Genomic DNA, 57,671 nt, shown 5'->3' on the forward strand with positions numbered 1-57,671 from the left:
GGCGGCGGTGGGCTCGACGATGCTGCGGACGCCGGGCTCCAGCTTCGCTCGGAACACGGCGTCACCGTTCATCGACTTCGCGTCCGTGCACTTCTATCCGGAGGCCTGGGGCCTGGATGGCGCGGGCACGGCGGTGGCGGGGGCGAAGTGGATTTCGGAGCACGCGGCGATTGCGCGGAGCCTGGGCAAGCCGCTGTTCGTCGGGGAATTGGGACTGCGCAACGAGGGCGATCTGGACCTGTCGCAGCGCCGGGCGCTCTACCGGGGCTGGCTGGAGTGCATGCGCGAGGAGGGCGTGGGCGGCGGCTCGCTGTGGATGTTCGCCAATGACTCACGGCCCGACGCGTGGGACGCGCACACGTTCTACTTCCGCGACGGCACGGCGCCGGAGGACCCGGTGAATCGCTACGCGGACCTCATCATCGAGGCGGCCTCGGCGGCTCGGTGATTCCCGAGGGCGCGCGTCCCCCCGGGACGCGGCTGCGTTCCAGCGGGCAGCGGACGGGATGCGCGGTGAGGGCGTGTGCCTCGGGAGGGCTCGGCACGCCAGTGGCAAGGGAGCGGGCCTGGGAGCGGAGATGGCCTTCCAGGAACGACTCGCGCTGGACCTCTCGCTGAGCATCGGCGGACAGACCTTCACTGTTCCGGGCGGACAGGTGGAGTCGTGCTCTGTGCACCTGACGCTCCATGGCTTCACCGCGTCCGTGACGTTCTGGACCGGGCTGGAGAAGGACGACGCGGCGCTCTTCACCGCCTTCTCCACGCCGGACCTCCTCAAGGTCCGGCTGGCCATCTCCGGGGGCTATCCGGTGCCGGCGTCACCGCCCGAGCCGCTCGTCGTGCAGGGGCTTGCGCGCACCCGGCGACTGGAGGCGCGGACGCATGGCACGGTCGAGGGCACGGCCGTGCGCTTCCGCCGCTACACCGTGGACTTCGAGGATGCCGCACGGGTGGTCTGGCGCCAGCACCGCCCCACCGAGCTGCACACCCAGATGTCATTGGCGGACCTGCTCACAGCCCACACTGCGGGCGCCGTCACGCTGGAGTGTGACTGGGACGTACTCGACGAGAAGCGGCCCCTGGTCTGCCTTGCGCTTGGCGAAGACGCTCCGGGCACCAGCTTCCACGACTTCGTCCTCTGGCTGGCGCACACCTACGGCGGGGCCTGGACGTATGACTCCGCGAGAGACGGCTACACCCTGTCCGGGCGGAAGCCCCGGGTGGGCACGGTGGCGCGGCTCGGCGCGGACCGGGTCGAGCGGTGCGAGGTGTTGTTCCCGCCCGTGCCCCGCCATGCGGCGCGGGTCCTCAATGGCTCGGCACTCCAGGGCGCTTCGCTGGACGTGGACTCCCAGCAGGCCGCCACCGGCATCCGCCACGACTTCCTGGTGCGCACGCCCATCGCCGCCGAGGCGGAGCAGCGACAGTCGCTGGAGGCTGTGCGGCTGCGCGTGCCCCAGCGTCAGGTCCGGCTCACCTTCCGTCACTTCCCCACCGTCGCGGTGCATCCGGGCGCTGGGCTCCGGCTGGAGGGAACCGGCTGGAGCAAAGGTGCCGTGGGTACGGGCGAGGACCTGCGCGCGGTGGAGCTGTCGCTGGAGGCGCGGAGCCTGCACTCGGGGCCACACGACGGGCTGCAGGTGTCGCATGCGGGCTACACGGTGGAGCTGAGCGCGCGGCTGGAGCGGGCTTCCGACACCTCGGTGGAGCTTCCGCCCTTCCGTCGGCCTCGCTACCCGCTGCACGTCGAGGGCAAGGTGCACAGCCCGGCGGGCGGGGAGACGGACCGCACCTGGCTGCTGTCCGAGGACACGAAGACGTCCGTGCTCGCGTGGCAGGTGACGGTGCCGCTGTGGAACAAGACGGTCCGTGTGCCGGCGGAGCCCGGGGCCTTTCCGGGCGAGTTCTACTTCCCGCCCTACAAGCATGAGCGGGTGCTGGTGGCCCTTCACTTCGACCGGGCCGAGCTGCACCGCCACCTCGACTGGGCCGAGGGGGCGCGCCTCCCGCAGGACGGGCAGGGCGATGGGATGCTGCTGGGCAAGAGCGCCACGAGCCAGACGTCGCTCATCCACGACTACCAGGACGGCAAGCCCGTGTGGAACATGCACCGGGTCTCGGGCTCGGACACGGGGACCGTGCGCATGGCCGAGGGCGTGCTGTTGCTCCAGACGAAGGAAGACCCGGGAGCGGGTTCGACCGAGTCCACCTACGACGTGTCACCGCAGGTGGAATCGGCGCGGGCGGACCTGTCGGCCGGCGTCACGGGGGCGATGGGGGAGATGACGGCCACGTACCGGGTGGCCTCTGGCGGTGCGCAGGCGAAGCTGGACGGGGCAACGACGGAGACCACGGCCGCGCTCGAAGCGGCGCAGGCGGCCGTGAGCGCGAAGGTCTCCGAGGCACGTGCCGAGCTCAATGGGGCGCTGGCTGGTTTGTCGGGGCGCACGGCCCCGCTCTCGGGCGCTGCGGCGGAAGTTCGCGCTGCACTGGAGCGGCTGAAGTGAGACGGGCGCGGCATGACATGGCAGCGCGGGAGCCGCGTGGCATGGATGTGCTGACGGCGCGGATGACGACGTGGGAGCGGCGTCGCAAGGCGGTGCGGAAGTCGGCAGGGGAGGGCACGTCATGAAGGCACTGCTCGGCACGGTGACGGAGCTGAAGGGTGAGCTGGAGTCCACCGGGGCAGGTTTCTCCTCGCGTCTTGGCGCTGCTCGCGAAGACGTCGAGGCTCGGGCTGGTGGTGTCGGGGCGCTTATCGCAACCTTGCGTCCCGAGATGGAGCCAGCACTCACCGCACTTTCCGCGCGCATCGAGGCGCTCGATGCGAAGCTTGCGGCGCGTGAGGACACGCCGGAAGTTGGCAGGCTCCGTGCGGGACTCCCTCCGTTGCGCGCCCAGGTGGAAGGCACGGCGAGCGCCGTGTCCGGGACGCTCGCCGCGCTGGAGCAGGGCGTGGGGGCGACGCTCACGAGCGCGACCGAGGGAGCCTCTGGCGCGCTGGATACGCTGGACACGCTCCTCTCCGGCCAGGTGGCCACGCTTCGCGGGCAGGTGGAGGCGGTGGAGGCGGCACTCCTTCCGGCCATCGAACAGGTGGAGGCCCTCATCACTGGAGCCCAGGAGGCCATGGATGCGCTGGTGAAGGCGGCCCTGGCCGCGGTCGCCGCCATTCGCGAGCCGCTCCAGCAGGCGGTGGACAGCGCGCTGTCCACGCTCGACTCCCTCGCCGGGCAATTGGCCGCCGTGAAGGAGCAGGTGATGGCCCTCTTCGCGCCACTGCCCGCCGTGCTCGAACAACTCCAGACGCTGTATCAGACGCTGACCGGCTCACTGGATGCGCTGCTCGTCCGGATCAACTCCCTGCTGGATGCGATTCCCGTCTCCAACCTCCCAAAGCCACTGGTGGACCCCGCGATTCAGGCGATTGGACAGGTGGTGACCCAGGTCACCCAGCAGCTCGGCACCTTCTCCAGCCAGGCTGCGCAGCAGCTCCAGTCCCTGCAGCAGCAGCTCCTCTCGCGCGTGGACTCCGTCCAGTCCCAGGCCGTGCAGCAGGTGGAGACACTCCAGCAGCAGCTCGTGCAGCAGGTGGACACGCTGAAGCAGTCCATCCTCCAGGCCGTTGAGCCGGCGGGCGCGCAGTTGGACCAGGCGGTGGCCGCGGCCGTCACGCAGCTCGGCACCGCGCGGGACCAGGCCGTGCAGCAGGTCCTCTCCGTGAAGGAGCCGCTGACCGCGCGGGTGGACGCGTTGAAGACCCAGGTGAAGGCCGGTCTGCCGGAGCTGGGTCAGCAGGTGGATGCCGGCACCGAGGCCGCGAAGGCGCAGGTGGATGCGGCCGTCACGGCCGCCGAGGCGCAGGTGGCCTCCGCGCGCACGCAGCTGAAGGCCGGGGTCGACGCGACGGACACCTCCGTGGGGGCCTCGCTCGACGCACTGGAGCTCCAGGCGGGAGCGCTCGCCACGGCGTGAGCGCGCGGCTCAGGGCGCCTTGGCCTCCACCTTCGCTTCGACCTTGGGCGCCTCGACTTTCGGAGCCTCCACCTTGGGCGCCTCGGCCTTCGGAGCCTCCGCCTTCTTCGCCACACCTCCCTTTCTGGTGGGGCGCCGCGCGACATCCGTACGGATGCGGCTCTCCTCCAGCTCGATGTCCACCTTGCCCGGGAAGGGCGCATCCAGCAGCACCTGCCAGGCGCCGTCCGGCGTGGTGAACAGGAAGGACACCGCCAGCGACGCGTCCTCGGGAACCTTCACGCGCGTCTCCGTCCGCGTCCCCGGGTACACCACCAGCGTCTCCACCATCGACTCGTCCGGGTGCACCACCTGCTTCGCCACGTCGGCGTAGGACTCCGTCAGGTACTGCTTCGCGTCCACCGCGCGCACCACCATCTGCAGCGGACGCCCCTGGTTCGCTCCCGGCGGAGCATTCACGCGCACCGACAGGTGACCCGGCCCGCAGCCCACCGCGCCCAACACCAGCGCCAGTCCCACCGCCCTCAAGCCGCCCGCGTTCATCGCACCACCTCCCGGAAGACGGTCCACGGCCCGCCCCGCATCCCGAAGCGCAGACTCAGCTCCGTCGCCACCGTGGCTTCCGGCCCGGGCAGGGGCCACGCCGCGTTCTGCTCCGCGTCGAACGACGCCTCATCCAGCAGTCGGAAGCAGTTCCACGACGAGCGCGACAGCTCCGTGGACCGGTAGCGCCGGGTCTCGCTCCCCGGCGTGCGCAGCTCCGCCCCCACCGAGGCCGTCTTCGGTTCCCACCAGCTCAGCGGGAACTCCTGCCAGGCCGGCGTCTGGTTGAACCCGAAGGCCGCGGCGGCGCCGCACTTCAGGAACGACATGGTGACGAACCCACTCGCGCCGGTCGCCGGCAGCGGCAGCGGGCGCACCTGCAGCGGCAGCGGCTTCGGCTTGCCCTCGTCGTCCCACAGCGCCCGGGACAGCCGGGACAGCCGGGACAGCATCAGCAACATGCGCGGCGGCACCGAGAGCTGCTGGCGCAGCGGCCGGCGCAGCATCCACTCCGTGCCCTTCTCCTCCACCACTGGTGTCAGCACCTGCGCGACGAACTGCCAGAAGGCCCCGTCCCCACGGCGCAGCACGTCCAGCTCTTCGGGGTCCAGTTCCTGGCTCGACTCGACGTTGAACGGGTAGCGCCGCAGCAGCGGCTCCAGTGTGCGCTGGCGCTGCTCGTCCCACTGCTCCGCGAGCACCCGCTCCAGCTCCGCCCGCCCCAGCTCGCGCGTCAGCACGAAGGGCTCGCGGAAGGGACGCCGCAGCTCGCCCAGCAGGCCTTGCTTGTCCAGCCACGCGTCCACCCGCGCCAGGTACGAGCCCTCGTCCTCCAGCATCATCGACAGCGCCACCCGTCCCAGCGGCGATATCAGGTCCACCAACTGCGTACCTCCACCCTCCGGCACCGCAGCCCCCGGGCCCGCCTTCGCCGCGGTGGGCGGCGAGGCTGCCGAGCCCCCCAGCTCCGCCTGGAGCTGGGACACCAGCAAGAGGTACGGCACGAGCTGCGCCGTCTGCCCGTCCTTGTCCGGCGTCATGAGCTGGACGATGGGGGAGAACATCGCCAGCTCCTGGCGCAGCGGTGCGTAGTAGGGGCTCTGCAGCGGGCCGATACCGGCTCCATCCGCCACCTCGCGCAGCATCGTCGTCAGCTCGGATGCGGGCTGGGAGAGCGCCGAGAGCTGCGAGGCCAGTGTCAGCGCTCCCGCCGTGAAGCGCTGCTCGCGGTAGCGCACCAGCAGGTCCTGCCGGTACTGCCGCGCGAAGTTGCCCACCTTGCGCAGTACGTAGGCCTGGCGCTGGGCCGCCTCCGCCTGGCTCAGCTTCGTGTCCGCCATGCGCAGGGTGAACTCGTCCACCAGCGGCTTGAGGTCCGTGTCGAACCCCAGGCGCCCCGTGGGCCGCGGCAGGGCCAGGCTGTCCCCCGTCCGCCCGGGTTGCGCGTCTGCCTCCGCCAGCCCCAGGCCAATATCGGACGCGGAGGACACGGCGCCCGCGGGAAGCCCCTTGGACGCGCGGCGCGGGAAGGGCCACCGCCCCGCCTCGCGCTGACGGATGAGCTTCTCCAGCAGCATCCGCGACACCTCGCGCGGGCGGAACTCGAAGGCCTGCTGGGGCATCCGCACCTCGATGCGGGCGTCGCCCTCGCCCGGAAGGAAGAGGCCGTCGGTGCGCGTGAGCAACTGCGCCGTGGTCATGGTCTCCACCGCCTCCAGCCCGGTGCCGATGTCCTCCTCCAGGCGCAGCACCTCCATCAGGTCCGCGCGGTGCTTGTGGAGCCAGTCCAGCGCCTGCGGGATGCTCCCCACATTTTTCAGCGTGCCCTGGTTCTCCGGCGCGCGAGAGGTGTCGATGAGCGCCAGCAACTCGCGCGTGGACGTGTACACGGCGCTGCGCGTGAGCACGGCGTGCAGCCGCCTGCGCTCCACCTCCAGCGCGTCCCATTGCTCCAGGTCCACCTCCCGGGCGGACAGCACCGTCTGGAGCCGCCGGAGGTGGGCCGTCCACGGGTTCAGGTAGCTGTCCACCTCCAGCCACGCGTAGGGCCACCGCAGCCACGCGGTGTCCGGCTGCTGCTCGGCCGCCACCAGCCAGGGCACATCGCTGCTGATGATGTAGTCACCCACGGCTTCCTCTCGCAGCCCCGTGGCCTGAACCCACGCACCGGCCTCCGAGGCGTGTCCCTCCGACAGGCGCACGCCGAGCGCGTCGGTGGCCCATCCCCAGCGCCGGTGATGCTTTGCGTTCAGCGACGACAGGATGTGGTTGCCCAGGTCGTCGTTGCGCGAAGCGCGGACCACCGCCAGCAGGTGCAGCATCTGCTCCGGCTGGCACAGCTTTTCGCGCTCGCAGTCGTCGGGGACGAGGCGCTCCGGCGACAGGGTGGACTCCGCCGGTGCGCAGCCGGGGATGAGGGCTCCGCAGCGCGAGCACTCCTGCTGGCAGCGCTCCAGCAAGGGCTTGAGGTGCGCCAGGCGGATGCCGCGGGCCATGCGTCCGCGCAGCCCCGTCATCTCCGGGGTGAAGCTGTCCTCGAGCGGCGGCCAGTAGCTCTTGGTGGACCAGAGCGTCGCCATGGCGTTCATGGTCGCCCGCGCCTTGCCCTCCACGACTTCGCCGGAAGGGGTGAGGTGCTGCTCCTCCAGGTGCGTCACCGTCGCGTCGAAGTCCGCCATCGCAGCCTCCGCCGAGTCCAGTCGCAGGCGGAAGACGCCGTACGCCGCGAGCACCGGCAAGCACCCGAGCGCCAGCAGCGCGGCGCAGCGTCGCAGGTGCACCCCGAGGTAGCGCGCCCGCAGCTCCGGTGCCTTCTGCTCTTGACGGAAGGTGAGCGCTCCGGCCGAGCGCGCCTCCGGCTCGGGCGAGGACAGGTACACGTGGGTGAGCTTCGGCGGGAATGAAAGGGCGCCGCCCTCGGACAGTCCGGTGACGAAGCGCGCGAGCGCCGCGAAGGACTCGCCGCCCCGGGCGTAGAACTCCTCCAGCCGGCCGAAGGACTCCACGGACAGAGACACCAGCCCGAGCGCGAAGTACTGCTCCATGGGCTGCAGGCCCGAGGCCAGCCTCGCCTCCTCGCCCGGCGGGGGCACGTCCCATTGCAGTGGGGCTCCGTGGGTGCGCAGCAGCCGGGCGAAGTCCGCGAAGCCCTCCATCGCATCCATGTGCGTCAGGCACAGCCGCGTCTCCACGGACGCCTTGCACACCTCGGTGAGGAGGTTGAGCTTGCCGCGCACCAACTGGGTGATGCGCCGCACCTCGTCCGGGGGCGACTCCGCCAGCCAGCGTGCATCCAGCGCGATGACGACCAGCGCCCGCTGCCGGCGGAAGGTCGCCTTCCACAGCTTCCGCAGCGCGCTGCGCGCCTCCCGCGAGTCGTCCTCCAGCAACGAGGACGACAACTCCTGCACCACCCGGTCCGCTCCGAGGAAGCACTGGAGCAGCGGGTCCGAGGTGTGGCTGGGCATGAACTGGCGCTCCTGCCTCCGCCAGTCCACCTCCAGGTCGATGAGCCGCGACTTGCCGCTGCCGGCGGGCCCGAGCACCACCACCGTGGGAAAGTCCCGCACGGCCACGCGGTAGCGCCAGGGCAGGGCCCCCAGGAAGCGCTGGCGGATGCGCAACAGCCTCCGGGACTCCAGCGTCCTGCGCGGCTCCCGGGCGGGCGCCTCGCGGCGCCGCTTGCGCCACCACCACACGATGGCCACCACCAGCGCCACGGCGAGGAGCACCGCCAGCCCCACCAGCACCCAGGTCAGGTACGGCCGCGCGGCCTCAGCGGTCTCCACCGCCGCGCCCGTGGCCGCCGTCACCTTGTCTCCGGCCCCCGCCATGCTCAGTCCCTCCTCCCGCCTGCGTCCGCGCGGGACGCAAGCTGCAGGCCCTCGAGGACGTCCTCCAGGACGTCCATCGACTGGAGCAGTCGCGCGCGCCAGGCCTCCCGCTCCTTCGGTGCAGGACGCGTGCCTCCGGGCCCGGGCTCCAGTGCTCGTGCGCCCTGGCGCAGCGTGTCCACCAGCGGCTCGGTGCCCGCGCGCAGCGCACCCAGCTCCGCTTCCATCAACTGCTCCAGGTGCTCCAGGCGCCGGGGCATTCCCTCCGGCTCCCGGACCGCGGTGCTCCGCTCGCGGGCGGAGGCGGCAGCGGGGGGACGCGCTTCGCTCATGGTCCGCACCTCAGAGGTTGGACAGCCGCCACAGCACCACGGGCAGCAGGAGGATGATGACGGCCGTGACGGCGTAGTACCGCCACGGGAAGTCGTAGACGGTGGGCGCGGGCGCGGCGAGCGTGTGGGCCTCCGGCGCGGCCACCCGCTCCGGCTGGGGGATGCGCGCCGCCAGTCGCTCGCGGTACTCGCGCAGGCGGGCCGGGTGGCCCACGTGGCGTCCGGTGAAGCCGGCGGTGAGGCAGAAGTGGAGCAGCTCGAAGAGCAGGGGCGGCGTGTCCTGGCGACGCAGCCCGGTGTCGGCCAGCTCGAAGAAGGCGTCACCACCCGAGTCCACGCCGAACAGCTTCAACTGGAGCAGTGGCCAGTGTGGCGCGTCCGCGTCGTCCAGCCGCCGCAGCGCCTTCTCGTCCACCAGGAAGGTGAAGGGCTGGAGGGCCTGCTCCACGTCCTCGGAGCGCAGCTCCGCGCTCAGCGCGGCGCGCAGTCCTTCCACCTCGGCTTGCAGGCGCCGCGCGAGTGCGTCCAGCGTCTCCGGGGACAGGCGCTCGCGCGACGCGTCCAGGGGCGGCAGCTCGGCGTCGAGCAGGTCGTCCACGCGGCGGTACACCAGCAGGATGGTCTTCCAGTGCGACAGCTTCATGTCGGCGCTCCTTCCGGCAGCGTCAGCGGGCCCACGCCGGCCACGGTGGCCCGCAGCTCCACCGACGCCTCGTGGTTCCACGCGTCCAGCAGGCGCTTCACCAGGTCGAGGAAGCACACCACCAGCGGCTCCAGGCCGGGCTCGAACGGCTCCAGCACCACCTCGTAGACGTGCCGCAGCCCCGAGCCGCGCAGGGCGCTGTCCGGCACGCGCGACACGGACAGCTCGCGCAACAGCGGCAGGACGCGGCGGAAGGGCCCCTCCCTTGGAGTGCCCAGGTGCTCCAGCACCGCGCGCAATTCGTCCAGGCCCAGCGTGGCCCGCGCCTTCCAGGCCAGCAACTGCGTGAGCGCCGTCAGGTCATCGTGCAGCGGGCTGTCCCGGTGCGGCTGCAGCGGACCCGCCAGCCGCCAGTCCAGCCCCTCGATGAAGCGGCCCGGCACCGTGACGCCAACGCGGCCCGAGGCCTCCGCGGCGAAGCGGGGCTGGTGCCAGAGCGCCTCCACCACCAGCTTGCGCGGCGTGGTGAAGGCCTCTGGCATCCGCAGCACCAACTGGGGCGAGGGGCCATTCGCGCCGGGCACGTCCTCCACCTCATAGGAAGGCCCCGTGCCCGGCAGGTGCGTCGGGCGCAGCGGGGAGAGTCCCGCCTTCGTCAGCTCGTACACGCCCGTCACCGAGTGCAGCGCCAGCTCGCGCCCGGCGCTCATGTTGCGGATGGGGTGCTCGGAGCGCGTGCCGTCCGTGGTGATGACCTGCGCCGGCTCCGCTTTGAGATTCACCACCGGTACCGCGAAGGGCACGAAGAAGTCCGGCCGGTGCGAGCGCCCCACCGTCCACGCCTGCGCCAGGTCGAAGCACACGCTGAAGCGGCGCCACGCCCCGGGCGCGGGCGGCACCTCCACGTGGACGAACAGCTCCGGCTCCGGGAAGAGGACCGCGGCGCGCAACTGCTGGAGCGGGTGCGCGTACGCCGCGGTGTCGTCCGGTGCGGGCGCCTCGCGGCCGAAGGACACCGCGCAGGTGGCGCCCGTGGAGTGCTCGTCCGCCCGCTCCCCGTACACCACGCTCACGCCCCGCACGTGCTGGCGCAGCGCGTGGAACACCGCCAGCGACGGGAGGTACTCGTCCAGATGGCGCACGTGCAGGCTCAGTGTGCCCACCGCGTCGTTGCGCTCGTGGCGCGACTCGAAGGTGAGGATGAGCCGGTGGCCCCCGCGCACCAGCGGGCGCACCTCCGTGGACTCCAGCGTCACGGGCAGCACGCGCAGGTCGCGCTGGAGGCGGAAGGTACCGGCCACGCCGTCCGCGGGCGTCAGCCGCAGCTCCGTGCCCCGGGGCAGCACCACGGCCTCGCCCAGCTTTCCGGTGGGCACCGCCTGTACCACCGCGGCGGTGGGCAGCGGCTCCAGCAGGAAGTCGAAGAAGCCGGCGAAGAGGCGCCGCCAGGTGGAGCGCAGGTTCTGCAGTGTCGCGTGCCGCGTCTGCACGGAGAAGAAGGCCAGCGCCTCGATGAGGCGCCTCACGTCCGGGTCCTCCTTCTCCAGCGGGGCCGCGGGGTAGCGCTCGTGGAAGTGCTGGCGGAAGCGCTCCAGCGAGGACATCTCCTCGAGGAAGTCCTGGTAGATGCGGTCTGTCGTCGCCTGGCTCACCGTGTCGCTCCCTTGCTCAGCCCAGCTTCACCAGCGCACCCGCCACGCTGGTGATGCCGCTCGCCTTGAGGTTCGCCATGCCCTGCGCTTCCAAGTCGAGCGAGGCCTGACCGGACACCTTCGCCATGGCCCCGGCCAGCTCCGCCTGCGTCTGGCCGGACAGCTTCAGCGTGAGGCCCTCCACCTTCGCCTCGCCGCCGGTGGCCTTCATCGCCGCGGACAGGCCCTGGAGCGCGAGCGACCCGGTGGCCTCCACGTTGACGTTGGCCGTGGACGACAGCTTCGCGTCCGCGGTGGCGCTCTGCGTGAGCTTCGCCTGCGAGGTGAGCGTCATGTCCTGCGTGCTCTCCAGCGCGAGCGTGGCCTGGCTCGTCCACTTCGAGGCCTGCTTGGACAGGAGGGTGACGGTGTCCGCGTCCACCTTGAAGTCCTTGCAGGTGACGGTGACGCTGTCCGCCTTCTGCACCACGGTGCTGGTGTCGGACGCCCCGGCGACCTTCATCGTGATGCTGGTGCCGTCCATCACCACCGTCTGCACGATGTTCCCCTCGGCGTTGTTCACCTTGACGGTGATGCCCTTCTGCTTGTCCAGCTCGATGGTGCAGACCAGCGTCCCCATGACGTCTCCTCGCCCTCAGGCCTGCTCCTCCTCCACGTGGATGAGCAGCGTGCCCTCCTTGATTTCGATGCGGGCCGTGTCCTTCGCGTTGGTTCTCTGCAAGAGGAAGACCGGCTTGCCGTCCGTGTACGAGTGCTTCAGCGACGTGCCGCTCTGCGCCGTCTTGCCGACCATCAGGTGCACGCCCTGGCCGTCCGCGGGCATGCGCGCCCCGTCACGCCAGTCCAGGAAGCGCTTGAGCCAGGCCTTCTGGAAGTCCAGCGCCACCAGCACGCGCTGTCCCTTGTAGGCGGGGAAGTAGAAGTGCCCCGGCAAGAGGTGCGGGTTGAAGGGGACGGTGATGACCTGGTCCTCCCACAGCGGCACCTTCACCCGGTAGCCGTCCAGCGACGTGGCGCTGTCCGTGTACGCCTGCCACGTCTCGTCGGCCTCCTCGCCGACCTCGCTGACGATGGTGCCCTCCACGTAGCGCGGCCAGCGCGGCGGCGTGTACGGCGGCAGGTCCACCCACGTCTCCTCCTGGCGCTCCAGCCGCGTGGCCATGGAGAAGTGGAAGCCCGCGTGGGGCTCCAGGTGCGCCGCGTCCGGGCCGGGCTTGAGCGCCTCGCCGCGCACGTGCAGGTGGCGCACGCGGTACGTCCCACCCGCCGCCAGCCCCGTTGCGGACCAGGCCTCCGCCGACGGCAGCTTCACGAGCGTCCCGGGCGCGAGCGCCGCGGCGGGGAAGCGGCGCCAGCCCAGCTCCACTTCCATCCCGGGCACCTTGAGGCGCGCTGTCTCCAGCGTCACCCGCGCATCCACCTCGTCAGCGACGGAGGTGCGCAGCAGCACGTCCTGGCGGATGCCGGTGACGGCCTGGGTATTCGCGATGGGCGTGGTGGCCGCGCCCTCCGCCACCGCGTTGAGCACCGCCATTTCGTGACGGGGCACCTCCGGGAAGCTGAGCGCCACGGTGTCCACGTCCGGAGCGAGCACATCCACCGGCGTCCCCGAGGCCGCCTTCGCCGCGGACAGCGAGAGCCCCTGCGCCGTGTAGTCCCAGGCCAGCACGCCATTGCGCGTGTGCACGTACCAGATGAGGAAGTCGTAGAAGCTGGCGCCGTCCTCTGGCGGCAGCCCGAGGAAGAGCTGCGCGTGCGTCGTCCCCAGGCCGTCCTGCCAGTCGTACGTGAGGGAGACCTTCTCGCCCTTGTGTGCGTCCAGCACGTCCTGCACCGTCTTCTGCGTGTAGAGGCAGACGGGGTGGTGCTGCCCCCACAGCAGCCGCGCCGCGTCCACGAAGCGCACTCCGTAGCGACGGAACAGCAGGGGCGTGCCCGGCTGCGGGGCCGCGGGCAGCTCCACCAGCGAGCGCTCCACCACCAGGCCCTTCACCTTCACCGGGGTGATTGCGGGCTGGGTCGCGGCATCCGTCTGCACCGCCTTCAGCTCCAGCGCCACCTCCAGCAGATCCGGCTCCAGGAAGGCGGCCTTCAGCGCGTCCGATTCCAGCCCGCCCACCGCCGCGTTGTCCGCGACGAGGAAGTCCACCCGGCCCTCGAAGCCCCAGGCGCGCAGGTCCAGCTCGAAGGACTTCACGTCGCCGGGAGGAATGGCGTGCGCGGTGCCTCCGGCGGTGAGGGTGACGGACACGGCGAGCCGGTCATCGAAGGTGCTCGCCTTCATGGCTCCGGCTCCACCCGCACCCGGCCACTCTGGGTGTCGAAGAGCAGGCGCAGCTTGTGGCGCGTGCCGCCCAGCACGGCGCTCAGCCCGAAGTGCAGCCAGAGGCCGGCGTCCCGGCCCCGCAGCGTCACCTCCACCTCCGTCAGGCGCGGCTCGTGGCGGGCAATCTCCTCGCGCAGCTCGGCGGTGAGCGTCTCCACCAGCTCCCGCGTGCCGTACTTCTCCGTGTAGTCGCCCAGGCCGAAGTCGCGCCGGAAGTAGCCGTAGCCCTCGCGCGTGTTGAGCACGGCCTCCAGGTTGAGCAGCACGTGCTCCAGGCCGTGCCGTCCCGTGGACCCGGCCCCGGCTCGGTGCCTCCCGGAGAACTTGTCGAGGAACGAGGCGCGCCCCATGTCACGCCTTCCGCCAGAAGAGCGAGACCTGCGCCCCCTGGAGCGCGGGAGTGACGAAGAAGGCCACGCCGTCCTCGCGCAGCGCGAGCTGCCACTCCTCACCGGGGACGAGCTGGTACCAGTCGATTTCCGGGCCCAGCGCGTGCGGGAAGGCCGGGTGGGGCACGTGGTGGAAGGGGATGCCCTTGAGGGCCATGCGCCGCACCATGGACAGGCGCGAGGGGCTGGCCAGCTTCACCCCGTCCAGGGGCAGCGGCTCCGCGGCCTGACGGCGCTGCACCAGCAGGTACACCTCGCTGCCGTCCCGCACCTCCGTGGGCAGCGGCGAGAAGGTGAACTGTCCGTCCCGCGCCGCGAAGGGCCTGTGCGTGGTCCGAGTCGCTTCCGGACGGAGCGCGCGCGTCAGCAGCTCCAGCCAGCGTCCCAGCCCCTTGCCGGGCGCGTCGTGCTGGTACGCGGGCAGCGTCCCGTCGGGAAGCAGCTCCAGGTAGCAGCACGCCTCGAAGTAGAGCTGCCGCAGGGCGTCGAAGAGGGCGTAGGGGTGGGGGGAGATGTGGTGCCGCATGTCGTCCCGCAGCGATTGCAACCTGTGGACCTGGCACAGCGCCCGGCGGGCGCTGGAGAGCCTGTCGCTGCGCAGGTAGCTGTCCGACAGGCGCGCCAGGAGCTGGAGGCGGGACTGCTCCAGCAGCGCGTCCAGCCGTCCCAGCAGGCCGCCCAGGAAGGGGTGGGGGCCCACCAGCAGCAGCGGTGGCACCTGCTCCTCCGCCAGGTGCCACACCCCTTCGGTGTCGCGGCGGAACGTGGCCAGGGCCAGCGAGTCCACCGCCCCGTCCAGCACCGGCTCCGCCGACAGCCGCAGCACGCGCAGCACCCGCTCCAGCACTGGCGGATCCTCCGCGTACAGGCGTACTCCTTCGGCGCTCGTCGTGTCCCGCAGCACGTGCAGGTACACGGTGGCCTCCGAGCGGCCGGTGCCCTCCAGTGAGAAGGGCGCCAGCACCGCGTTGCCCGGCACGTCCACCACGAAGCCGGCGGGCGTCACCGCCGTCAGCGTGGAGACGGACAGGCTGCCGCCGGCCAGCAGCGGCTCGCTCCACGTCAGCGCCGCCACGCCGTGGGCCGGCATGCCGGACAGCGAGGCGTGGAGGCGGACCTGCGCCTCCAGCGCCTGCTCCTGGGCCTCGAAGTGCTCCGGAAGCAGCGTCTGGCCGACATGCCAGCGGACGCGGGCGAGCTTGAAGGGGGACATGGGGCGCTCGGGGTGAAGAGTGGCTACGCCGTCTCCGTCACGCCCCACTTCTTCACGATGTTCTTCGAGGACGCCGCCGCCACGTTGACGGACTGCTCCAGCGTCTTGGGCTTGATGCCAATCTGGAAGGCGAAGTTCTTGGGCGACTGCACCTCCCGCGACTCGTTGTTCGCCACCTTGATGGTCAGCCGGTCCCCGTTCTTCTCCAGGATGCCGTTGAGGTCCGAGTCCACGAAATTGGACTTGAAGTACTTCTTGGCGATGGGGTCGTACTCGTAGACGACGTACTTGAAGACCACCTCCACGTTGGCGAAGGTGCCCAGCAGCATCTCGGCGATCTTCGTCTTGTTGGACGTGGACAGCTGCCCGTTGAAGTACATGGCGTCGGTGACGCCGGTGTCCCAGTGGTAGCTGTTGAGCACGGCGACCACCTTGGACGTGAGCGCCTTGTCGGGCTGCTCGGGGTCCGAGATGGTCTCCATGTCCGCGGTGAGCGCCTGGCCGCCAATGCTGACGGACAGGATGTAGCCGACGGCGGTCTGCTGGTCCTTCTTGAAGTTGAAGCCCTGGTACACGTCCAGGTCGCGAGAAAACTCAGGCATGGCTTGCTCCTAAATGTGGAAAGGGTGGGACGTGGCGCCGCGCTAGCCGAGCCGGGACTCGAGCATCAGCTCCACGTTGAGGCCTTCGAACTGGATGTGCGGGAGGACGGCGACCTTGCAGTCGTACCAGCCGATCTCCCCCGCGCGCTGCAGCACCTCGACGCTGGTGGCCTTGAAGGGGAAGCGCCGCACCGTCAGGTCGTCCGGGCTGGCCACCGTGGTGACGTAGCCGGCCAGCCACGCGTCGATCTGCCGCTGGATGTACGCCGCGTCCGCGGTGCTGCCGATGTTGTCCCGCATGATGCACTTGATGTAGTGCGCCAGCCGGGTGATGGAGAACGTGTAGGCCAGGTTCGTGACGAGCTGCGAGTTCTCCGAGTCCTTGGGGTCCTTGAAGCGCTTGGACACCTTGGCGGACTGGGTGCTGAAGAACGTCGCGTCGCTGGAGCTCTTCCGGTACACCAGCGGCATGAAGCCGCAGCGGGCGAACTCGTACTCGCGGTAGTCGGGAATCGCGATCTCCACCGGCGCCTTCAGCTCCTCCTGGCCGCGCAGGAAGAAGGTGTCCACCGGCAGGCCGTTGATGAGGCCGCCGCCCTTGGGGCCGCGGATGGCCTGGCACCAGCCGGAGATCTCGAACGCCTTCGCCATGTTGCGGGCGAAGAGGATGGCCGCGTTGCCCCAGAGGTACTTCTTCGAGTCACCCTGGGAGTCCTCGGTGAAGTGCAGGTCGTCACACGGGTTCTTGTCCGGGTGCCAGGGCAGGCGCAGCACGTAGCGCGGGAAGGTGAGGCCCAGGTACGCGGCCTCCTCGCTGTCGCGCAGCGCGTTCCACTTGCCGTAGCGCGGGTGGGCCAGCGCACCCTCGAGGTCCTTGATGGCCTCCATCTCCTCCACCTTCTCGCAGCCGAAGAACTTCGGGCTGACGGCGCCGATGAAGGGGCAGTGCGCGGCGTTGGCCACCTTGGCCATGGCCTGCAGCCACTTGATGTCGGCGGGGGAGGAGCTGAACTCGTACTGGCCGATGAGCGCGCCGAAGGGCCGGCCGCCGTACTGGTCGTACTCCTGGATGTAGACCTTGTCGAAGAGCGCCCCCGCGAAGACGTCCGCGGAGTTGTTCTCGAAGTCCTGGGCCAGCTCGCTCTTGGCCACGTCCAGCAGGTCGATGGCGATGTTGGCCTTGAAGTTGGTGTGCGCGACGAGGTCCTCCAGGCCACGCCAGGCGGACTCCATCTCCTGGAACTTGTCGTGGTGGAGGATTTCGTTCATCTGGTCGTCGATCATCGCGTCGATGCGGCTGATGACGTCCAGCACCTGGCCCTTGTCGAAGCGCACGGCGTCGCCCTGGCCCGTCTCGGCGGGGGGCACGTTCTGGAGGAGCGCGGCCAGGGAGGACATGAAGCGCGCCTCGATGGTGACCTCCTTCTCATCGAGGGCGGGGACGAACTTCTCGGCGATCATCGGCTTGGCGTCCGCGGGACGCTCCAGCCGCACGCTCTTGAAGAGATTGGGCAGATAAGAGGTTTCAGCCATGGTGGGACCTCGGAGTGAAAGGGTGGGGAAGGGCGGGGCTCACGACTTCACCGTCGCGGCGACCGTCTCCTTGGCTTCGGCGGTGGCGGTAGCAGGCGCGGTGGCAGCAGTAGCAGCGGGCGTGCCAGCGGCGGCGGCGGGGGTGGCCTTGGAGGGCAGGCGCAGCGACTCGTAGTCCTTGAGCTCGGCGAGCACCTGCTTGAGGGCCTCCTTGTTGGAGAACAGCTCGTAGACGAGCCCGCGCAGCGCCTTCTGGTTGTCGATGCTGGACTGCATCTCCAGGAGCAGCTTCTTGAGCAGCCGGAGCGCCTTGAGCTTGGGGACGTGGTGGACGACCTCGTCCGGATGGAAGGACTTCATCCGGTCGATGGGCAGCTCGACGTCGAGGTCCGCCTCCACGTCCGGGTTGATGCGGTTGGGCACCTGGAAGCGGAGGGACATCTTCATGTCCTTCATCAGCTCATCCAGGTTGCGCCCGTTGACGGAGCGCAGCTTGCGGGCCTCGAGGTCGACCTTGCGATCCTCCGAGGAGCCCAGCGAGAAGTCGCCGAGCATCAGCATCCGCAGTGGGAGGCTGACCGTCTCCGCCTCGCCGTTGATGGTGGTCCGGTATGTCAGCGTGATGCGCGACCGGGGCAATTGGTCCTGAATCGACATGGTTCGGCTCTCCTCTCGTGAGGGCTGCACTGCGTTGCGACGTCACTGCGTCAGGTGGTGGCGCGACGTGTCCCCGGAGAAGAGGACGGCCTGTCGCGGCTGTTCGGGCCCGCCGATGATGGGCTCGTAGCCCAGGTGGTGGGTGTCTTCGATTCGGGCGTGGCCGTGCTGGTCTCTGAGCACCAGCAGCACGGTGAGCAACAGCGGCGTGTCCTCCAGATGCGGCAGCACGCGCGAGCGGAGACGGCGGCGCGCCTCCACGGCCCAGGGCGTGCCGGTGCCGGAGGTGGCCTCGTGGGTGTACAGCCACGCCTCCATGCCGCCGGTGGGGATGGTGGCGAAGCCGCCCATGGCGTTGCCGTCCCCAAGCACCGTGCCGCCCAGCCGCACGCCGCGCGTGTCGATGCGCTGGCGCCGGGTGGCGCGGTGCACGCGGACCTCGGCTTCGGGGAAGGCGCGGGCGAAGAGCCAGTGCAGGGTGCTGGGGCAGGCGGGGCGCAACAGGCCCAGGCGGTGGCGGGCGTTGCCCTCCCAGCCAGGGAGCAGCGACGCGTCCCGTTCCGGGAAGAGGCCGGCGACGCGCGCGCGCAGGAGGACGTGGTCGAAGTACCCGAGGAAGCTTTCCAGGGCGTCGTGCTCCAGGCGCTCCATCGCCTTGAGGAAGAAGGAGGGCAGCGGCGTCTGCACGCTGAGCAGGCCCAGGTTGAGGGTGACGATGGCGCGGCGGGGCTGGCGCACGAAGGTGATGGCCTGCACCAGGTGGGGCGCGTGCACGGTGCCGCGGTGGCTGCGCAGCTCGATGTCGCTTTCGCCGTAGCCCTCCTTGGCGAGCAGGTCCATCAGCGCGGGCAGGTCGAAGGACTGGATGCGCTCGGTGATGCGCTGTTCGATGGATGGGTTGTCCATGGCGTCAGTCCTCCTCTCCGCGCCGGCTCACGGGCTGGGACATGAAGGCTTCCAGGTCCACGCGGTAGAGCTGCTCCAGGGCGCGCTGGGGCAGTGAGTCGGCCTCATGCAGGAAGGGTTCCAGCTCACGCGCGTGTGTGCTCAAGCCGCTGTAGAAGCGCGAGAAGAGCGACGGCAGGTAGACGCGCGGGTCGAAGCGCTCCACCGTGGCCACCACGTCCGAGGCCACCACGCCCGCCTTGGTGACCTCGCCCTTCGCCAGCAGCGTGTCGAACGCCTCCAGCTTGCGCAGCAGCAGCGCCATGGCCGGGGAGATGGGCAGGCCCGGTGCGGGGGGCGGTGCCACGGGAGCTGGTGCGGGTGCGGCCGGAATTGGCTCGCTCGTTGCGGCAGTGGGCGCGGAGATGGGCTCGGGAGGCGCGGGCCGGGGCAGGGACTGGACGTGGCGGGTCAGCCAGAGGGTGAGGTTGCGGAAGGGCTCCTCGCACCCGTTCTTCGGCAGGGTGGTGGCGAGCGCGGTGAGGATGGGCTCGGTGAGGGAGAGCGCCTCCTCCAGCGGGACGCGGTTGTCGGGCTCGCACCAGCGCTGCCAGGTCGCGTCTCGTTTCTTCTCCTGGTGTGCGAGGTGCTTGTTCAGCGTGCGCAGCAGCCAGCGCAGGCCGGTGTCGGTGAAGACGTCGCGCTTGTCCTCGGGGCCGAGCGCCGCGTGGCTCGTGGTGAGCACCTGGTGCACGGAGCGGAAGATGCCCGCCATGGTGAGGAGCCCGTGCTCGTGGAAGGCGCCGAAGAGGTACGGGCCGACGAGCCGCGCGTCGTAGACGCTCTCGCGCAGTAGCGCCTCCGCGCCTCGGGCTGCGCCAGCATAGTCACCCCGGGCGACGGCCTCGGTGAAGGCCTCGATTCTCGCGTCGGGCGCGTCGCCCTCGGAGGCTGGAGGAGGCGGGCCTTGCAGCGGCTGCTCCAGCAGCGTGCCGTCGAAGGGGACGGGGATGAGGGCCGCGTCAGCCATCGATGACCTTGAACTGGCCGGGAGTGACGACCTGGATGACGCCGCCGTACGAGCACATCAGCTTCGAGTTGCTCTCCAGCGCGGGCATGTTCCCCACGAGCACCTTGGGGCAGCCCGGCACCCACGGCGCGGCGGTAGCGGGGATGCAGGGCATGGGTGTCAGCACGCCCAGGGCCGCCGCCGTCGCCGCCGCCACCATGGGGTTGGCGAGCGACTGGCACATCCCGAAGGGCGGGATGTTGAGGATGGGCTTGTTGTCCATGATGTTCGCCAAGGGCGTCGTGCCCATCACCTTGTTGGCGGGCAGGACGACGAGCGAGGAGGGCGCGACGCCGAAGCTGCATTGCAGCATTGCTCCCATCACCACCTGGACGCCCATGTCCGCGCTCCTCGCGCCCGGTGTGAAGCGTGGACGCGAAGCAGGACATTGCGCGGAGCGTGCCAGCGTCGCGGAAGCCGCATCATCCCGACGCGAGCACGCGTTCTAGAGGGAGCGGCGTCTCTGGAGGTGGCGGCCCCCGTGTGAAGGCGCGTTGCCGGGGGAAGCACGGGCGTTCGGTGGGAACGCGCGGCGCGTAACGCCATCGCGTTGCGGGTGAACGCGGGGGCGTCTGTGGGGAACGCGGGTCGCGCGAGCCTTCATGCCTCCGAGCCGAGGCACGATCGCGTGTGCCATCGCGGCGCGGACGGGTAACGGAGGACGTAGGGGAATGCTCACCGCGAATTCCCCGAATCCGACCTCGCGCTTCGCCGTGCCCCGTCGACGGAGAAGCGAGAGTGCTTCGCTACGGCTTCGTGCACGGAGGCCATGGGCATCGCACTCCGAGTCGTACAGACGCGGAGACGTGAGCGCCTCACCAAGGCTGCGTGCCCGAGGGGACGCCGTCGCCCGGCGCGTCCAGCGTGCGGAGGCGTGAGTGCCTCGCTACGACTTCGCGCCCGAGGGGATGCCGTCGCCCGGCGCGTCCGCCGTCTCCAGCACGCGGCCTCGCAGCGCGGTCAGCGCCTGGAACATCGGGTCCGAGGACTTCCGGTGGAGCGCGCCGGTGAGGTACTGCGAGCGGCACCACGCATCATCAACTCGGCCGTCCTTCGTCCGTCGCGGGTACATCGGGAACAGCTCGGTGCGGTCCGGCAGGTGCTCGGCGCCCAGCCGCAGCTCCAGACGGCGGCGGATTTCCTGGCGGCGCGGCCCGGCCTCGCGCTCGAAGACGTCCGCGGCTTCCGCCCCCGTGAAGACGAGCAGCACGTGTCGATGATGGCCCGGAGTACCGCCCGTGGGGACGATTGACACCGAGGCTCCGGCACAGAACGTCAGGTCCGCGAGCGCTGCGGCCACCTCGGCGGCGGGATAGACGCGACCCTCACGTCGGGCGTCACGCGTCCCGGCGAAGAGGAACGTGCCGCGCCCGCGCGTGAGGACGACGTAGCCGGGAGGCCGCTTCTTGTCCGGCAGCAGCGTGAAGACGCCCACGTCGCCCGCCGCCTCCTGCCCGCTCATGTTGAGGTCGCGCAGGGCCCAGGCCCGTCCCGGAGCGGGAGCGATGCCCGTGTGGAGGTCCGCCACCCTCCGCCCCGAGGTGAGCACCGCGCCGCCCGCGCTCGCGTCGACGAGGACGTTGGAACAGGGCACGGCGACGAGGTCGCACTGGCGCACCCAGTCCCGCCATGCCTGCCAGTCCAGGGGCTCGTCGGCGGAGCGGAACCAGTGCGCCACATTGCGAAGGGGGCCCGAGCGCGCGCGCAGCAGCGCGTCCCTCAGGGCGGGCGAGACCCCGAGCGCGCGCAGCGGATGTTCGGTGAGGAGGCCAGGCGCTCGCTCGACGTCCGCGGGCTCCAGGTGGAGGAAGGTGGCGCCGCGCAGCAGCGTGGCCAGCAGCAGGGCTGGCTGATGCTGGAGGAAGTGGAAGCCGGGCGCGGCCAGGTGGTCCCCGGGACCGAGGCCGAAGGTGAGCACCCCGTCGCACAGCGCGCCTCGCCACGCCGCTTCCGCGGAGAGGGGCACGGGTGTGTCCGTCGGGTCCACCAGGGGAGAGAAGAGGAGGGCCACCGGCTCGTCGGGGCGGTACGTGTGTGAGGTGAAGGCGGGCGCGGCGTCTCCGCGCGAGCGCAGCAGCAGCGGCTCGAAGCCCTTGAGGAGCGGCGCCTGGTGCGACTCGGCGGCGACGTGGGCCGGCGCGAGCTTCGAGAGCCTGCGCGAGAGGAAGTGCGTGCCCACGGGTGGCAGCAGGCTGACGCAGGTGCCCAGCTTCAGGGCGGCCATGAGCGAGACGAGCAACTCCGGTCCAACGCCATACAGGAGGCACAGCTTCGCGCCGGGCTTCACGCCCTGCGAGGCCCACTCGGCGGCGCGGCGCGAGGCGCGGTCCTGGAGCTCCCGGTAGCCCAGCGTCTGCCAGCCGCGCAGCGGGTCCCACGCGCGCAGGGCCACCCCGCCCGAGTCGGCGTGCCGGGTGACGAGGTCATGGAAGAAGTCATGGTGCTGTCCGGGCCGGCTCTTGGGCGCGGGCGCACCCCGGCTCGCGTGGTGGGCGGCGAGTGCCATGGCGAAGCCGTCCGAATCGGTCCAGCTCTGCTGGCGCCAGTCCGGCAGGTCCGCGTCGAGCTGGCGGAGGATGTCGCGAAGGTCGAAGGGCATCGCGTGCGCTCCCGCGTCGGGCCTACGTGACAGCCGAGAGTGCCCGCGCCGGCGTCACACGCGGACGCGCTCGCGTCCCGCATGAACGCCGGCCAGGGCGGGGCGGGCCCACGGCGATTCTCGATGACCGGGGCTCCCAGCTTCGTGGCGCGATAGCTGCACTCGTCATTCCCCGGCGTACTGCAAGAGGCGTGACATGGCCGGAGGGTTCGTCGCCATCGAAGGCCATCGTTCGACCTGGGGAGGGCCACATGAACGTGCAGGCTTCGGAAGAGAAGAAGAACGCGATTCTGCAAACGCTCCAGAGAATCTTCACGAGCTACAGCGCGCTTGCCGAAGAGGTGGAGGACAACGACACCGGGTGGGAGTTCGACGACAACGTCTACCAGTACTTCAACTTCGGTTACGACAGGGATGACGAGCTGGGCGACTCCCTGCGGCTCCTCCTCGAGAAGATGGAGAAGGTCTTCACCAGCTCCTTCAGCCACGTGCATGGGCTCGCCAAGGAGGTGGACAGCGCCTTCGGGCAGATGCAGAAGGGCCGGACGCTCATCGGTGGCATCGCGGATGTTGGCAGTGAGACCGGCTATGGCGGCAAGGCCATCCAGCACAAGTTCACCTCCACCAAGAACTATTCCGACGTCGATACCCACATCAAGAAGGCGCTCCTGCAGTTGACGGGTGCCAAGGGGGAGACGCCTCTTAACGGCAATGTCCGCGTCGCGGATGTCACCATCGAAGACGGCTCGAACACCTGGCCCTTCACCCAGGCGCAGCAGCCCACGGTGGCACTCAATGCATTCCTCACCGAGGTGAGAACCCGTGTCTCCACCCAGTACACCAACATGGTCCAGGGGTTGAATCACCCGCATGCCGGCAACTTCGCGCAATGGCTGACGGGCCAGGCCCTGCCCGCTTCGGCCAATGACGTCATCAGCGTCTCCGATTGGTTCACCCGGTACGGAAAAGAGGAGGAGCCTCGCTTTCCCAACGCCTCCTGGGTCGTGTGCGGGACTCCCGGCCAGCTTGGAAAGGTCAACTGGAACAGGCCACCCCAGCTGCTGGTGAAGCTCCGCTTCATCCGGGGCTTCGAGGTCGACCTGAACACGGTCTTCGGAAGCGCTCCGGTGCATCGTCGGGTCTCCCAGGTGAATGTGGCCATCTGCGCCGCGCAACACGCCCAGGTCATCTACAAGGTCACGAAGTACCGCTACCTGGACTGAGGCCGGACGGCGAGGGCAGGCGCGCGCGCTCGCGCCTGCTACTGCTCCACGTTGAAGACCTTGGCTTCCGCGGCCGTGTCCCAGAGTTTCTGCCAGGCCTGCTCCGACGTCCTCCTCGCCGTGGACAGCGGGCCCCACCACGCCTCGTTCTCGTCGCGGAGCCACTGTTTGATCTGCTCGCTCTGCGACTCGTTGTACCCGATGCGGGTGCTTTCGAGCTGCCCCTTCTCCGGCTTCACCTTCCAGGGCAGGCGGCGGCCCTGGACGATCTGCTCGACGATGGCCTCGGCGACCTTCGGGGGGATGTGGGGGAACTCGGACGCGATGTAGACGGCGAGCATGGTGCGGTCATCGGTCGTGAAGTTGGATTCGCCCCCTTTGGTGATGTGGTCGGGAATCATGTTGTTGAGCGCCGCCGCGGCGGCCCGCACCGCGCCGAGCTGCGCCGCCGCCAGCACGGAGGCAATCGCCGAGCCCGCCGGCTTGTTCGGCGTGCTGAGCCCCTTGGGTAGGGCATTGGGGAACACCTTCTTGAGGTCCGGCACCTTCGACGGGTCCACCTGATGCTGGAGCAGGAGTCCCACGCTGATCAGCTTGAGGTAGTCCTCGGCCTCCGTGACGTGCTTGTTGACGTACGTCACCGTGCTCTCGCGCACCCTCTTCTCCTCGAGCGTCTCGTTGACCTTGATGGGCGGGGTGAAGGCGAATTGCTCGCGGTAGTTGTGCTGCACGCTCGTCGCCTCACCCTGGCCCTTGAGGTGCCGGGCCTCGTCGGGCCGGACTCCCGCGAGGGACTCGGCGGCGGCGCCGATGATCTGCAGGCCGCGGCCGTAGGTCGTCTCCTTCACCTGGATGCCGAGCACTGTCTGGTACGGAAGGCCGAAGATCTGGTCCTTGTCGTAGATGGGCTCCAGGTCGTCCCAGCACAGCCCGCCCCGGCTCAGCACATCCCCGACGGCGCCCGTGTCCATCGGGTTCTGCCCGAGCGCCGGCACGTAGAAGTCCACCTCGTAGGAGGACTCCTGGTCGCTCTCTTCCTTGAACTCGATGTCGACCTGGACCTTGCCCTTGGTCGCCCCGGGGCGGACGGTCACCTTGTCGTTCCGGGCGGAGACCTTCACCTCGGTGACGCCGTTCTCTTCGTCATCGTCCTCGGGGAGGTCGATCTGGAGGCGGCTCTTGGTGGGGCTGACGCTCAGGCGGTTGCCGCTGAGCCACGCAGGCTCCTCGCTGCGGAACAGGTAGACGGTGTACCCGTGCTCGCGGGCTCGCTGAACGGCGTCGATGCCCGCGTTGGCGCCGTGGATGATGACCGTCAGGTCCTCCTTGTCGCTCTCGGCGTTCTCCGGGTGCATCAGCATGAAGCGGTCCAGGTTGATGATGCGGCTGCGCAGGAACTGCATTGCGTCGGAGTCCTGCCTCACGTTCGGCGCCGGCTGGGGCACGTACCGCTCATACGGGAAGGTGAAGTGCGGCCCGGCGCCCATCCCGAGGATGACCTTGGCGGCCAGGACGGGGGCATCTCCGCCTACGTCCAGCGCGAAGAGGTCCCCTTTGCGGCTGACGGACCTGAGGAGGTTGCCGCCAGTGCGGTGGGCTCCCTGCTTCACCGCCCAGGCGAGGACGTCACTGTTCTGCGCGACCCAGTCCTGACGGGGAAGGTACTTCGTGGCGTACCTGGGAACCTGGTCGCCCCATTGGGCGATGTTGTGGTTCTCGTGGTTGATGAACCCCTCGCCGCGGATGGTGGCCTCCCACGCGTCCTTGTTGCCGATGATGACGGTGCGGGACCACTTGAAGCCGGGTATCTCCGCGCTGCGCTGACGGAGGGCATTGATGTAGTAGGCGATGCTGCTGCCGTACCCGACGAACGCGAGCTGGTAGACCTTCTTGATGCTCGGCACGACGTACTCGTTGCCCACCGGGTCCTGCCACCGGACGTAGTCTCCCTTGGGTACGCCGTTCGGCATCAACTGCCAGAGGTGGTCCTTGTCGAGCAGGTAGACGCTCATCGTGCCCTCTCCCGGTAGGTCGGTCGCATGCGGTGGTGCGGTCTTGTTCCGCCACCAACAGCAACCCACGTGCCGTGACGCCGCGAAGGCGCGACGACAGTCCGCTGCACCGCACCGACTGGAGGGAGACCCACCGGGCGCCGTCCCGCCAGGACGAGGCCGCGTCCCGGGGGGACGCAGCCGGAGGACGGGGACTCCAAACGCAACGGGCCGCCGGGGAGGTTCCCCAGCGGCCCGTGTTCACGCTGCGTGTACTGGCGGTGGCTTGACCCTGGTCAGCGGGCTACGCGGTGCGCCGACGCTCGAGCAATGCGAGGAGCAGGAGCGCCAGCGGCAGCGCCGTCGCGCTCGAGGTCCCCGTCGACGAGCACCCGGATGCCTTCGGCTGCACCACTGGCGCCGGGTTCACCACCACCGACACGGTGTCCTCCGCGGACAGGCCGCTCTCGGCGGTGACCTTCACCACGAAGGTGAGCGTCGTGGAGGTGCTCACGGCGGGAGCGGAGAAGCTGGCGCTGGCCTTGTCCGCATCCTGCAACTGCACCGTCGGGCCGGACGTCTGGCTCCACGCATAGGTGAGCGTGCCTTGCTCCGGGTCCGTGCCGGTGGCGCTGAGGGTGACGGAGCCGCCGCCCTGCGCGGAGAGGTCCGGGTCCGCGCTCACGGTGGGAGCGCGCGGCGCGTTGCGGACCGTCACCGTCGTCGTGGTGAGCTGGCTCTCCAGCAGGCCGTCGCCGACGACGAGCTGGAAGACGAGGTCCACCGGAGAGGACTGCACCTCGGGCGCCGTGAAGGTCGGCGTCGCGGTGTTCGCCCCGGAGAGCGTGACAGGGGGGCCGGACACCTGGGTCCAGGTGAAGTGCACCAGCGCGTCCCCGTCAGGGTCCTCGCCGCCGCCCTGGAGCGTCACGGTGCTGCCCTCGTCCACGGCCTGCGCGGGCCCCGCGGCTGCCATCGGCGCCTTGTTCACCTGGCGCACGAGGACCTCGACGAGGTCCTTGTCACGCATCCCACCGTCCGACACGGTCAGCCGGAAGGTGAGCGTCGTGTCGGCGAACACCTCGGGGGCGGTGAAGCTCGGAGTGGCCGTGTTCGCCCCATTGAGCACCACGAGGGGCCCGGTGACCTGCTCCCACCGCCAGGTCAGCGTGCCGCCGGCCTGGGTCGTCCCGCTTCCGCCGAGGCTCACATCCGTGTTCTCGTCGGCGACTCTGTCCGCGCCCGCGTTCGCGCTCACCACGCCGGTCGTGCAGAGGCCCTGCTCGTCGGCGATGGTGGTGAACGGGAGGTGGGTGAGGCCCGTGAAGGCGATGTCGTCGATGAGCCAGCCAACGTTGGCGCCGCCCTCGTCCGTGCCGATGCGGAAGCGGATGAGGACCGTCTTCCCGGCATGGGCGGTTCCGAGGTTCACCTTCGTGGAGACCAGCTGCTTCTGCGAGAACGCGAAGCTCACACCGCGGAAGGCCCGGCGCCCGCTCAGCGGGTTGACGTTGCCGTCATAGGTGGCCAGGGTGCCGGTGTAGCCGTTGGAGGTGATGCTGTTGCCGAGGTCGGTCCAGGTCTGGCCGCCGTCCTCGGACAGCTCGAGCACGCCGCCGTCGTAGTAGCTCAACCCGTCGTTCTCGAAGGCGTAGCGGTGCCGGAAGGTGAAGGAGAACTCCCCCGTCCCCACATGGAGCTCCGGGGTGACGAGCGCGAAGTCCGCGCCGTGTCCCACGTCCACGCCGAGGAAGGCCCGGCCGTACGCCCCGTCCTGGCTCACCACGAACGCATCTCCGCCCCTGGCGGACGTCATCTCCCACGGCAGCTGGTGCGACTCCACCGACTCGGTGGCGGACGTCTGCGGCAGCTCGTCCTGCTCCACCTTCACCGCGAGCTTCGCGAGCTTGTCGCCGGTGGCCACCCCGTTGCCGTCGCGGTAGGCGATGGTGAGGTTGACCGTGGAGCGGGCCGTCGCGCCGGCGAGCGTCACCGGCAGGTCGACCGTGGCGGTCTCGAAGAGGCCGACGCTCGGGAACGTCACCACGCCACCATTGGCCAGCTGCACGGCCGGGTTGTCCGCCGTGACGGTGGCGCTCGTCGCCTGCAGCGGGGTGACACCGATGTTGCGCAGGGTGATGCGGAGGCGGCCGGCCTCACCGTTGTCCAGGTAGTCGTCCACGTCGCAGGTGCGCATCGCGTCGTCGGCGGTGAGCTCCGCCGACACGAACGCCACGTCCGCGCCGGTCCGGAAGCTCTCCACCACACCCGTCTGGGTCGTCGAGTCGCGGTCCGGCGCCACCGCGCCGATGCCCGCGCCGCGCCGTGCGAACGCGTCCGCGAAGCGCGGGTAGTCCTCCGGGTCCGTCGCGTAGACGGCCGCGAGCAGCGCATCCCGCGCCTCGAGCACCGTGGGCGAGGCGGGCGTCAGCTTGTAGCCCGCGACGATGTAGCTCTTCATGCGCTGCCGCGCCTCGGCGAACGGATGGGTCCGCAGCAGCGAGACGTAGCACTCCCAGAGCATGGTGGCCCACACCTCACCGGTGTTGTGGACCTCCGCGTTGTCGACGCCATCCGTGCGGAAGGAGGGGGAGTAGGGGATGGGCGTGCCCTGCCAGGTCGCCGGCAGCGCATTGCCCGCGGCGATGTGCTTGAAGGTCAGCGGGTTCTTCTTGAAGTCCACCGAGTAGGGGACGCGGCGGATTCCGAAGTAGGCGCTGTTTCGCGGGACGATGTTGCGCGTCGCGTACTCGCCGACGGCGAAGGTGCCGGTCCAGTCCGGGTTGGAGGCGGCCTGCGCATCCTCCTCGCGCACGGCGAGCAGCAGCGCGTGGAAGTCCGCCCAGCCCTCGCCCATGCCGCGGCCCTGGTTGTTGGAGAGGCCCGAGCCGTCATGGATGAGACGGTTGCTGATGTAGTGGCCCCACTCGTGCGCCACGATGCCGGCGTCGATGGTGCCATCCCGGTCTCCCACCGGGCGCCTGCTCAGGGTGGCCGTCACGCTGGCGTCGAGCCTGGACCTGAGGAGGTCGCCGTCCGTCCTCGAGACCAGCAACGAACCGATGGTGGGCTGGGCGAGCGTCGCGCTCGCGCCCATGCCGCCGGGCATCGGGCTCGAGTCGTTCGCGACGATGACGCCTACGGCCCCCGCGGCCTGGGCGTTGAGCACCTTCAACTGCAAGGAGCAGGTGCCACGGTCGACGAAGGCAATCCTGCCGGCCACGTCCGCGGCGTTGGTGAGGGCAGAGCAGCCATCCGTCGTGGAGGCGCCCACCGGGTCCGACGCATCGAGGGCCTGGACCACCTGGGCCGTGGTGGTGAAGACCGGCGGACCGAACGCGGCCGGGGCGAAGTCGTAGCCGCGCGCGACGTCGGCCGGTGCGGTCACCGTGAGACCTCCGTTCACGGTGGAGCCGGGGAAGATGTACATCTGCATGCGCGGGCGGGCGCCATCCGCCGGGGTGGACATGTTGGCGTTGTTGACGCCGCCGTAGTCCTGCGCCTCGGCAAGGATGCTGTCCCCGCCGACGCCGCCGCGCCCGTAGTTGTCCACCTGGGCGTTGCCGTCCTGCTCCGTGAAGCCGGCGTCGTAGTACCAGTCGTGGAGCCAGTTGTTCATGTAGAACAACTGCGTGATGGCGGCCTGGAGCTGGTCGGACGTCTCGTAGGGCAGCAGGTTGAAGTCGTAGGGATGGTCGAAGCTGTCGGTGTCGGTGGTCCGCGCGTGCGGGTCCCCCGCGCTGAGCCCGTCCGGTGCGCTCAGGTCCGCGTAGGCCTCGGCGTTGTTGCCCGTCGTCTCCGTGGCCCCCGCGGCGAGCCAGGGGTCGTTGCGGCTGAACGGCACGCTGTCGAGCGTGACGAGGTTGGGCGCGATGAGGGTGGGGGAGTATCCGTCGGGGGTGCCCGTCGGGTGCGGAATCGGGTCGTTCCCCGCCGGGCCCGCGAAGGGCTGGAAGGGCGGCGTGGAGTCGGCCCACACGCGGTAGGAGTGGGTGGCGTCCGCGGTGAGGTCCTTGCGGAAGAGCACCCGGCCATCCTTCGCGCTGATGACGTACGCGTAGTAGTCCGAGGTGGTGGAGCCCGGCGCCCCGGTGTTCAGCTCCACGTAGTGGGCCGGCACCAGGCCGTCGGGCAGCTCGAAGAGGACCGGCTTGACGCGCGCGGGGATGCGCAGGCCCACCTCGAGCGGCCGCGCGAAGGAGGCCAGCTCATAGCGGGTGTAGCGCCCGGCGGGAGCACCCGTGGGCTGCAGCAGGCCCGCGTCGAGCCGCTGGCCGGTGAGGTCCAGGTAGGCGGCCGAGGTGGCCTCCGAAGCGCTCAGCCGGAACGCGTTGGCGGGGCGGGTGGTGCTCCAGCCCGTGTCCGACGAGAGGTGGCCCGAGGCCGCGACCAGCGCGTTCTGCCTGTCGAGCAGCAGGTTGACGGAGCCGCGGAACACCTCGAGGCCGTCGAGCTCCTGCTTGAGCGTCACCACCGAGGTGCCCTGCTCATTGCGGCTGACGCGGGCGACGGACGCCCCCAACTGCGCCAGCGAGCGGCCGCCGTACAGCGGGGCCAGGGCGTCGAGCTGGGCGAGTGCCGCCGCGGCGGGGGCGAGCCGCGCGTACGGCGCCTCCGCGCGCAGGCTCGTGGGGGATGACTTCGAGGGGGTAGGCTTCGAGACCCAGACGAAGGTCGGCACGCCGAGTCGTGCATCGCGGTGGAGGACTCGGGCGTTCGGGATGACGCTCTCCTCCGCCGAGGCACGCATGGAGGGGGCGCTCTCGGGAAGCGCGTCGTGGTTGGGCATCCTGCCGGCACCCGCCTCGGCGCTCGCGAGCGCCAGGGCAAGACTGGCAAGGGTTCTGATTCGGCTTTTCACGGATGGACCTCGGGGACGACGGAGTGCGGCGGTGATGCGGAGCGGACCTTCTGGCGGGGGGACCGGAAGGTCCGCTCAACTTGTTGGATCGGGCTACTTCACCCAGGAGATGCGCCCCACGTAGTACGCAGGCGCGTTCCCCATCGGGACGGCGTTCGAGCCATCGAGGTCGGACACCGTGATGGTGTAGCCCGTGGCCACGTCATCCCACTGCGCGTACGCGACCCGCGTGCCGTCCGGAGAGAGCGCGAAGCGCCCCTGGAGGTACCGGGCGTCCAACTCGCTGAGCCCGATGGGGCGCACGATTTCGCGCCCCGTCCCGTCCGGCTTGATGCGCTCGAGCCAGTTGTCGCTGCTCATCTCGTCGTTCACGTAGTGGTAGAGCAGGTCGCCGTTGGGCAGCACCATGGGGAACTTCGAGATGGACGCGTACTCCTGGCCCTTGATGGCGAAGTCGACCACCAGGCGCGAGCTCCCGTCGGCCAGCGACCAGGCCCAGAGCCGGTTCCCCGCCGCCGGGAACTCGACGGTGTAGAGGGTGGAGCTGTCCCGCGAGAAGACGCCGAACCCGAAGCTCGAGATGGGGGTCGGGGCGGGCATGTCGTTGTGCCCGGGGATGAAGACGCGCCGCTCGTCCGTCCCGTCGGTGCGAATGATGAACTGGAACTCCGTGCTGCTGCGCCCCGGGGCCGGGTCGCTCGAGCAGGAGCGCACGAATGCAATCCACTTTCCGTCCGGCGAGAACTCGACTTCCCGCTCACCGCAGAGGCTGGCGTCTGCCTGGGTGAGGCGGCGCACGTTGGAGCCGTCCGCGTCCGCGAGGTAGATGAGGCCCTGGGAGAAGATGCCCCCGCTCATGTCCCGCCCGTCCACCCAGGCCACGGTCTTTCGGTCCGGCGAGCGCGTCACCTCCGAGTGGGTGTCCCGCGGCAGGACGACCGGAGCCGTCACGGGAGTGAGCTGGTGCAGCTGCGTGCCATCCGGGTAGACCGAGAAGGCCTGCGGCCAGACCGCTTCCGAGTCGATGTCGTTGTTCGTCGAGGCGACGTACAGCAGGAGCTCGGACGCGGCGGGCGCGCGAATCGAGCCCACGATCAGGTCCAGCGTGGTGGGCTCATCGATGCGCGCGGGGGCGCCGGAGTCGGTGAGGTCGTACAGCTCGAGGGTGAGGGTGTAGCTGCCCTTGTAGGGGAACTTCAGGCGCAGTGGCGTCGTCTGACCGGCGCCGCTCTGCAGCTGCGTGGTGCCCACCGGGACGCCCGATTCCGGGCCGATGAAGCCCACGCCGCTCGCGTCCGTCTCGAAGCTGCTCCACGTCTCGGGCCGCTGCGGGTCCTCGCCGGCCGCGCCCGAGAAGTACTGGATGGCCTGGCCCACGAAGGGCTCGTCCGCGGCGGGCGGAAGGCCCTTGCGGCCGAGCGTCAGCTTCCAGCGCAGCGGCATGGTGGCCGGGAGGGTGGAGGTGAGGCGGGCGTTGAAGGAGAGGACGCCGTCCTCCAGCGGCTGGAAGGTGGGCACGGTGGCGGTGACGCGCATCAGCGCGGCACTCACCTGGGCGGTGGCGCTCAGGCCGTTGAAGGTGGCGGTGACGGTGGAGGAGCCCGCGCCCACGGCGGTGGCTTCACCCCGGGTGGCCGCGTCCAGGGAGATGACGGCCACGTCCAGGTTGCTGCTCGCCCAGGTGGCGCTGCCGGTGACGTCCTGCGTGTGGCCGCCGGTGAGGGTGGCCTCGGCCTTCAGCTGCACCTTGTGGCCGGTGGTGAGCTGGCTCGTCGTCGGGGTGACGGCCAGCGCGGTGGCCTCCGCCACCGTCACCTGGGTGCTGCCACTCACCCCGCGGAAGGCGGCGGCGATACGGGCGCTGCCCACGGCCTGGCCGCGCGCATTGCGCCCGGTCACCTTCAGGATGCTGGCATCGCTGGAGCTCCACTCGGCCTCGGTGGAGACGTCGGCGCTGGTGCCATCGGACAGGGTGGCCGTGGCGAGCAGCGGCAGGGTGCTGCCGCTGGCCATGAAGGCGTCAGCAGGGCCGACGCTGATGGCCGTCACGGTCGCCGGCGTCACCGTTACGTCGGTGGTGGCCTCCACCGTGCCGCGCGTGGCCTTGAGCGTGACGTGGCCCGGCGCGACGGCGCGCACGAGTCCCGCGTCCGAGACGGTGGCGACCGCCGCGTCCGAGGACGTCCAGGTGACGTCGGCATCGAGGCCCTGCGTGCTGCCGTCCGTGAAGGTGCCCGTCGCCGTCAGCTGCTCGGACAGGCCCACGGCGAGGGACGGGCTCGCGGGGGTGAGCGCCAGCGAGACGAGCGTGGCATCCGTCACCTGCACCTGCGCCTCGGCGGTGAGGGACGCGTAGGTGGCGCGCACCTGCGCCTGGCCCCTGTCCTTCGCATCCACCTTGCGCGGGCTGCTCGCGTCGCTGGAGACGGTGGCCACCGCGGCATCGCTCGACGTCCACGTGGCCTCCGCGGTGACGCTCTGCGTGCTGCCGTCCTCGAAGGTGGCCGTGGCCTGCACTTCGCCGCGAGTGCCCGCCGCGAGCGAGAGGCTCGCCGGCGCGATGGCGAGCGACTTCACGGTCTTCGATGTGTCGCTGTCGCAGCCTGAGGACAACGCGACGGTCACCCACCCCACCAGCGCGAGGCTGAAGAGGTGGCGATGGACAATCCATTTCATGATGGGGGGCCTTCCTTGCACGTCAGCGGCCGACGGACGGACGACGGTCGGGAGCGACGTCGAGGCGGTTGTTGATGGAGAAAGAGAGCTTCAAGGATCGGCGCGACGGTACCGACACACGAGACGTGCGGACCATTGGGGAGCCCCCTAGAACTTCCTCAGGAATCCCTTAGGGGCTCCGCTCGCTCGGGGGAGACCGAGCGAGCGGATGAGTCCTTCGCCGGGCGCTTCCTGCCCTTACGGCCTGGGGCTGAGGACCACCGAGCGGAACAGCGTGTTCTGCGGAGAGGAGACCAGGAGGGTCGGCACAGGGTTGAGGGTGGTGCCGTCGTCCAGGAACGTCGCCAGGTGGTTGCTGGTGGAGCTCGCGGTCAGCGCCATCGTCACGTACACGCGCACGCCCGCGGGTGTCTTCACCGCTGTCACACCGTCGACGGGGAGCATCGCGGGAGCACCGGTGCTGTCCGGGACGCGCGGGACGAAGCCGGCCACCTGCGTCCACGTGGCTCCATCGAAGGTCCACTTCTGCAGGTTGAGGGTGTTGGGAGTGGACCTGAAGCCCGCGGAGGGCGCCGCCACATAGGCGACGTCGGGGACGAGGTCGCCGTTCGTGTCGAGTGTCGCGAACGCCCCGGCCGTCGCGGACTGCCCCGTCGGGAGGACGAAGCCCGGGAGGCCGCCGGCCTCCGCCCCGCCAACGGTCGGCAGCGGGTTGTTCGGGAAGTAGCCCAGCGAGTAGCTCCCCGTGGACGTGGCGAAGACCAGCGCGCCGTCCACGAAGCCCAGACCCGAGCTGGCGTACACGGTGCTGGACACCTGGACGGACGAGGTCGGGCTCGAGCCATCCACGAAGCGGATGCCTCCCGTGGTGTTCACGGTGCTGCCCTCGCCCGACAACCAGTAGCGCGAGCCATCATCGGTGATGGCCGCCCGGATGCTGGTCGTGTTGTAGCCGTCGTTGATGCGGACGGGGATGGTGAAGCGGCCGTGGACGTCCAACTGGCCCACCACGCGCGCCGTGGTGCTGGCGGACGCGGTCCGGGGGCTCGTGCCCATGTCCGCGTCGTAGCCCGCGAAGGTGAGGAAGCGGCCATCGGCCGAGCGCGCCAGCAAGCCCTCGTTGAGGCCGATACTGCCCATGAGGGTCAGCCGGTCCCGGCCGAGCCAGGGCAGCGGGAAGGTGCGCACCGGCGCCCCACCCGTGGGCCGGTACTCCTCCACCTGAACCGCCGCGGCCGTGGGGCCAATCGCAACCGAGCCGCCGACGCCCAGGCGCACCACCATGAGGTTGGGGGAGCAGGTGACGGTCAGGGTGACGTCGGCACTGTCCATGGTGCCGCTGCCGCTCGCCACCTCACAGGTCTGCCCCACCGGGTGGCGCGCCACCTCCACCGCGTACGCCTCGCCGGCGAGCAGCCCCCGCGCGAAGGCATGGTCACCCGCGGCGCTGACGGTCAGCGCATCCGGGCCGTTGCGCAGCTCCAGCGTGCCGGTCAGTCCCGCGACGTCGACGTGGAGACCGTGGAGGTCCGCACAGGTGATGGCGACACCGGTGATGGGTCCTCCATTCACGGTGCCGTTCCCGCCCTGCACGAGGCAGCGCTGGCCCGTGGGGTTCGTCTTCACCGTCACGTCGTAGCCGCCGAGCTGCGCCACGGACCGGGTGAAGGTGAAGGCTCCGTCGGCGGTGACGGTGAGCAGCGCGTCCCCGTTGTTCTGGAGCGTGAGCGTGGTGCCCGCGGCCAGGCCCGTCACCGTGCCGCCCAGGGTGAAGGCCGTGGTGCCGCAGACGACCGCGACATTCTCCACGTCCCGGGTGCCCATGGTGCCGGAGCCATTCGACACGCTGCACACCCAAGGGGATGACGTCTCGGCGGTGACCCCGTAGGCCGCGCCGTATCCAACCGGGGCGTTGAAGGCGAAGGTTCCGTCGTTGGTGAGGGTGACCGCGTCTCCACCGTTGTTCTTCAGCACCACCGACCCGCCGACGAGGCCCGTCACCGTCCCACGCACGGCGAAGGCCTTCGGCGTGCAGGTGACGGCCACGTCGGCCACGTTGCCATGGTCCAGACTGCCCGCCGCGCGGTCCACGGTGCAGGTCTGGCCCTCCGGCTGCGACTGGATGCTCACGGCATAGCCGCTGAGGTCCGCCATCGGCTGGGAGAACGTGAAGGCGCCATTGGCGGCGACGGCGAGGTCATTGCCGCCATTGTTCCGCAGCTCCAGCGTGGTACCCGCAGCCAGCCCCGTCACGGTCCCGCCCACGGTGTACTTCTTCGTGCTGCAGAAGACGTTCACGCCGGTGACGTTCGAGGCGGCCATGGTGCCCGCGCCGTTCGGCACGATGCACTCCAGCGGGTACGTGGCCGCCACGGTCACGGCGTAGAGGTTCTTGAAGGTCACTTTGGTGGTGAAGGTGAACGGGCCGCCGGAAGTGACGGTGAGTTCATCCGCGGCGTTGTCGTTGTTGCGCAGCTTCAGCGACTGGCCGCTCGTCAGTCCCACCACCGTCCCTCCCACGGTGTACGTGTTCACCGCGCACGTGACGGCCACGTCGGTGACGTCGTGGCCGGCAAGGTTGCCTGTGCCGCGCGCCACGGTGCACGTGTGGCCGGGCGGCTGGGACGGCACCAACACGTTGTAGGCCCCGAGGTCCGCCACGGGCGTGGGGAAGGTGAAGGGGCCGTTGGTGGTGCCGGGGAGGCCCTCGCCGTTGTTCTTGACGTTGACCGTGGCGCCCGACAGCAGCCCCGACAGCTGGCCACCCACCGTGTATGTCGTCGTGCTGCAGCTGACGGAGACATTGGTGACGGCCTGGGAGGGCATGGTGCCGGTGCCGTTCGTCAGGGTGCACCCGAGCGGGTACACCGCGTGCTGGGTGACGTCGTAGGTGTCGGCGAAGGCCACCTTCGTGGCGAAGGTGAAGAGGCCATTGGCGGAGACGGTGAGGTCATCGCCACCCTTGTTCTTCAACACCACTGTCTGGCCCGCCTTCAGGCCCGTCAGCATGCCGCGCACCTGGAACGCCTCCGGCGAGCACGCAATCTCCACGTGGGTGAAGTCCGCATGGTCCAGGGTGACCGCCCCGTTCCGCACGGTGCAGGTCTGGCCCCGCGGCTGGGTCTTGATCGTCACTGCGTAGGTTCCGAGGTCCGGCACCGGCAGGTTGAAGGTGAAGGACCCGCCGGGCGCCGCCACGCTGACCACGTCGGCGCCGTCCAACTGCAGCTCGAGCTGGGTGTCACCCACCATGCCAACCACGTTGCCGCCCACGGTGAAGGTCGCGATGCCGCAGGTGACGGCCACGTCGGTGACGTCCTGGGCGCCCACGGTGCCGGAGCCGTGCGCCACGGTGCACACCGTGGGGTAGGTGGCCACCGCGGTGACGGCATAGTCGCCACCGAAGACCACCGGGGTGGCGAAGCTGAAGGAGCCATCGGCGGTGACGGTGAGCTCATCGCCGTCGTTGTCCTTCAGCACCACCGACTGCGTCTCGGGAAGGCCCGTCACCGTCCCGCGCACGGCGAAGGTGCGCGGGGTGCAGACCACGCTGACGCTGGTGACGTTCGCGTCCTGGACCGTGCCGCTGCCACCCTCCACGGTGCAGGTGTGCCCCGCCGGCTGCGTCTGGACGGTGACCGACCAGGCAGCTCCATGCGCCACCTGCTGGGTGAAGGCGAAGGGCCCGTTCGCGGCGACGTCGAGCGTCTCGGCGCCGTTGCTCAGCACCACGTGGGAGCCGGCGGACAGGCCGGTGACGCTCCCGCCCACGGAGTAGGAGAACGTGGAGCAGACCACGCCGACGCTGGTGACGTCCGAGCCGTGGATGGTGCCGCTGCCGCCCTGCACGGTGCAGGTGTGCCCCGCGGGCTGCTCCTGGACGGTGACCGACCAGGCGCCCCCCTCCGGCACCTTCTGGGTGAAGGCAAAGGAGCCGTTGGCCGGGACATCGAGCGTCTCCGCGCCGTTCTTCAGCACCACGTGGGTGCCGGTGGACAGGCCGGTGACGCTCCCACCCACGCTGTAGGCAAGGGGCGCAGGGTCCGAGCCGCAAGCGGCGAGCGCGACGCTCAGGAGCCCCACCAGCGCGGCGCTGGGAAGGGTACGAAGGGGGAACTGACTCATGTACGTGAGGACCTCTCTGGCGAGCAAGACGGTCCTGTCCGCGCCCCCATCGAGCAGTGGTCCCCCCGACGTAGAAATCGCAGCTGCTTCAGAGGGGTGCGGCCAGGACCATTCGCGACGGTAGCGGTCCGTGAAGCGCATCAACCATTGGGGAGTCCCCTAGGCGCCCCTCAGGAATCCCCTAGAGCCGCCCGGGCCTCCACCGCGACCGCGAGCAGGCGAGCGGGCCCTGAACGCACGAAGGCCCGGAGGGAGACGCGCTCCCGCCGGGCCTCGATGACTTCAGCGTGTCTCAGTACGCCACGTGCACGTGGTCGCCGTGGCCGCCGATGGCGCCGATGTTGGTGCCGTTCTTGATGCCGCCCACCGGGTCATAGAAGAGCTCCGTGGGGCGCGTGCCGGCGAGGCGGCGGTAGTACGCGGCCATCTGCGACGGGCTGCCCGCCACGTCGATGGCGCGGCCCTTGTAGTGGTACGAGCCCGGCGTGTGCGTGCCGCCCGTGGTGGACGTAATCGTCAGCCCCATCTGCCGCGCCAGGTTCGACGCGAAGTCCAGCTTCTGGCGGTTGCTGCCATTCACCGGGAAGTTGCCCGGCGTGCCCTGGGTGCTGCCGGGGCGGCCGCCGTCCGGCTTGCCGTCCCACATGTCCTGGTTGCGCGAGTTGAAGATGGAGCGGCCCGTGTTGTTGCCCACGATGCCGTCCGCCGCCAGGTGGTGCGAGCGCTGGTAGGCCACCACCGCCGCCTTCGTCTTCGCCCCGAAGATGCCGTCCGCCGCGCCCGTGTTGTAGCCAGCGCGAGACAGGGTCTGCTGGAGCCGCGTCACATCCGAACCGCGCGAACCGACCTGGAGCATGGGAGGCCTCGTTCTCTCTTGGGGAGCGAAATTCTCAGTACAAGAGAGTTATCGGGGCCTATATCGGGAAGTTGCTTACGAAGTGCGCAAAGTCGCAAAAGGTAGGACAGGGCTTCCGTTTCACACGGAAATCAAGCCCTTACGGATACCCTCGGTGACGGCCTCGACGCGGTTGGTGACTTCGAGCTTCCGGTAGATGTGCTCCAGGTGGGTGCGGATGGTGGCCTTGCTGAGGCTGAGGAGCCGGGCCGCCTCGCTGTTGGACACACCCTTGGCGATGAGCTGGAGGATTTCCCGCTCGCGGTCCGACAGCGGCTTGAGCGGGGGCTCCTGGGCGGACACGGCCTCCGGGGGAACTTCCGGGACGGGGACGGAGGGCGGGGGCGCCACGGGCTCGGTGGGGACGGGGCCGGAGTCCGGGTCCACGCGGAAGTGGCGCAGGAGGCGGCGGGCCAGGTTGGGCTGGATGACGGTGCCGCCCGCGCGGACCTCCTTGATGGCCTCGATGATCTTGTCCACCGGGGCGCCCTTGAGGAGGTAGCCGGACGCGCCGGCCTTCACCGCCTCCAGCACTTTGTCCTCCTCGTCGAAGATGGTGAAGATGAGGATCTCCATCTTCGGGAAGCGCGCCTTCACCTCGCGCGTGACGTCGATGCCGCTCATGCGCGGCAGCCCCAGGTCGAGCAGGAGCACGTCCGGCATCAGCTTGGGCACTTCCTCCAGCGCGGCCTCGCCGGACAGCGCGGTGCCGACGATGTCGATGTCCTGCTGACCCTCGAAGAGGCGGAGCTGGTTCTTGAGGATCTTCGTCTGGTCTTCCACCACGAAGACGCGGATGGGGGGCGCGGCGGGAGGGGCGTCCACGGGTACTCCGGTCATGAAGGCATGCAGGGAAGGGAGAAGGCCACCTGGGCACCAGCGCCCGGCGACGAGTCCACGATGAGCTGGCCGCCGAGCTTGATGGCGCGCTCGCGCATGTTGAGCAGGCCGTAGTGGCCGCGCGGCGTGCGGGACGGGTCGAAGCCCTTGCCGTCATCGCGGACGATGAGGTGCACGCGGTCCTCGCTGAAGTCGAGCCGCACGTGCACGCTCTTCGCCTCCGCGTGCTTCACCGCGTTGGACAGCGACTCCTGGAGGATGCGGAACAGCGCGAGCTGCGCGTCGGGGGACAGCTTGCGCTGCAGCCCGGTGCGCTCGAAGCGGATGTCCAGGCCGGTGCGCTCGCGGAAAGTCTTCGCGTAGTCCTCCAGGCCCTGCGCCAGCTCGAAGTCCTCGCGCATCATCCGGAGGTTGCGGCGCAGCTCTTCGATGGACTCCTCCGCGGTGGCCTTCAGCTCGCGGATTTCCGAGCGCAGCCCGTCCTCGCTCGCGAGGTTCAGGATGTACTCGGCCTGGATGATCATGGACGAGAGCGACGCGCCCAGGCCGTCATGGATTTCGCGCGCCAGCCGGTTGCGCTCCTCCACCACGGCCAGCTCCTTCAAGTCGCCCTGGAGCGCCACCACCTCGCGGTGCGCGGTGGCCTCTCGCTCGTTCAGGTACACGAGCACGTAGACGATGATGAAGTTGAGCGCGAGGTACCAGAGCAGCGTGAGCAGCTCCACCGCCGTCACCGAGCGGTTGAGGAGCAGGTCGAGCCGCGTCGTAATCGGCAGCGCCAGCAGCGGCGGGAGGATGGCCAGCGGCTTGGGGTAGAGGATGGAGAACAGCGTGGTGAAGAGCAGCTGCGTGGCGAGCAGCGGGCTCTGCAGACCGCCGCCCACCACGGGCTTGGCGATGAGCACGACCATGATGGTCAGGTCGAGGCAGAGCGTGGTGTACGTCACCCAGCGGCCGGCCTTCGGGTGGTCGATGACCAGCAGGTTCGCGACGCTGTAGAGCAGCATCGTGAAGTAGCCCACGAAGGAGAACGGCCCGGTGAGGCCGAAGTAGCCGCTCCACGCGGGCACCGCGAGGATGAGCAGGCCCAGCGTGAGGAACATCATCCGCGCGTAGAAGAGCGCGCGGGCGCGGGCGACGAAGCGGTCCTGTTCCCAGGACGCGGTGGCCTGTTCCGCGGAGACGCTGTCCGTCAGCTTGCGGCGCTCCAGCACCTCCCGCACGCGGGCGCGCAGGTCGTTGGCTGGCGTCTCCTCGCCCAGAGCGAGATGGGTGTTCATCGGGCAGGCAGCTTACGGGAGCGGGCGGGCGGGCGGAAATCCGGGGAGCGGCCTGCTCCCCTCCCGGGTGGGGGAGGGGGCACGCCCATGGCCTCGTGCGGCGCCGCCCCGCGTCACTTCGCGCAGGCCTGGCGGGCCTCGGGCTTGCGCTGGAAGACGTACTCCATCCGGTCCTTCTGCTCGCCGGTGCGCTCGTCGAAGAGCGGCGTGCCGCCCGCGTACATGGTGCCTTCGGCGTGGCCGTACTTGTCGAGCCCGTGGTCCTGGAGCCAGCGGTCCACGCAGGCCTCCAGCGTCTTGCGGTCACCGCCGCCCTTGGTCATGGCACCGGCGTCCTTGGAGGGCGCGCCCGCGTCGTCGCCAGCGGTCAGGGCGCCGCGCGAGGTGCCCGTCTGGGCGCCGTCCGAGGGGGCGCCCGCGTCCTTCACGGCCTCCATGGCGTCGCGCGGGTCCGGCTGGGTGGTGGCCGCGTCGGTGGGCCCGGGGCCCTCGCCGGTGTTCTTGTGGCAGCCGACCGCCAGGAGGAGGGCGGTGGAAAAGACGAGCACGCCGGGCAGGTTTCTCATATGTCCTGGCAGGTGAGGTCCGCGTCGAAGCGGCACGGTGGGTGGGCGCCTGCGCCCTTCTTCTCGGTGGACGCAGGGGCACGCACCTTATTCGCTTCCGACCCCTCGCGAAGGGGCAATCCGATGCACGGGCACGACACCGACCATCATCCCCGCATCCCCCACGCCTCGCGCCTCGAGCGCGCCCGGGTGCTCCTCGTGGGGGCCGGCGGCCTGGGCTGTCCGGCGTCCCTGGCGCTGGCGCAGGCGGGTGTCGGCCACCTGACGCTCGCGGACCCGGACCGCGTGGACGTCACGAATCTGCCGCGCCAGTTGTGGCACCGGCCCGCCGACGTGGGCCGCAACAAGGCGGAGTCCGCCGCCGCGGGCCTGGCGCGCGCCTTCCCCGCGCTGTCCACCGAGCCCCTGCCGGAGCGCGTGGACGCGGGCAACGCGGAGGCCCTCTTCCGCGCGCACGACGCCGTCATCGACGCCACGGACGGAGTGGCCACCAAGTTCTTCCTCTCGGACGTGGCGGTGCTCACGGGCGTGCCGCTCGTCTATGGCGGCGTGCTGCGCATGCAGGGGCAGGCGATGCGGGTGGACCCTCGCGGGCCGTGCCTGCGCTGCCTCTACGAGGCGCCGCCTCCGCCGGACGCGGTGCCCACGTGCGCGCAGGCGGGGGTGCTCGGCTCGCTCGCGGGGCTGGTGGGCGCGGTGCAGTCGCTGCTCGCGCTGGAGCTGCTGTTCGGGGCCGCGCGTCCCGTTCCCGGTGAGGCCACGCTGCACGTGCTGGATGGCGTGTCGCTGCTGGGCCGCCGCGTCCGGGTGGAGCGCGCGCCCGACTGCCCCGGCTGCCGCGTCACCGCCGTGCCGGAGTACCCGGAGGCCGCACAGGAGGCCGAGTCATGTCCGAGGTGAAGGCCACGCTCGACATCACGCGCGAGGTCTGTCCGATGACCTACGTGCGCACCAAGCTGAAGCTGGAGGCGCTGGAGCCGGGGACGCTGCTGGAGGTGCTCCTGCGCGGCGCCGAGCCGCTGAAGAACGTGCCGCGCAACGCGCGCGACGAGGGGCACGAAGTCGTCTCCCTGGAGCCGCGCCCCGATGGAACCCACGTGTTGCTGCTCCGCAAGCAGGGACGTTGAGCCATGCCGACCATCCGCATTCCCACTCCGATGCGCACGTTCACGAGCAACCAGTCCGAAGTCACCGCCACCGGCGCCACCGTGCGCGAGGTGCTGAAGGATCTGGACGCACGCTTCCCCGGCATCGGCGCGCGCGTCCTCGACGAGCGCGGTGCCGTGCGCCGCTACGTCAACGTCTTCCTCAACGACGAGGACATCCGAGCCCTGCGCGAGCTGGACACGCCGGTGGCGGACACGGACCGCCTCACGCTCATCCCCGCAATGGCGGGAGGCTGAAGCGTGGCCCTGCGTGAAGATCAGATCCTCCGCTACTCCCGGCAGATCCTCCTGCGTGACGTGGGTGGCCGCGGGCAGGAAGCTCTGCTGGCGGGCACGGCGCGGGTGGATGCCACCGGCGCCTCGGGGATGACGGCCGCGGCGTACCTCGCCGGAGGCGGCACGCCGGTGGTGGGCACGGGCTCGTTGACGCTGGGCCCCTGGGCGCCCGGCTTCCTCGTGTCGGCGGACGACGTGGGGCGCCCCGCGGTGGAGGCCCTGGATGGAGCCGTGCCCCAGCTGAATCCGGACGCGGCCGGCGCCGGGCGGGGTGGGGGACTGGTGGCGGAACTGCCCTCGGGCTGGGGCGGCGAGGCCCCGTGGGTGGCCCTGGGTGGCGACGGCAGGCGGGCGGCCGTCGTCTTCCGGGGCGCGGACGGGTGCGTGTGGTGCTTTGGGGAGACGGTGCGTCACCTCGTCCAGCCCCCGGACGGCGCGCTGGGCGTGGCCCTGGGCGCGCTGGGCGCCCTGGTGTTCCAGCGGCTGCGGCTGGGCCTGGGCCCCGCGCTGGGGGGCCGCTGGCTGGTCGCCCCGGGCGTCGTGGAGGAACTGGAGGTGCGCAGGTGTGCCCGCTGTGCCGGGAGCCCGGAGCCGGCCCGGCCGTGATCCGCTGGCCCGAGCCCGGCTGGCCGCTGGCTGTCCGCGACGCGGTGGTGCGCCACCTGGAGGCCGCGTACCCCCATGAGGGCTGTGGGGTGATTCTCCAGTCCGGGGATGCGGGCCCATGGAGGGTCCGCCCGCTGCGCAACGCCTCCGACCGGCCGCACACCGCCTACGCCTTCGCCCCCGAGGAGTGGCTGGCCGTCTCCCTGGAGGCGGACGCACGTGGAGAGCGGGTGGTGTGTGTCTTCCACTCCCACGTGGAAGCACCTGCCACGTTCTCCCCGGAAGACCGGGCCCGGGCAGCCCCGGAAGGTCACCCACTCCTACCCGGAGTTTCCTACCTCATCGGATCCATACACCGGGGCTGTGTAGTCTGGGTGTGTCAGTACGAGTGGCAGGGGGACGATTTCAGGCTCCAAGAGCCCTGAAAAAGTCATTTCATAAACGAAAAACCCATGTGTCGGCAGGCACTTGACTGCCCGCTCACCCCACCTGCGGAAAGGTGTGTGCGAATTGTCAAGTGAGGGGGTTTTCGTCTATAACCACGCGCATCTTCTGGATCTGCGGCGTCCACACGCAGCTTGCAAGAAGCGCTCCGGACGCAGGGAGTTGAACAGGCTTATGGCCCCCAACACTGGTTTCACCCTCTGGCTGACCGGCATGTCCGGGACCGGGAAGAGCACGACGGCCGCCTATATCGCGGCGCGCCTGCGGCAGGTTGGCCGCAACGTGGAGATCCTCGACGAAGGTGAGCTCGGCGAGGCGCTCTGGGCGGGTCTTTCCGATGCGAAGGACGACCGCACCACGGTGGTCCGCCGCCTCGGCTTCGTGGCGAACCTCCTGACCCGCAACGGCGTCGCGGCGCTGGTGCCCTGCGTGAGCCCCTACAAGCCGGGCCGCGAGGAGAACCGTCGCGCCATCGGCCGCTACGTGGAGGTCTACGTCGACTGCCCCACGGAGAAGCTCATCGAGCGCGACAGCACCGGCCGCTACAAGAAGGCGCTCAACGGGGAGATCCCCAACTTCATCGGCATCACCGAGCCGTACGAGCCGCCCAACTCGCCGGAAGTGACCATTCACTCCGATGTGGAGTCGGTGGAGGACGGCGCGGCGAAGATCTTCCAGTCGCTCCTGGACCTCGGCTACATGAACACCGAGGAGCTGAAGACCATCACCGGCAAGAAGATGAAGGCCAACCCGCTGCCGGCGAAGGCGGAGAAGGGCGACAAGGGCGCCGCCAAGGCGGACAAGGGCGCCAAGGCTCGCCGCGGTGACGAGGCCCGTCCGGCCGCCAAGGCCGCCGCGAAGGCGGACAAGGGCGCCAAGGCGCGTCCGGCCACGCGCGCCGCCCGGGTGGCGAAGCCGGCTCCGTCGGCCAAGAAGCCCGCGAAGAACAAGGCCCGCTGAGCGAGGGGCCTGACGGCCCACGCTCCCATCATCCAGAAGGGCTCCAGGTTGCCGCGTCTTCCGCGTGCAATCCGGGGCCCTTCCGTTTTAGGAGTTCCCCATGCTGAGCCCCGAGCGGATCCAGAGCCTGTGTGAGTCCTCGCGCCCGAAGCTGGAGGCCATGCGCGCCGCGCTGCGCGCCCATGGCAGTGCGCTGGTGGCGTTCTCCGGAGGCGTGGATTCCACGTTCGTGCTGAAGGTGGCGGTGGAGGAATTGGGCGAGCGCGCCCTGGCGCTCACCGCCCTGTCCGCGTCGGTGGCGCCGGAGGAGGCGCAGGAGGCGCGGGAGCTGGCGGAGCGGATGGGGGCGCGGCACGTGGTGGTGGGCAGCAACGAGCTGGCGAATCCGCAGTACGCGGCCAACCCCACGAACCGTTGCTACTTCTGCAAGACGGAGCTGTACGACATCTGCGAGGCCCGCCGGCAGGAGCTGGGCATGGCGGTGGTGCTGGACGGCTTCAACGCGGACGACTTCAAGGACCACCGGCCCGGCCACAAGGCGGCGCAGGAGCACAAGGTGGTGTCTCCGTTGGCGCAGGCGGGGCTGACGAAGGACGAGATTCGCGCCTGGAGCCAGTCGCTGGGGCTGCCCACATGGGACAAGCCGCAGATGGCGTGCCTGGCGTCGCGCATTCCGTACGGCACGGCGGTGACGCGGGACAGGCTGATCCAGATTGCCTCCGCCGAGTCGGAGATGCGCAAGCTGGGCTTCCGGCAGTTCCGCGTGCGCTACCACCAGGAGGTGGCGCGGCTGGAGGTGGCTGCGGAGGAGTACGAAAGGTTCCTGGCCGCGGACGTGCGCCAGAAGGTCAACGCTGCCTTCCTGGCGCTGGGGTTCAAGTTCGTGTCGTTGGACCTGGAGCCATTCCGTTCGGGCCGCATGAACGAGGCGGCTGGCGTGGCGCGTCCGGAGGCTGGCAAGGTCGCGGGGTTCTCGCTGCCCGTGGTGAGCTGAGCTGCTGCGCCTGCGCGCTGGTGGCGGCGGGTTCGATTCTCGCCGCCTCCACTAAAAGCAACCCGCCGCTATCAGCCGCGCCCCGCCTGCCGAGGGGGGCGCGGTCGAAGGGCTCGCGGGCCGCGACTTGCGCGCCGTCTCGCTCCAGGACTTGCTGCGCGAGTTGAACCGGCAGTGATCACGAAGCGCGTCGACGTGGCCCACGTATTGCCCGCCTGAACGTGCCAGGAGGCCCCAGCGCTCACCAGGGGGTACAAGTCCGACGCTGCCTGCCTGGACACCCACCACCATCGCCAGCGTGTACCACAAGGCCCGTATAGCGAAAGCCGGCGCTCAGCGGTTGTGGCCGTGCTCGCGGCTCAGCAGAACCCGCTTCCAGTGTGCTTCGCGCTGCAACAGGTCCGTATCGCTGGTATGCGTGTCGGCCACTTCCAGGATCGCGAAGCGGAACGCCGATGCACGTCCGATCCCTGTTTCGCGGATGAGTCTCACCAACTCTTGGTTGCCTCCGTGCCCGGTCGCGGCGTACTGACACCACCGTTGCCAGATCCCTCCAACGCCGGTCGCGCTACCGACGTACAGGCGACCTGTATCCGTGTCGGAGATGAGGTACACACCGCCCACGCTCGACATCGCAGCGCGCCATGATTCGATGTCTTGGCGTACGATCGTATCCAGTTCGCCCTTGGTGAGGTGAACGGCTTTGAAGCCGGGAAACTCGGCGATCCTCATACGCTCAGGCATGATGGAAGCGAGTTTGATCCCGTCGACCCAATTCTCCGCGTCTAGGTACGATTGGCGGCCAGGGCGCTGGAACCGCGCGGTGAGCCGCCCGTTGAGTTCCGCGCATGCGGGAAGCTCCACGAGGTCGTACCGGTACCGACCTCTCTGCCCGGTGCGGCCTCGCATTTCATGCACACCCGCGAACAGCCAGTGATTCGCGGTGCGCATCGCGATCAATGAAAGAACGTAACTACGCTCAAAGTTGCGCCGCGTTTGCGAGCGCTGCCACTCCTCGAATTCTCCCTTCAGGTACACGTCGAGCGGGTCCTCCTCACCATCCTTCGTCGCGAGATGGATCTTTGTGTCTCCGGGATCTACTTGCGGCGCCAGCAGTGAAATGGCGTCGAATGCACGCATGGGGCCTCACGGGTGAAGGACGAATTGTAACTGCTCGCCCAGCTTCGTGGTGATGGGATGTCCACCGCTTCTGAGCCGCCAGCCGGACAGTCCGATGCCACTGAGAGTGGGAACAGGGCGCGCAGGACGCTGACGCTGCGTCCGCCTCTAGTCCTCCTCCATCTCGGCAGGCCGCTCCGTCTCTTCAGCTCGGACGAGGCATGGCGAACAGTTACGCCACGACAACGGCAGCCAGTACACCTCCGACGCCTTCCAGAACGAGCTGCGCTTTCTGGGAGCCGAGTCCAGTCCGTCCTTCGTCCGCAGCCCTGAGGGCAACGGCTGCGCCGAGCGCTTCATCCGCACCCTCAAGGAGCAGCTGCTCTGGGTGCGCACCTTCTCCACTGTGGAGGAACTCCGGAGGGCTCTGCTGGACTGGGCCCATCGGTACAACGAGCACTGGCTGCTGGAGCGCCACAACTTCCTTTCGCCGAGTCAGGCCCGACGAGAGCTGATGCAGTCGAAGCAGGCGGCATGATTACGGTGAGCGTCAAGGTTGTTGTCGCGTGAGAGGGTTCAGCCGATGCGCTTCAACTCCTCCACCGCTGGGGTGGGGTTCGGGGAAGGGTTGAGGCGCACGGGGCCTGCCGGCGTCCAATCGCGCGTGTCGCGGCTCCAGCGCTCGGGGTGGCGAGCTCGGGCACGCTGGTACACCTGATGACGCCGGGCGAGCAGCGCGGCCTCTCGACCGAAGTGCCTGTCATCGGGTGTGACGAAGCGGATGCCAGAGTGGCGGTGCTCGGTGTTGTACCAGGCTACGAAGCGAGCCACCCAGCAGCGCGCATCCTCGACTGTCAAGGCTCGGCTGATCGGGTCGCTGTTCGGTCCGGCCAAAGAGGTCCGGACGAGAGGAGCCCGGGAAGCGCGACGGCGTGGACCGCGCGGGTTCGGCCAAACCGGTCCGGCAGGGGCTACGCCAGGCGTCAGCGTGCGGCGGTCTCGACCTGGGCCGCGCGCGGTGCGCGGGTGCGCTTGGCGAGCGGCGGGTTGCGGTAGCTGTCACCCTCGATGGTGAGGACGTGGGCGTGGTGCAGCAGTCGGTCCATGGCGGCGCTGGCCAGCAGCGCGTCACCAAACAGCGGAGGCCACTTCAAGCGGCTCGGCACGGCGGTCACCGGACGGATACGGGGCGCTACTCGCTGGTGGCTACCTGCGAGGCCAACGGCGTCAACTCCGAGGAGTACTTGGCCGACGTGCTGCTGCGCCTGTAGATGCATCCCAACTCGCGCATCGGCGAGCTGATACCCCAAGAGTAGAAGCGCCGCCGCGCCGCCGACCCCCTCCTGAAGCACAGTCGCTGGGAGCCAGCACGCCGGTCCACTCACGCCCAGGCTCGAGACCACCTCCGAGCACAGCCTCCGTCCGTCTTCAAACCGTCCGGCACGGCGTCCGCCGGACGGATACGCGCCATTCGCGTGGGCTCCTGGGACGGAGTTTCCGTGCGGACCCAGACGGCCGACGCCCTTGCAGCACCAAAAGGGGCTCAGGAAATTTTTGCCGACCTCAACTATTTAAGTGGCTCTACGTACGTCTGCTATACTGACTATCGGCATCGAGCAGCGGGGGACTTGCCATGCGTGTATCGGAGCACTTCAATCTTGGGCTGACGCAGCCCTCGCTAGACTTTGTAGACGTCGACATCGAGCGAGACCTCAAGGTCTTTGTGGATCCTCGATCACTACGGCTTCTGCCATCACAGTGGGGTGCGGAGTGCGTTTCTCTAGTGCAGAACTTCTTTCAGGCAGTACTGACGGCTATTGCAGGCGAGCATAATGATGCAGCCCGGCAACTTCTCAGCCACCTCAAAGAACCAAATGAGACACACCTAGGGCTTTCACGCGAGAAGGCCCGCGGTCGAGCCTTAGGGACTGAATCCGCATACGACCTTTGGGAAGCACTCAGCAAGAGCGATGCAGTGAAAAGCGGGCTCCTTGAGGATCTCGAAGATACAATCTTGATGGTTGAAGGTATCGGCCCGGACATTGTCTCCGATATTACTACCAACCTCATCCGAGAACCACTTATCGCCTATACTCAAGATGCATGTACCGCATATGGAATTCCAATGGCCAGCGAGGTGGACTCAGGGCCGCTCTGGGATCCAACACATCAGTCCTGGCACTCTGAATATGTACGCCTACCAGTAGTTGAAGGCAGAAAACTATTACTGGTCCCTAAGGTAATCGTTCGTCGCCACATGGCCTATGACCAAGGCGAGTACTACCGTGATTACATCCTTGAGCATCTTAAGAAGGAGGAACTTGAGGCAGGGTCGGCCCTAGTAAAACTGCTGAAGAACGGAGAAGTCCGCGTTACAAAGAAAGACTTGGAGATGAAGTATGGACGAGGCAAGAAAGTCATCGTTCGTGAGACCCGAAGAAATCCCGAAATCCTCGCCCGCTATCGAAACGACAAGCGCAACATAGTACGGCCGCCTCTTACTCATCACTCTCTTGCAAACGATACCGACACCCCTCCTCCCGACTGGGACACGCTGCTCCATAACGTCCTAACCGTGGCGCCAGGGAATGAGAACGCAACAACGTACCACCACGCCGTGCAGGCACTACTTACTGCACTATTTTACCCATCCCTCGTGAGTCCACAACGCGAATTTCAGATACACGAAGGTCGAAAGCGCGTCGACATAACATTCACGAATGCGGCATTTGAAGGTTTCTTTGAGTGGCTCTCGCGCCACTATCCATCGCAATACATTTTTGTCGAGTGTAAGAACTACACCAAGGAAATCAACAATCCGGAGTTGGACCAACTGGCTGGGCGGTTCTCCCCAAACCGAGGTAAAATAGGACTCATCGTCTGCCGTCGGTTTGATGACAAGGAGTTATTCATCAAGAGGTGCCTCGATACGGCGCATGATGACCGAGGCTTTATTGTTCCACTTGATGACGAAGACCTCCGAGAGCTGGTAGAAGAGGTCAAGTCAATCCTGCGCCGACCCGAATACTACTTCCTAAGGAAGAGATTTGAGCGGCTTATAATGAGCTAACGCGGAGAACAGTTGAGCTGAAGGAAGGATAGTCAGTGGCAGAACCAGGCGGCGAGCTTCGCGAAAGGAGTCGCAGCGCGGAGCTGCCGCACCGCCTGGGCCAGCTCGTTGACGGCGCGAGGGGCGAGCTTGCGCAGCCGCCTCTTCAAGTCGGCCCACCTCAGCTTAAAATGGGGTTGAAGTCGGGGCTCTAGGTTGTCTGACCCACGCCTTTGACTTTGTGGGCGCCCAGGTTGTCCGTCAGCATCACGTCTCCAGGTCGCAGCCAGGGGTACAGCCGCTGGACCACGAAGCGCAAGAAGACGCGGCCGTTGACTGCCCACTGTGCGTCAAGCGCAAGGGACGGCAGCCCGATTGCCACTACGCAACCGCCACCTTCAGGGACTGAGAGTGGCGGTGCCTCTGTGTCACCGCTGTTCCTCGAAGTGCAAGTCCAAGGGCAGCCATCTTGTCGAAACGGCCCATCAACCTCTAAATAGTCGGCTGACTGCCAACAGCCTGGGACCTGCTACTGCCTCAGTGGAGGAATTACTGCGGACGAATGCCTCTTCCCCGACAAACGAGACCTCCCGCTGTGGTGGGATTTGAATGCGAACAACAGAGAGCCCTCTATAGTCGATCGTGTCAATGTTAGCCAGGGCCTGAGTCTTTAGCGGCTCTGAGAGTCCCGAGATTTTGATTGCGCTGACAATTTGCTCGACATGCTTTTCAATGCTAGTTTTCAGGCTCCTTGCTTCGCGATCAACGCCAACAACAAATGTGTCTCCAACCTGGATTGGATTGATCTGGTCTAGGGCTTGGATGCGTAAAGCATCTTTCTGGTTGTTGGCAATCCCAAAATACAGATAGCCCTCGCTTTGAGGGCCAAGATTGGCGATTGCGCAAAGCATCTCCGGCAAGCGGCGTAGCACCTCAGGATCCCGACTCCGATCATTGGATAGGCGAAGGATGCCCTGCTTGAACTCGTACCGAGGAGTCTCAATCTTGGAGCGTCTCAGTGAGTTCTCAAAGTCGATTACGAGTCCAGGACCATGCTTCAATACCGGCGGCTCTTTGTGTACAAAGTGCCGCTCAATCAGCCCCTTTGTTAGGCCGATGTTGTTGATTCTGTCCTCCGTGGTTGCGTAATGTGCGCTCACCTTTAGCTTGGCTCTCAGGCCCTTGAGGGCAGCCATGATGTCTTTGGGATTGTCAGGCGAGCGTTCCTGGCGAACAATCAGGTCAAAAAAGGCCATGAATACAGCATAAAAGGCCGTCTTGATTGGGTTTCCGCTTTGAGGATTTACCGTCTTGCGCAGAGCGTTGCGCTCAGTGCTGTAGGCGAGGATGGTTTCATTGAGAACCGAGAAAGTTGTCTTGATCTCGTTTTGAAGGCGGTTCGCTCCGTAAGCTGCCAGCGCCTGTTCAACCTCTTGTGATTCTTTTTGCTTCTGGTCGTACAGAACGTCGAAGAACTCCTTGCTGGCGGGCAAGGGCTTACCCAGGACTACAGAAGCTGCAATGTCTGCAAGGAGGGCTTCGTCATCGCTGTCCCGCAGTTGTGCTGAAGTGATGATTCCCTGCTTGCACCACACTGTGTCATCAGCGCGAACGCGGTAGCCCTGTTTGGCGCCAATAGTTTCAATGCTGATTTCGGGCATGTCGGAGAGCAGGAGTACTTCCTTTGACACATCTCCGCGTAGCTCTGCGGCAAGTTGCCTAATTAGATCCGCAAATTTGCTGACAACACCGGCCTGCCGCTTCTCTTGATCGCTTAGTTGCTTCCCTCCCGAGTTGATTCTTCCAAACACCTCCGTGATGTCGGACTCATTGCGTGATGGATAAATCGTTACGGCGAGTTGATAGTCCAGCAACTCCGCGCACTGAGCAGGGGTGAGTCGGAGCTGCTCCTCTGGTGCCTCCGTAAAAAGCCCTGCTGCAGCGACTTGGCTTGCCCGGGCGAATTCGCGAACCGAAAAATATCGACCATCAAAGTTGAACACGTTTTCGATGAATGCGAATATGGCGTTGAGGCGTTGCATTCCATCGATAATTTCATACTTGTTTGGGCCGTGGATCTCCGGCTTCTCCGCAAGTAGGATCAGTGGGATCGGGTAGCCTCTCAGCAAACTCCCGATTAGGCGTTGCTTCTCTTCAACGGTCCAAACCAGCTTCCTTTGATATCTGCGATTGACGAGAAGAAACCCCTCTCGATAGAGGCGGTAAGCCTCCTGAACGCTCATTCCTCTAGGTGAAATGCTCACGGTTTCCCCACTCTTGGTTGATCTTCTGGCGGCAGCGCGAGCTTGCCCGCGCGGCCGACCGTTTGCGTCAAAATGCTACCGTGGCCGTAGGATATCGTAGGAAAATTCGTAGTGCCTACCGAAGCAGGGGCTTAGAGGCCGCACTTGGCAGGCTCAAAGCACGAGGGGCCGCATGCGCGGGTCGCCCCGTCTCCGCGCCTGAATGAGCACATATGCCCCCGATCCGAGGCGCTGTGCGTAAACGCGCCCGATTGCTGCTGCGCTTGGACGGCTTTCCGAGGGCTAACCCAAGGCGGTGCTGTGCGAGCGCACATCTTACTACGTGCGGGGTTGTAACGGCACTCAGGCCTTATCGTAGCTTCTTCCGCCCAAGCGCAGCGTGTCCAGATGTTGCCGCACCAGCCGCTCTCGGAATGGCCAGCCGATAACGCGGGCTGGGCTCGTGCACTCTGCGCACTGCGAAGGTGGCGACGCAGTAGTGCCGGTTCATGCACAGCAGTACCGCGCTCTCCCGAGTCTCCGGCGCAAGGTGGGCGTACCGCATGGTCATCTCGATGGTCGCGTGGCCCATCAGCTCCTTGATGACCTTCAGCGGGACACCGCGCACGGCGAGGTGACTGCCGTAGATATGGCGCAGGTCGTGCCAGCCGATGCGCCCCTGCTAAGCCACCCGGGGTAAGTCCTGTCAGGGGGGCTCGCGTAGCGAGAGAACCGCGAGCCGTCCTGAGCGCTGCAGTCGATAGAGCAGCCGCACCGTGTCGGGGTAGAACGCCTCGCGCTCACGGGTCAGCATGCGGCTGAAGAAGGTTTCCTTCAAGTGCTCCCAGAAACCCTCAATCCAGTTGAGGGTTTCTGAGGTGTACGGGGGCAAGTAGAAGGGGCGTACCCAAGGCCCACTCCGCACTCAGGGCCACCTGCGTGCGCTGCTTCAGATAGGAGGCCAGCCGCCCACACGTCCAGCGACCAAAGAAGAAGTCCAACTGCCTGGGGTCGGTCTGCACCGTCTGCATCAATACCCGCAGGTAGGTAGCAGTGACTCGAGGAGGCCGGCCAGGGCGAGGCTCATCCGCCAGGCCTTGCCAGCCCTGCTGCCGCCAGGGGAGCCGGCAGCGGTACACCGTGCGAGGAGTCACCCCCAATGTGCGCGCGATGGCGCTGGCGCTCTGGCCCTGAGCACTCCACAGGAGGATGGTTGCGCGCAACGCTTCCCCGGCGTGCTGCTGCTGATGCAGCAGGCGCTGAAGCTTCCTGCGTTCGCGAGGCGTCAGCGTGACGCCCTGGCTCCTCCGCATGCCGCAGCGCCTTCCAATTGGATGGGCCGCAACGATATTACCCCCTGACAGGACTTACCCCGGGTGGCTTAGCGGCTGATGCCCGCCGCCCGCAGCGCACGAAGGGGTCGTCCGCTCGCACCGAAAGTCAGATCAGGAAGGCTCCGCCAGGGCCGCCCGCGATTCGGGGGCGGGGAAGGGGGCGGCGAAGTACTGCGTCTCGTGCACCACCGACTCGCCGGCAAATTCCATGATGGAGATCGAGTGGGTCGGCACACCGTCATAGGTGATGATGCACTCGCTGACCCACAGATCCCCGCTGCCGACGATCCGTAGCACGGTGAAGTGCCGATCGGCCGGGTGCCCGCCGCGTTGCGCCGCAATCGTGGTGCGACCACGGAAACGTTCACCCGATTGCGGGTAGTCGAGGATAGCGTCCTCGGCGTAGATCGCGTGTTCGGCTTCGATCTCGCCGCTTTCGGATGCCCGCCAGTGTTCCTCGATCGCGGCCCTGATCGATTCCATCGCGTCGTCCGTCCTCGCCGCCGAACCTCATTGGCAACAAGGACAGCATAAGCCGGTTGCTGGTCCGTGCAGACCTCTGCGCCCCACGAGATGAAAGACGGCTGAGGTGCATGAACGACGCGGGCGTGAAGAAGGCCTTCATGGCGCGCAGCGCCCGGTCGCCAGATGAAGACGGGTTACACTGGCGGCATGGCGAACGCTGGCGATGACGAGACTCCGTCGGGGCCACGCGCGGCTGCGCCGGGCGACATGGCCACGATGGATGGAGCGCTCCCCGTCCCGGACCGGAGCCGGGCGCTCCCGTTCCCCGACTGGGAACGCTACGAGTTCCTCGAACGCCTGGGTCAGGGAGGCATGGGCGAGGTCTTCGAGGCGAGAGACCGCAGGCTCGGGCGCAGGGTGGCGCTCAAGTTCATCCGGGATGCGAACACGGAGCGCGCAGACCGCTTCCTCCAGGAGGCGAGGACGCAGGTCCGCATCGACCATCCCCACGTGTGCAAGGTGTTCGAGGTCGGCGAAGTCGGCGGAAGGCCGTACATCGCCATGCAGCTCGTCGCGGGACAGGGATTGGACCACGCGGCCTCCGGGATGTCGCTGACCGAGAAGGTCCAGGTGATGCGGGACGTCGCCGCCGCGGTCCACGAGGCGCACCGGCTGGGCGTCATCCACCGGGACCTCAAGCCCTCCAACATCCTCGTCGAGCGGCACGAGGGCGGACGCTGGTTCCCCATCGTCGTGGACTTCGGCCTGGCCTACGACGACGCCCACGGGCACGGCCTCACCCATACGGGGGCGCTGCTGGGCACGCCTTCCTACATGGCGCCGGAGCAGGCGAGGGGAGACCTGGCGCACATCGACCGCCGCACGGATGTCTACAGCCTCGGCGCCACGTTCTATGAGTTGCTCACCGGCGTGACGCCCTTCTCCGCCGCCACGGCCGCGGACGTCGTCACGAAGGTGCTCCAGGAGGAGCCGCCCTCGCCACGCGCGCACGTGCCGGACCTGCCGGGGGATTTGGAGACGCTGGTCCTCAAGTGTCTCAACAAGGAGCCGGAGCAGCGTTACGCGTCCGCGCGCGCCCTCGCGGAGGACCTGGGGCGGTACCTGGATGGCGAGCCCATCCTCGCGCGGCGCCCGGGTCTGCTGTACCGCTGGCGGCGCCGCGCGCGAAAGCACCGCGCGCTGGTAGGGGTCTCCGCGCTGTCGCTGGCCAGCATCCTCGTTCTCTCCGTGCTGGGCGCGCGCTCGTGGCTGGAGGCCCGGCACACGCGCGCCCAGCTCGCGACGCGGGCCCGGTTGGCCGAGCAGGTGGGCCAGCAGGTGAAGGAGATTGAGTGGTTCCTGCGCACGGCCTACGCCCTGCCGCTGCACGACACCCAACGGGAGCAGCAGCTCGTCCGCGAGCGGATGGCGCGCATCGCCTCGCAGGCGCGGGAGCTGGATGAGTACGGCCAGGCCTTGATTCACTACGCGCTGGGGCGGGGCCACCTGGCGATGCAGGAGTTCGAGCAGGCGCACGCGGAGCTGACGCAGGCGCACCAGCTGGGCCTGGACTCACCCGAGCTGCACTACGCCCTGGGCCAGGCGCTCGGCGCGAGGTACCGCCAGGGGCTGGAGGACATGCGACGCGGTGGCGACAAGGCCTGGGTGGCGAAGCGCCAGCAGGCCCTGGAGCAGGAATACCTCGTGCCCGCGCTCCAGTCCCTCGAGCGCAGCCGCGCGCTGGAGCTGGAGTCGCCCCACTACCTCGAGGGCCTCATCGCCCTCTACCGCAAGGACTACGACGCGGCGGCGCGGGCGGCCGCGCGAGCCACCGTGTCCGCGCCGTGGATGTACGAGGCCCGGAGGCTCGCCGGCGATGTGGCCCTTGCCAGGGCGGTGGAGCGGCGGGAGCGCGGGGACTACGACGCGGCCCGGGCGGGACTCGAGGAGGCCGCCACGCTGTACACGCAGGCCCTGGAGGCGGGGCGGAGCGACGCGAGCAGCTACGAGGCGCTCGCGCAGACGTGGCTGGAGCGCGTGGACGTCGAGCTCGACCAGGGCCGGCCCGCCCGGGACGCGCTGGAGCGCACGCTGGCGGCCACCGCCCAGGCCGCCCGCGCCGCGCCCCACCGCTCCATGTCCTACCGGCAGCGAGCCTATGCCCTGATGCGCCAGTACAAGGTCGAGAACACCCAGGGGGCCGTCGAGAAACTGGAGCCTGTTCTCACGGATTGGATTGCCTCCGGGCTGCGCGCGGTGGAGCGGGCTCCGAACGACGTGTATGCCCATGATGCGCTCGCCAGCGGCTACTACACGCGCGGGCTCTACGAGTGGCGGAACCAGCGCGACCCCCACTCCTTCTGGGACGAGGCCATCGTCCGGCTGGAGCACGCGCTCCAGCTCCAGCCCGACTATCCGTGGGCACTGAACGACCTGGCGCTCATCCACTTCAACAAGGGCAACCACCTCCGGGAGCACGGCGAGGACCCCCGCCCGGAGTTCGCGGAGGCGGCGCGGTACTTCGAGCAGGCCGCGCGGGCGGACCCTCAATACCTCTATGCCTGGTCGAATCAGGTTCACGTCTACAACGCGCTGGCCGAATACGGCCTCGGCCGCGGGCTGGACCCCGAGGCGCACGCGCGCAGGTCCATCGAGGCGGGCGAGCGCAGCCTCGCCATCAACGCGAACCATTCCTCGGCGCTGGGCGGCATGGCCGCCGCGGAGCTGATGCGCGCGCAGTACCTGCTGGAGGCCGGAGGGGACGTGCGCCCGCCGCTGGAGCGCGCCCGCCAGCAGTTGGAGCGGGGGCTGCGCATCAACCCCACGGACGGACGCAGCCACCTCTACATGGCGGAGGCGCACCACCTCGCGGCGCTCCAGGCGATGCGGGACGGAGGCAATCCCGCCGCCGAGCTGGAAGCGAGCCGCGCCGCGCTGGAGCGGGCCTACCGGGGCGCGCCCGGGTGTGTCGACTGCCGCGTCGTCGGCGCGCGGGTGGCGCTCACGGAGGCGGAGTGGGCGGGACGGCAGGGCAGGCCAAGCCTGCCATTGCTGCACAGGGCGCGGGCCGAGGCACAGCGCGCCGTGGACATGGTTCCCTACTTCGAGGCCCACCAGGAATTGGCGCGCGTCTACTGGCGGCTGGCCCAGGCGCTGCCACCCGCCGGAGCGAGCGCGGCCATTGCGAGCGGCCTGGACCAGGTGGAGCGGGCCCTGAAGCTCGATGGGAACCTGGCGCAGGCCCACCTCATCCGCGGGGGCCTGCTCCTCATGCGGGCCAGTGGGACGGACGGCCTCGCCACGCGCCAGGAGGCCGCGCTCCAGGCCCGCGCCGCCTTCGCGCGGGCCTTCGAGCTCAATCCGCTCCTGCTGCCGCGGCACCAGGAGCTCGCGGGCGAGGTGGAGTCGCTGCTGGCACGCCTCGCCGCGAGCCGGGGACAGCGCTGAGTCAGGGCGCGGCCTTGCCGGTGATGATGCGGTGGGGCTGGATGTCCTGCGCGGTGCAGGCGGGGAGCAGGGGCAGGGCCTCTTGATTCCAGTACTCCAGGTTGAAGAGGTCCGGCCGGCGCTGATTGGTCGGATTGAAGCAGACTGCTCCCGTGGTGTTCCAGATGGCCTCGATGTTTCCCTGCTCGATGCTGAGCTTCCCGAAGTTGATGACGTTGTCGCGGATGCGGATGTCGGTTCCCTCCACCGTGTAGCTGTTGAAGTCCTGATACGGGTGCGTCTTCGGGTGGGCGAAGTAGGCGGCACGCTTGCCCTGGATGCAGGCACCGAGGAGCAGGGTCGGGTTCCCGTTGGCCTCGAGCGTGGGGTTCCAGGGCACGTAGCCCCAGTTCTCCATGCAGGTGACGATGGCGCCCGAGACACAGGCCATGGTGACCGAGCTCGCGGAGGTGTTGATGACGCCCGTGGCGCCATTCACCTGGTGCGCCGGCAGGACGGAGAGCGAGAGCGGCGTCTTCTCGCCCTCGGGAGTGGCCTGTGCGTCGCCCGGCTCCGAGCAGTAGTACCCGGAGATATTCCGCCGGGTGTTGTCGTACCTGGCTCGATAGCGGAAGAGCTTGAGCTGCGTGTCTGGCCTGTCCGGGTTGGGCGCGCCCGCGAGCGCGACCTCCGTGAAGGTGAGCTCGAGGGTATATGCGTCCGGGGTGTCGACCCTGAAGAGCAGCATCAGCTTCGGCAGCGTCGAGCCCACCACGTGAGCGGGATTCACCGCGCCCTCGAGCAGGTAGGTGAAGCCGAGTCGGGACGTGCCCGGCACGGTGGAGGGCTCCACCTTGAGCAGGCTGCCCTGCTTGTCGCCG

Annotated in this window: 44 protein-coding genes and 4 pseudogenes (2 of these 48 cut by a window edge); 15 read left to right on the forward strand and 33 right to left on the reverse strand. The window is 68.8% G+C overall.

All coding sequences use genetic code 11. The features are described from left to right. The 3 genes from OV427_RS44045 to OV427_RS44055 form a co-directional block, all read left to right on the forward strand. Window positions 1–448, forward strand: partial view of a glycoside hydrolase 5 family protein gene (locus tag OV427_RS44045; protein WP_267862231.1) — the end only. 791 nt of this gene lie to the left of the window's left edge; 448 of the gene's 1,239 nt are visible here — the last part of the coding sequence; its start codon lies off the left edge, out of view; it ends in the stop codon at window positions 446–448. A 130-nt stretch (window positions 449–578) separates the two neighbouring features. Next, window positions 579–2,507, forward strand: a complete 1,929-nt coding sequence (locus OV427_RS44050; protein ID WP_267862232.1) for a hypothetical protein — start codon at window positions 579–581, stop codon at window positions 2,505–2,507. A gap of 121 nt (window positions 2,508–2,628) precedes the next feature. Next, window positions 2,629–3,975, forward strand: coding sequence for a hypothetical protein (locus OV427_RS44055; RefSeq protein ID WP_267862233.1), 1,347 nt, complete (start codon window positions 2,629–2,631; stop codon window positions 3,973–3,975). Window positions 3,976–3,984: 9 nt separating this feature from the next. Here OV427_RS44055 and OV427_RS44060 read toward each other — a convergent pair whose 3' ends face one another. The 16 genes from OV427_RS44060 to OV427_RS44135 form a co-directional block, all read right to left on the reverse strand. Then, the gene (locus OV427_RS44060; RefSeq protein ID WP_267862234.1) at window positions 3,985–4,518 is read right to left on the reverse strand and encodes a hypothetical protein; all 534 of its coding nucleotides are present in this window, start codon (window positions 4,516–4,518) and stop codon (window positions 3,985–3,987) included. After that, window positions 4,515–8,351 (reverse strand): type VI secretion IcmF C-terminal domain-containing protein, encoded by a 3,837-nt coding sequence (locus OV427_RS44065; RefSeq protein ID WP_267862235.1) that lies wholly within the window; start codon window positions 8,349–8,351, stop codon window positions 4,515–4,517. The genes OV427_RS44060 and OV427_RS44065 overlap by 4 nt, the downstream gene beginning before the upstream one ends. A gap of 2 nt (window positions 8,352–8,353) precedes the next feature. Further along, complete coding sequence (locus OV427_RS44070; RefSeq protein WP_267862236.1) at window positions 8,354–8,683, reverse strand: hypothetical protein; 330 nt, start codon at window positions 8,681–8,683, stop codon at window positions 8,354–8,356. Window positions 8,684–8,693: 10 nt separating this feature from the next. After that, complete coding sequence (locus tag OV427_RS44075) at window positions 8,694–9,326, reverse strand: DotU family type IV/VI secretion system protein (protein WP_267862237.1); 633 nt, start codon at window positions 9,324–9,326, stop codon at window positions 8,694–8,696. After that, window positions 9,323–10,978, reverse strand: a complete 1,656-nt coding sequence (locus tag OV427_RS44080) for a type VI secretion system baseplate subunit TssF (RefSeq protein WP_267862238.1) — start codon at window positions 10,976–10,978, stop codon at window positions 9,323–9,325. Before OV427_RS44080 ends, OV427_RS44075 begins: the two co-directional genes overlap by 4 nt. Window positions 10,979–10,994: 16 nt before the next feature. Then, a complete protein-coding gene (locus OV427_RS44085; RefSeq protein ID WP_267862239.1) occupies window positions 10,995–11,597 on the reverse strand; it encodes a hypothetical protein in 603 nt (200 codons plus the stop codon). A gap of 15 nt (window positions 11,598–11,612) precedes the next feature. Continuing rightward, window positions 11,613–13,262 (reverse strand): hypothetical protein, encoded by a 1,650-nt coding sequence (locus OV427_RS44090; RefSeq protein ID WP_267862240.1) that lies wholly within the window; start codon window positions 13,260–13,262, stop codon window positions 11,613–11,615. Continuing rightward, complete coding sequence (tssE, locus tag OV427_RS44095; RefSeq protein WP_267862241.1) at window positions 13,259–13,654, reverse strand: type VI secretion system baseplate subunit TssE; 396 nt, start codon at window positions 13,652–13,654, stop codon at window positions 13,259–13,261. Before tssE ends, OV427_RS44090 begins: the two co-directional genes overlap by 4 nt. Window position 13,655: 1 nt before the next feature. Next, window positions 13,656–14,906 carry a type VI secretion system baseplate subunit TssK gene (gene tssK / locus OV427_RS44100; RefSeq protein WP_267862242.1) on the reverse strand — a complete coding sequence of 417 codons (1,251 nt, stop codon included), beginning with the start codon at window positions 14,904–14,906 and terminating at the stop codon, window positions 13,656–13,658. 23 nt (window positions 14,907–14,929) lie between these two features. Next, entirely contained in the window at window positions 14,930–15,508 is a 579-nt protein-coding gene (locus OV427_RS44105) for a hypothetical protein (RefSeq protein WP_267862243.1), read from the reverse strand. Between the two features lie 42 nt (window positions 15,509–15,550). Next, complete coding sequence (gene tssC, locus OV427_RS44110) at window positions 15,551–17,041, reverse strand: type VI secretion system contractile sheath large subunit (RefSeq protein WP_267862244.1); 1,491 nt, start codon at window positions 17,039–17,041, stop codon at window positions 15,551–15,553. A 39-nt stretch (window positions 17,042–17,080) separates the two neighbouring features. Then, complete coding sequence (gene tssB, locus OV427_RS44115; RefSeq protein WP_267862245.1) at window positions 17,081–17,698, reverse strand: type VI secretion system contractile sheath small subunit; 618 nt, start codon at window positions 17,696–17,698, stop codon at window positions 17,081–17,083. A 42-nt stretch (window positions 17,699–17,740) separates the two neighbouring features. After that, entirely contained in the window at window positions 17,741–18,604 is an 864-nt protein-coding gene (locus tag OV427_RS44120; RefSeq protein ID WP_267862246.1) for a hypothetical protein, read from the reverse strand. Between the two features lie 4 nt (window positions 18,605–18,608). Next, window positions 18,609–19,613, reverse strand: a complete 1,005-nt coding sequence (locus OV427_RS44125; protein WP_267862247.1) for a type VI secretion system protein IglI family protein — start codon at window positions 19,611–19,613, stop codon at window positions 18,609–18,611. Next, window positions 19,606–19,992: a DUF4280 domain-containing protein gene (locus tag OV427_RS44130; RefSeq protein ID WP_267862248.1), complete on the reverse strand. Its 387-nt coding sequence runs from the start codon at window positions 19,990–19,992 to the stop codon at window positions 19,606–19,608. The genes OV427_RS44125 and OV427_RS44130 overlap by 8 nt, the downstream gene beginning before the upstream one ends. A 546-nt stretch (window positions 19,993–20,538) precedes the next feature. Then, window positions 20,539–22,251 carry a long-chain fatty acid--CoA ligase gene (locus OV427_RS44135; RefSeq protein WP_267862249.1) on the reverse strand — a complete coding sequence of 571 codons (1,713 nt, stop codon included), beginning with the start codon at window positions 22,249–22,251 and terminating at the stop codon, window positions 20,539–20,541. A 251-nt stretch (window positions 22,252–22,502) separates the two neighbouring features. Here OV427_RS44135 and OV427_RS44140 point away from each other — a divergent pair, with 251 nt between their 5' ends. Next, window positions 22,503–23,474, forward strand: coding sequence for a hypothetical protein (locus OV427_RS44140; RefSeq protein WP_267862250.1), 972 nt, complete (start codon window positions 22,503–22,505; stop codon window positions 23,472–23,474). Window positions 23,475–23,512: 38 nt separating this feature from the next. Here the strand turns inward: OV427_RS44140 and OV427_RS44145 are convergent, their stop codons facing one another. The 8 genes from OV427_RS44145 to OV427_RS44180 form a co-directional block, all read right to left on the reverse strand. Beyond that, complete coding sequence (locus tag OV427_RS44145) at window positions 23,513–25,486, reverse strand: hypothetical protein (protein ID WP_267862251.1); 1,974 nt, start codon at window positions 25,484–25,486, stop codon at window positions 23,513–23,515. Window positions 25,487–25,769: 283 nt separating this feature from the next. Further along, complete coding sequence (locus tag OV427_RS44150; RefSeq protein WP_267862252.1) at window positions 25,770–30,326, reverse strand: myxosortase-dependent M36 family metallopeptidase; 4,557 nt, start codon at window positions 30,324–30,326, stop codon at window positions 25,770–25,772. Window positions 30,327–30,419: 93 nt separating this feature from the next. Further along, on the reverse strand, window positions 30,420–33,002 hold the full coding sequence (locus OV427_RS44155; protein WP_267862253.1) for an Ig-like domain-containing protein: 2,583 nt from the start codon (window positions 33,000–33,002) through the stop codon (window positions 30,420–30,422). A 237-nt stretch (window positions 33,003–33,239) separates the two neighbouring features. After that, window positions 33,240–37,127 (reverse strand): hypothetical protein, encoded by a 3,888-nt coding sequence (locus OV427_RS44160; protein ID WP_267862254.1) that lies wholly within the window; start codon window positions 37,125–37,127, stop codon window positions 33,240–33,242. Window positions 37,128–37,419: 292 nt separating this feature from the next. Further along, window positions 37,420–37,983 (reverse strand): peptidoglycan-binding domain-containing protein, encoded by a 564-nt coding sequence (locus OV427_RS44165; protein ID WP_267862255.1) that lies wholly within the window; start codon window positions 37,981–37,983, stop codon window positions 37,420–37,422. A gap of 120 nt (window positions 37,984–38,103) precedes the next feature. Further along, entirely contained in the window at window positions 38,104–38,862 is a 759-nt protein-coding gene (locus tag OV427_RS44170) for a response regulator (protein ID WP_267862256.1), read from the reverse strand. Beyond that, window positions 38,859–40,142 carry a sensor histidine kinase gene (locus tag OV427_RS44175; RefSeq protein ID WP_267862257.1) on the reverse strand — a complete coding sequence of 428 codons (1,284 nt, stop codon included), beginning with the start codon at window positions 40,140–40,142 and terminating at the stop codon, window positions 38,859–38,861. The genes OV427_RS44170 and OV427_RS44175 overlap by 4 nt, the downstream gene beginning before the upstream one ends. Before the next feature lie 113 nt (window positions 40,143–40,255). Next, window positions 40,256–40,708 carry a hypothetical protein gene (locus OV427_RS44180; RefSeq protein ID WP_267862258.1) on the reverse strand — a complete coding sequence of 151 codons (453 nt, stop codon included), beginning with the start codon at window positions 40,706–40,708 and terminating at the stop codon, window positions 40,256–40,258. 123 nt (window positions 40,709–40,831) lie between these two features. Between OV427_RS44180 and OV427_RS44185 the strand changes: the two genes are divergently transcribed. The 7 genes from OV427_RS44185 (at window position 40,832) to larE (ending at window position 45,154) form a co-directional block, all read left to right on the forward strand. Next, window positions 40,832–41,608 (forward strand): HesA/MoeB/ThiF family protein, encoded by a 777-nt coding sequence (locus OV427_RS44185; protein ID WP_267862259.1) that lies wholly within the window; start codon window positions 40,832–40,834, stop codon window positions 41,606–41,608. Then, entirely contained in the window at window positions 41,596–41,835 is a 240-nt protein-coding gene (locus tag OV427_RS44190; protein ID WP_267862260.1) for a sulfurtransferase TusA family protein, read from the forward strand. Before OV427_RS44185 ends, OV427_RS44190 begins: the two co-directional genes overlap by 13 nt. Window positions 41,836–41,838: 3 nt before the next feature. Continuing rightward, a complete protein-coding gene (locus tag OV427_RS44195) occupies window positions 41,839–42,111 on the forward strand; it encodes a MoaD/ThiS family protein (RefSeq protein WP_267862261.1) in 273 nt (90 codons plus the stop codon). A gap of 3 nt (window positions 42,112–42,114) precedes the next feature. Continuing rightward, on the forward strand, window positions 42,115–42,756 hold the full coding sequence (locus tag OV427_RS44200; protein WP_267862262.1) for a ThiF family adenylyltransferase: 642 nt from the start codon (window positions 42,115–42,117) through the stop codon (window positions 42,754–42,756). Next, window positions 42,753–43,181 (forward strand): M67 family metallopeptidase, encoded by a 429-nt coding sequence (locus OV427_RS44205; RefSeq protein ID WP_267862263.1) that lies wholly within the window; start codon window positions 42,753–42,755, stop codon window positions 43,179–43,181. Before OV427_RS44200 ends, OV427_RS44205 begins: the two co-directional genes overlap by 4 nt. A gap of 193 nt (window positions 43,182–43,374) precedes the next feature. Beyond that, window positions 43,375–44,160 carry an adenylyl-sulfate kinase gene (cysC, locus tag OV427_RS44210; protein ID WP_267862264.1) on the forward strand — a complete coding sequence of 262 codons (786 nt, stop codon included), beginning with the start codon at window positions 43,375–43,377 and terminating at the stop codon, window positions 44,158–44,160. A gap of 100 nt (window positions 44,161–44,260) precedes the next feature. Next, window positions 44,261–45,154, forward strand: a complete 894-nt coding sequence (gene larE / locus OV427_RS44215) for an ATP-dependent sacrificial sulfur transferase LarE (protein ID WP_267862265.1) — start codon at window positions 44,261–44,263, stop codon at window positions 45,152–45,154. A gap of 333 nt (window positions 45,155–45,487) precedes the next feature. Here the strand turns inward: larE and OV427_RS44220 are convergent, their stop codons facing one another. Beyond that, window positions 45,488–46,294 carry a GIY-YIG nuclease family protein gene (locus tag OV427_RS44220; protein ID WP_267862266.1) on the reverse strand — a complete coding sequence of 269 codons (807 nt, stop codon included), beginning with the start codon at window positions 46,292–46,294 and terminating at the stop codon, window positions 45,488–45,490. Between the two features lie 184 nt (window positions 46,295–46,478). On the opposite strand from OV427_RS44220, the pseudogene OV427_RS44225 reads away from it, so the two are divergent. Next, window positions 46,479–46,811: pseudogene (locus tag OV427_RS44225) on the forward strand (integrase core domain-containing protein); the annotation flags it as partial. 38 nt (window positions 46,812–46,849) lie between these two features. Here the strand turns inward: OV427_RS44225 and OV427_RS44230 are convergent. After that, window positions 46,850–47,128: pseudogene (locus OV427_RS44230) on the reverse strand (IS3 family transposase); the annotation flags it as partial. 128 nt (window positions 47,129–47,256) lie between these two features. Next, window positions 47,257–47,439, reverse strand: coding sequence for an ATP-binding protein (locus tag OV427_RS44235; RefSeq protein WP_267862267.1), 183 nt, complete (start codon window positions 47,437–47,439; stop codon window positions 47,257–47,259). Window positions 47,440–47,460: 21 nt separating this feature from the next. Between OV427_RS44235 and OV427_RS50660 the strand changes: the two are divergent. Beyond that, a pseudogene (locus OV427_RS50660) lies at window positions 47,461–47,541 on the forward strand (transposase domain-containing protein); the annotation flags it as partial. Between the two features lie 365 nt (window positions 47,542–47,906). Continuing rightward, entirely contained in the window at window positions 47,907–49,343 is a 1,437-nt protein-coding gene (locus OV427_RS44240) for a hypothetical protein (protein WP_267862268.1), read from the forward strand. 464 nt (window positions 49,344–49,807) lie between these two features. On the opposite strand, the gene OV427_RS44245 is transcribed toward OV427_RS44240, so the two are convergent. The 5 genes and pseudogenes from OV427_RS44245 to OV427_RS44260 form a co-directional block, all read right to left on the reverse strand. Continuing rightward, complete coding sequence (locus tag OV427_RS44245; protein WP_267862269.1) at window positions 49,808–51,586, reverse strand: GmrSD restriction endonuclease domain-containing protein; 1,779 nt, start codon at window positions 51,584–51,586, stop codon at window positions 49,808–49,810. A 499-nt stretch (window positions 51,587–52,085) separates the two neighbouring features. Continuing rightward, window positions 52,086–52,247: pseudogene (locus OV427_RS50920) on the reverse strand (tyrosine-type recombinase/integrase); the annotation flags it as partial. Between the two features lie 24 nt (window positions 52,248–52,271). Then, on the reverse strand, window positions 52,272–52,403 hold the full coding sequence (locus OV427_RS44255) for a hypothetical protein (protein WP_267862270.1): 132 nt from the start codon (window positions 52,401–52,403) through the stop codon (window positions 52,272–52,274). A gap of 16 nt (window positions 52,404–52,419) precedes the next feature. After that, entirely contained in the window at window positions 52,420–52,878 is a 459-nt protein-coding gene (locus OV427_RS50925) for a helix-turn-helix domain-containing protein (RefSeq protein ID WP_420718330.1), read from the reverse strand. Between the two features lie 132 nt (window positions 52,879–53,010). Next, window positions 53,011–53,382 (reverse strand): nuclear transport factor 2 family protein, encoded by a 372-nt coding sequence (locus OV427_RS44260; RefSeq protein WP_267862271.1) that lies wholly within the window; start codon window positions 53,380–53,382, stop codon window positions 53,011–53,013. Window positions 53,383–53,571: 189 nt separating this feature from the next. On the opposite strand from OV427_RS44260, the gene OV427_RS44265 reads away from it, so the two are divergent. After that, window positions 53,572–56,811 (forward strand): serine/threonine-protein kinase, encoded by a 3,240-nt coding sequence (locus OV427_RS44265; RefSeq protein WP_267862272.1) that lies wholly within the window; start codon window positions 53,572–53,574, stop codon window positions 56,809–56,811. 1 nt (window position 56,812) lies between these two features. Here the strand turns inward: OV427_RS44265 and OV427_RS44270 are convergent, their stop codons facing one another. Further along, on the reverse strand, window positions 56,813–57,671 hold the 3' portion of the coding sequence (locus OV427_RS44270; protein ID WP_267862273.1) for an ADYC domain-containing protein. It continues 377 nt past the right edge of the window; the window shows 859 of its 1,236 coding nt (coding positions 378–1,236); its start codon lies off the right edge, out of view; its stop codon occupies window positions 56,813–56,815.

The organism is Pyxidicoccus sp. MSG2 (genome assembly GCF_026626705.1).
Classification (GTDB): domain Bacteria; phylum Myxococcota; class Myxococcia; order Myxococcales; family Myxococcaceae; genus Myxococcus.

Excerpts from the sequence above, each read along its gene's own strand:
- OV427_RS44265 (WP_267862272.1), top strand. The coding sequence starts at position 53,572 with ATGGCGAACGCTGGCGATGACGAGACTCCGTCGGGGCCACGCGCGGCT.
- OV427_RS44085 (WP_267862239.1), bottom strand. The coding sequence starts at position 11,597 with ATGGGGACGCTGGTCTGCACCATCGAGCTGGACAAGCAGAAGGGCATC.
- tssC (WP_267862244.1), bottom strand. The coding sequence starts at position 17,041 with ATGGCTGAAACCTCTTATCTGCCCAATCTCTTCAAGAGCGTGCGGCTG.
- larE (WP_267862265.1), top strand. The coding sequence starts at position 44,261 with ATGCTGAGCCCCGAGCGGATCCAGAGCCTGTGTGAGTCCTCGCGCCCG.
- OV427_RS44050 (WP_267862232.1), top strand. The coding sequence starts at position 579 with ATGGCCTTCCAGGAACGACTCGCGCTGGACCTCTCGCTGAGCATCGGC.
- OV427_RS44180 (WP_267862258.1), bottom strand. The coding sequence starts at position 40,708 with ATGAGAAACCTGCCCGGCGTGCTCGTCTTTTCCACCGCCCTCCTCCTG.
- tssE (WP_267862241.1), bottom strand. The coding sequence starts at position 13,654 with ATGGGGCGCGCCTCGTTCCTCGACAAGTTCTCCGGGAGGCACCGAGCC.
- OV427_RS44090 (WP_267862240.1), bottom strand. The coding sequence starts at position 13,262 with ATGAAGGCGAGCACCTTCGATGACCGGCTCGCCGTGTCCGTCACCCTC.
- OV427_RS44130 (WP_267862248.1), bottom strand. The coding sequence starts at position 19,992 with ATGGGCGTCCAGGTGGTGATGGGAGCAATGCTGCAATGCAGCTTCGGC.
- OV427_RS44175 (WP_267862257.1), bottom strand. The coding sequence starts at position 40,142 with ATGAACACCCATCTCGCTCTGGGCGAGGAGACGCCAGCCAACGACCTG.
- OV427_RS44240 (WP_267862268.1), top strand. The coding sequence starts at position 47,907 with ATGCGTGTATCGGAGCACTTCAATCTTGGGCTGACGCAGCCCTCGCTA.
- OV427_RS44135 (WP_267862249.1), bottom strand. The coding sequence starts at position 22,251 with ATGCCCTTCGACCTTCGCGACATCCTCCGCCAGCTCGACGCGGACCTG.
- OV427_RS44075 (WP_267862237.1), bottom strand. The coding sequence starts at position 9,326 with ATGAAGCTGTCGCACTGGAAGACCATCCTGCTGGTGTACCGCCGCGTG.
- OV427_RS44055 (WP_267862233.1), top strand. The coding sequence starts at position 2,629 with ATGAAGGCACTGCTCGGCACGGTGACGGAGCTGAAGGGTGAGCTGGAG.
- OV427_RS44105 (WP_267862243.1), bottom strand. The coding sequence starts at position 15,508 with ATGCCTGAGTTTTCTCGCGACCTGGACGTGTACCAGGGCTTCAACTTC.
- OV427_RS44195 (WP_267862261.1), top strand. The coding sequence starts at position 41,839 with ATGCCGACCATCCGCATTCCCACTCCGATGCGCACGTTCACGAGCAAC.
- OV427_RS44155 (WP_267862253.1), bottom strand. The coding sequence starts at position 33,002 with ATGAAATGGATTGTCCATCGCCACCTCTTCAGCCTCGCGCTGGTGGGG.
- OV427_RS44120 (WP_267862246.1), bottom strand. The coding sequence starts at position 18,604 with ATGGACAACCCATCCATCGAACAGCGCATCACCGAGCGCATCCAGTCC.
- OV427_RS44190 (WP_267862260.1), top strand. The coding sequence starts at position 41,596 with ATGTCCGAGGTGAAGGCCACGCTCGACATCACGCGCGAGGTCTGTCCG.
- OV427_RS44070 (WP_267862236.1), bottom strand. The coding sequence starts at position 8,683 with ATGAGCGAAGCGCGTCCCCCCGCTGCCGCCTCCGCCCGCGAGCGGAGC.
- OV427_RS44145 (WP_267862251.1), bottom strand. The coding sequence starts at position 25,486 with ATGAGCGTCTACCTGCTCGACAAGGACCACCTCTGGCAGTTGATGCCG.
- OV427_RS44220 (WP_267862266.1), bottom strand. The coding sequence starts at position 46,294 with ATGCGTGCATTCGACGCCATTTCACTGCTGGCGCCGCAAGTAGATCCC.
- OV427_RS44260 (WP_267862271.1), bottom strand. The coding sequence starts at position 53,382 with ATGGAATCGATCAGGGCCGCGATCGAGGAACACTGGCGGGCATCCGAA.
- OV427_RS44160 (WP_267862254.1), bottom strand. The coding sequence starts at position 37,127 with ATGAGTCAGTTCCCCCTTCGTACCCTTCCCAGCGCCGCGCTGGTGGGG.
- tssB (WP_267862245.1), bottom strand. The coding sequence starts at position 17,698 with ATGTCGATTCAGGACCAATTGCCCCGGTCGCGCATCACGCTGACATAC.
- OV427_RS44140 (WP_267862250.1), top strand. The coding sequence starts at position 22,503 with ATGAACGTGCAGGCTTCGGAAGAGAAGAAGAACGCGATTCTGCAAACG.
- OV427_RS50925 (WP_420718330.1), bottom strand. The coding sequence starts at position 52,878 with ATGCGGAGGAGCCAGGGCGTCACGCTGACGCCTCGCGAACGCAGGAAG.
- OV427_RS44065 (WP_267862235.1), bottom strand. The coding sequence starts at position 8,351 with ATGGCGGGGGCCGGAGACAAGGTGACGGCGGCCACGGGCGCGGCGGTG.
- OV427_RS44125 (WP_267862247.1), bottom strand. The coding sequence starts at position 19,613 with ATGGCTGACGCGGCCCTCATCCCCGTCCCCTTCGACGGCACGCTGCTG.
- OV427_RS44185 (WP_267862259.1), top strand. The coding sequence starts at position 40,832 with ATGCACGGGCACGACACCGACCATCATCCCCGCATCCCCCACGCCTCG.
- OV427_RS44170 (WP_267862256.1), bottom strand. The coding sequence starts at position 38,862 with ATGACCGGAGTACCCGTGGACGCCCCTCCCGCCGCGCCCCCCATCCGC.
- tssK (WP_267862242.1), bottom strand. The coding sequence starts at position 14,906 with ATGTCCCCCTTCAAGCTCGCCCGCGTCCGCTGGCATGTCGGCCAGACG.
- OV427_RS44165 (WP_267862255.1), bottom strand. The coding sequence starts at position 37,983 with ATGCTCCAGGTCGGTTCGCGCGGTTCGGATGTGACGCGGCTCCAGCAG.
- cysC (WP_267862264.1), top strand. The coding sequence starts at position 43,375 with ATGGCCCCCAACACTGGTTTCACCCTCTGGCTGACCGGCATGTCCGGG.
- OV427_RS44060 (WP_267862234.1), bottom strand. The coding sequence starts at position 4,518 with ATGAACGCGGGCGGCTTGAGGGCGGTGGGACTGGCGCTGGTGTTGGGC.